Raw genomic sequence first — 57671 nt, forward strand, 5'->3', positions numbered from 1 at the left:
AATGACCCGTGTGGCTTAACCATACAACACCCAAGAAGTGTGAGACCTTGCGAGTCAGGGCTACGTAGAGATTATTTCAGAGAAAAACAGCTTTCCAGGGTTTGTTAGCCATGGCTGACAAACACCAGTTTATGCCTGGCGGCGATAGCGCTGTGGTCCCACCTGATCCCATGCCGAACTCAGCAGTGAAACGCAGCCGCGCCGATGATAGTGTGGCAGCTGCCATGTGAAAGTAGGTCACTGCCAGGCACCCAATTAAAAAGCCCGACTCGAAAGAGTCGGGCTTTTTTACGTTTGTAATTCATACCCTTGCACACGGCAACAGCGGCGCGTCTTTAGTGCTTGGCGAGCCGGGCTCTGTGAGCGGATGAGCCAGGCCCTGCACCCAATTAACCAGCCCGACACTAAGGTGTCGGGCTTTTTGCTTTCCGCTTCCGGCAGAACATCAAGCTCGCCCGGCGTGCTCATCGGATCAGGGGCCGGCCGACAACCCGCTGCAGGCGAGTGACACTCACCGTTTCAGCCGCTGCAAACATCCGGTGAATGCTCGCGGTAGGCTGAAACAACGAGTGTCCTATCCCGTAGCGCCTCGAGGGAGGCGATTGTGTTGCCTCTGGTCATGGTCAATCATTACTGGGGTTGGTTACAGTATTACCAAATCAACCCGGTCTCGTCGGCGAAGGGACTCGAGTCATCAACTTGTAACGATCATCTTTATTTCCGCTCTAACATATTGATACCAAGTGCTTTATAACAGTTTTTTTCGTGGTGGTATGAAGATATAGATCACATACATGATTTTTTGTATACAACAAAGTTACATTGAGGTAACACTTGTGTTTTTTTTACGGTATTATCTTGTTGTCTCCTCACTTAGCCTACGCTTTCCGGTGGAGTAATAGTGGAGTAATCAAGGCAGAGTCAAACGTCTTACAGGGTTGGCCAATAACAAACAGCAGTCAGAGTATGCCTGCGCACTGGTAACAATTAACAAAGGGATCTGTTATGACCCAGGATGTAAAAACAGAACAAAGCGTGAATCACGATCTACTCTATTCACTGCATGATAAACCGGGCTTCTGGCCTTCTTCTTTTGCTGCCTTACAGCATGTTCTGGCCAGTCTTGTTGGGGTGATTACTCCGACTCTGATCGTCGGTGGTGTACTGGGACTGGGCTCTCATGTACCTTACCTGATCAGTATGGCGCTCATGGTATCTGGCGTTGGTACCTTCATTCAGTGTCGTCGTATCGGTTCCATTGGTGCCGGCATGTTGTGTCTGCAAGGAACCAGTTTTGCTTTCCTGACGGCGGTTCTGTCAGCCGGCATGATAGTCAAAGGCAAGGGGGGGACACCGGAAGACATACTGGCGACTATCTTTGGTGTCAGCTTCTGTGCTGCCTTTATCGAAATTTTCTTGAGCCGAGTGATTCACAAGCTGCAGAAAATCATTACCCCGGTTGTTACCGGCACCATCATCATTCTTATCGGTATTCCACTGATAAAGGTGGCGATGACCGATATCGGCGGTGGTTTCGGTGCCGAGAACTTCGGTGCACTCGATAACCTGCTACTGGCCGGAATCGTGCTGGTCAGCGTTATTCTGCTGAATCGCTCCAAGAACCCTATGATCCGTCTGGCTGCCGTAGTTATCGGTCTGACGCTGGGGATGGTCGTGGCCTTCTTCATGGGCCGTCTGGACTTCTCTCATCTGGGCAGCCTGCCGTTGGTATCTGTTCCGATTCCATTCAAGTTCGGTTTCCAATTTGACCTGGCCGCCTTCATTCCTCTGGCGATTCTGTTCTGCGTGAGCGCCATGGAAACCACCGGTGACCTGACCGCCAACTCGACTATTTCTCGCGAGCCGGTCTCGGGTCCTATATACATGAATCGTATTCGTGGTGGCGTACTGGGTGATGGCGTTAACTCCATGATTGCGGCTACCTTCAACAGCATGCCATCCACCACCTTCAGTCAGAACAACGGCGTTATCGCCCTGACCGGTGTGGCCAGTCGTTACGTTGGTATCTATGTTGCTGCCATTCTGTTCATTATGGGGCTGTTCCCCGTTATCGGTGGTGTGTTGCAGCAGATGCCCAAGCCGGTACTGGGTGGCGCTACCCTGATTATGTTTGGTACCGTGGCGGTAGCCGGTATTCGCGTACTGTCTCAGGCCAACCTGGATCGTCGCAACATGATGATAGTGGCGATTTCGGTCGGTATGGGTATTGGTGTATCAACCGTGCCTAACGTGCTGCAGGCGCTGCCCGATATGCTGGAGAATATTCTGAAGTCACCTGTTGCCATGGGCGCCATCACGGCCATCACGCTGAGCCTTATTCTGCCGGAGACTCATATCCCGGAGGATGCTGAAGCAAAGGCGGTGGTCACTGACGGCGAAGATGATGCAGCAAAAAAAAAAGTAGCTGAAGTGGGTAACACTTAACTACTCAGCAATGGCCTGAGACGGCCCACCCCCTGGCACACCTTCCCGGATTGTGTGTCAGGGTTTCCTACATCCGGGTGATGCCTGCTTTCCTGTTTAAAAGGAGTCGAAAGTCTGATGCAAAACCCCAATACACTCTGGATAAAACAACCCCTCGCTACTCTGAACCCCGCCTATGCCGGTGGTCTGGTAATTACCGGTAATCGGATTACCGAATTGCTGGCCTCGGGGCAATCACCCTCGGTACCGGTAGATGAGGTTTTTGACGCCAGTCAGCATGTATTGCTGCCAGGGCTTATCAATGCCCATCACCACTTTTACCAGACCCTGACCCGGGCCCATCCAGTGGCACTGAACAAGGAGCTGTTTTCATGGCTGACGTCTCTGTACCCTGTGTGGGCCAGGTTGCAGCCAGAAATGGTGGAAGTCTCGACCCAGATTGCTCTGGCCGAGTTACTGTTGTCGGGGTGCAGTACCGCCAGTGACCATCACTATCTGTTTCCTCAGGGCCTTGAAGGTGCCATCGATATTCAGGTGGAGCAGGCACAGCGACTCGGCGTTCGGGTTCACCTTACCCGCGGCTCCATGAGCCTGGGTCAGGAGCAGGGTGGCTTGCCGCCCCAGTCTACGGTGCAGCGCGAAGACGTTATCATTGCCGATAGCGAACGACTGATCCTTCGTCATCATGACAGTTCCGAAGGTGCCATGGTGCGGGTTGCGCTGGCTCCCTGTTCACCGTTTTCGGTCAGTTCCGATCTGATGAAGATGTCCGCCGAGCTGGCAGAACAGCACCAGGTTCAGCTCCATACCCATTTGGCGGAAACCCACGATGAAACCGCCTTCTGCCAGAAGATGTTTGGCATGCGTCCGGTGGATTATCTGGAATCGGTTGGCTGGCTCAGCAACCGGGTCTGGCTGGCTCATGGTATTCACTTCAATGACCAGGAAATCGGGCGGCTGGGGCAGGCGGGGGTGGGTATAGCCCACTGTCCTTCTTCCAATATGCTGCTGGCCTCGGGTCAGTGCCCGACTCTGGACTTGGAAGCTGCGGGTTGTCCTATTGGTATCGGAGTGGATGGCTCCGCCTCCAACGACGGTTCCAACATGATTACCGAAGTCCGACAGGCCCTGTTGTTGCAACGGTTGCGTTACGGAGCTCAAAAGATCACCCATCAGAAAGTGCTGGACTGGGCTACTCACGGCTCTGCCGCTTGTCTGGGGCGTGATGATATCGGTGACATTGCCGTCGGCAAGCAGGCGGATCTGGCCTTTTTCCGGCTGGATGATATCCAGTTTGCCGGTGCCGGAGATCCGCTGGCGGCGCTGGTTCTGTGCGGTGCTCATCGGGCGGATCGGATGATGGTGGCCGGGCGCTGGCGGGTGACCGATGGCGCCGTTTGTGGTCTGGATGTAGAGGCGCTCAAGGCGAGGCAGCGAGAGCTGGCCGCACAGCTTGCTGTTGGAAAATGAAACGGGTGTGATAACCGGATGTGATAATAAAAGGGTGCCAAGGGGCACCCTTTTTCATTTCTGATTGCTGAATCCATCTGGAATTTTTTAGCCTGTCTGGTATAAACAGAGCCCATCTTTTCAATATCAAAGATAATAATATGCGATGGGATCTCAAGGGCTGGGCCGCACTGCATGTGCTGGCTTTCTTGTTGTTTTTTTCCTGGCTGCTGGGGTACTGGCAGGAGCTGGATGAAGTGGTGTTCTGGTGGCTTAACGGACGGCTGGTGACGGTATCCGGCTTTGCCGAGTTGGTGGCCTTCGTCAATCAGCGCTGGATTGATGCTGCCGTCGCGGTGCTGATGGCGGGGTTTGTGTTTCGCCATGCCTGGCAGCTGACGGGGCGAGAGAGAGCCAGAATAGGGTGCCTGCTATTATTGATGGCGGCGTGTTTTTCCTTGCAGGCGGCGGTCGGCAAGGCGTTGCCGATAGAGCGACCGAGCCCCACCCTGGTCCATGAACAGGCGGCACGAGTCAGCGTGCTGGTACCCGATATCAAGGCCAAGGATGCATCCGGTGATTCTTTCCCCAGTGATCACGGTATCGGTTTCGCCACCTTCCTGCTGTTCGCCTGTTATCGTTTTCCCCGTCGCTATCTTTATGCGGTGGTGCCATTGGTGCTGGCCCTGGCCATGCCGCGGGTGATGTCGGGAGCCCACTGGTTTACCGATTTCATCTGTGGCTCCATTCCCCTGGCGCTGATCACCGGGGCCTGGTTGTTTCATACGCCACTGGCGTATCGGCTGACCGAGGTGATGCTCACGCCGATCGAAAAGCTGTTGTTGAGATGGCGGCTGCAAGGTTAAGCAGGAAGGGCGGTCATGGGCCGCCCTTGTCTTTATGCTGACAGCTTTATGCCGACAGTGTGAAGCGCTCGCTACAGGGCAATATATCGTAATCCACCATCAGGGTTTCACCGAGCAGGTGGCGGCGCAGCATATCGAAGGCGGCAAAGGCCAGCAGCCGGCGTCGATTGAGGGGATCACGAAAGTGCATTTGCAGGGTTTGTATCTGACAGCCTTGAGTGGAAAGCAAGGCAATAGGAATGCCTTGCGGGCCTTCGGCACCAATGGCCAGGGTCAGCGGGCGGACCGAGCGCGTCAGCCAGTGGGCGAGATCTTCGGCGCTGTCCGGCAGTCCCGCTACATAATGGCCTTCAAACTCACGGGTAATGGTGCTGATGGTATCGGTCAGGCGGCCGCCGCTGGCGTCCTCGAAGATGGTCAGATCCTTGTTCAATAACAGGGGGCCCAGGCTGGCGGTAAAATTCATCTCGTCCCGGGCCACCAGATGAGTACCCACTTCCGCCAGCAGCTGTGCTTCGGCGGCGGTAATGTCGGCCGCATCTTCGGTTTCGATAATCAACTTCAGCTCTATGGTCGGCGAATTTGCTCTGTAGCCGAGGGTAATGCCGGCCGGCCATTGCTGATGATCGAGTCGGTCGCTTAACCCGGACTCGGACAGACCGAACAGAAAGAAACGACGCACCTGACTGTAGCCATTCTGTCCGAGCTGACGCCGCAGCCGCGGCAGTATCTCATCGTCCATCATTTTCTTCAGCTCGGACGGTACACCAGGAGTAAAGAAAAAGGTTGCACGGTTGAGTTTGATGGCAAAACCGCAGGCGGTGCCTACCGGGTTGTCCACCAGCTCGGCGCCTTGCGGCAGCATGGCCTGTTTGCTGTTGCTCTGGGGCATGGTGCGATTGCGGCTGCTGTATTTCTGCTGCATTACCTCGAGCCAGTGCGAATTCAGTTCGAGGGGAACGCCGGCAGCCTCGGCCATGGCTTCGGCACTGATGTCGTCCGAAGTGGGGCCAAGCCCTCCGTTGACGATCACCAGATCGGCCTGATGGCTGCGTTGTTCGAACAGCTCGACCAGATCTGCCTTGTCATCGCCGATAGTGAAGCGACGTCGAACCTGCCAACCCTGCTCCAGTAATCGCTGCGACAGCCAGCCGGCGTTGGTATCCGTTATCAGGCCGGTCAGAACTTCATCACCGGTACTCACCAGTTCAATCACAGCTTCCATATTCTTATCCTCGAGGTGCGTTATCGGGATTTTAACGTATCTTCGGCCTGCGGCACACGTCGGGGATGACAAGACCCGCCGCTTTGTTGTAGATTTCTAGATGTCTAGACTTTCTTACCGATGCTGTACATGGAGTGAGCAAATGCCCATCAGAATTCCGGATCGCCTGCCAGCGGCCAATGTCCTGACTCAGGAAAATATCTTCGTGATGACGGAGACCCGGGCGGTCAATCAGGAAATCCGCCCGATGCGGGTGCTGCTGCTAAATCTGATGCCGAAGAAAATTGAAACCGAAAATCAGCTGTTGCGTATGCTGTCCAACTCGCCGCTGCAGATTGGCGTGGACCTGCTGCGTATTGACGACAGACCTTCGAAAAATACGCCCCAGTCGCATCTGGAGCATTTCTATCATGATTTCGAGCAGGTTCAGGATCAGTTTTATGATGGCTTGATCATTACCGGTGCCCCCCTGGGGTTGACCGATTTCTGCGATGTGGTGTATTGGGACAAGATAGAGCAGATAGTGGCGTGGTCCAAAAGCCACGTTACCTCGACCCTGTTTTTGTGCTGGGCGGCCCAGGCCGGCCTGAAGATCCTGTACGGGCTGGACAAGCGAACCCGGCTGGAAAAACTGTCTGGCGTTTATGAGCACCAGAATATGGCCCAGTACGAACCACTGGTACGCGGCTTCGACGATGTGTTTCTGGCACCTCATTCCCGCTATGCGGATTTTTCGGTCGATCTTATCCGGCAAAAGACGGATCTGAAAATACTGGCGGCGTCGGAAAAGGCGGGCGTGTATCTGGCGGCCAGTCCGGACGGACGGCAGGTGTTCGTCACCGGCCACCCGGAATACGATGCGGATACGTTGCATACGGAATACAAGAGGGATCTGGACGTGGGTATGGCGCCGCAGATGCCGGAGAACTATTATCCCGGAAACAATGCCGACAACTCCCCCCGGGCCACCTGGCGCAGCCATGGTCACCTGTTGTTTGCCAACTGGCTGAACTATCACGTTTACCAGCTGACCCCGTATGATCTGCGTACCCTGAGCGCCACCGGCGAGTCGCTTACCCGAGGCTAAATGCGATGAGGGGCAACAAATGGTGAGGAGCGAAGTAAAGCCTCAAACCCGGTTCTCCCCCTCACGCTTTACGCCTCACCCATCACGGTATCATTCAATGGGAAAGCCGGCCTTTTCTGCCGCCTTGGCCTTGTTGATCATGGGGGTGATGGTCATGCCCTGTACTATGATGGAAAACAGCACTATGGCGTAGGTCATCATCAGGATCAGATCCCGCAGTTCAACCTGGCCGTCGGTGCCAAGCTTGATACCGGTGGGGATAGACAGCGCCATCGCCAGTGACAGACCGCCACGCAGACCGCCCCAGGTCAGGATTCGTACCGAATACCTGTTGTAGCTGCGGAAACGGCGGAAGCCGACATAGGGTAGGGCGACGCTGACGAAACGACCGGCCAGCACCAGTGGAATACCGCACAGCACCAGGATCCAGGCCTGCCAGTGGAACTGCACCAGCAACATGGCCAGGCCAATCAGCAGGAACAGCAGGGCGTTCAGAAACTCGTCCAGCAAATGCCAGAATTGATCCAGGTATTTCGAACTCTGTTCGGAGAAACCGGTGTAGCGGGTCCAGTTGCCGATCATGATTCCCGCTACCACCATGGCCAGAGCGCCGGAGACGCCCAGTATATTGGCCAGGGCAAAGCCGGCGGTGGGAATGCACAGGGTCATCAACAGCTCCATGGAGCCGTCGTCGGTGGCGCTGATCATCAGGTGAGACATCAGGCCCAACAGGGCGCCGAATACTATGCCGCCGATGGCTTCGTGGGTGAACAGCGTCAGCACGGAGCCGAAGGTTGCTTCATTACCGTTGAAGGCCACCGCAAAAATGGTCAGGAAGATGACCAGGCCGATACCATCGTTGAACAGCGACTCGCCTTCAATCTGGATGGCGATTTGTTCGGGGGCACCCAGCTTCTTGACGATGGCCAGCACGGCGATGGGATCGGTGGGGGAAATCAGCGCCCCGAACAGCAGGCAGTAGATAAACGGCAGGGGAATGGCGGCCACATAGGCCAGCAGCCACAAGCCGGCAGCCACCACCAGCGTTGAGATCAGCACGCCGATGAGCACCAATACCGAAATCTCCCATTTCTGACTCTTCAGTGCCGGCAGGTTGATGCCCAGTCCGCCCGCAAACAGCAGGAAGCCGAGAATACCCTGCAGCAGAAACTCGCCGAAGTCGACGGTCTCGAGGGTGGCAATGGCATGCAATTGCAGCTCGGGCCAGGTCGTTTTACCGAGGATCAGCATCAGGATGGAGATAAGCAGGGCGCCGAAGGTAATGGCGATGGTAGTCTGGATTTTCATTATGTATTGATTGACGAAAGCGATGGTAATAGCCATCGCCGCCAGAATACACAGGGTGTAATAGACGCTCATAAAGGCACTTCCGTAGAGATTTTATTTTATTTGCAAGCTGGGTTGGCCGGTCTTTGCCGGTGGTGCATAGTGTGCCCTAACAGCACGGGTTTTCACTAGTGAAAATGCGGTTAATTTACGCATTTTTACCGGCTATACGACCCTTTCCATGAGTCAGCCTTGTAGATGGCTGGATTTCCAGTTTCATATTTTGTGGTAGCATGGATGTTGCTTTCAGGAATCAAGTTGTAACAGGAGTTATCAGTGTCCAGATCCCCCGTTTTTTCCCAGCTCGAACAGGCTCTCGCCGAACGTATTTTGATTATCGATGGGGGCATGGGCACCATGATCCAGTCACATCGACTGGACGAGGCGGCCTACAGGGGCGAGCGTTTCGCCGACTGGCCATCGGACTTGAAAGGTAACAACGACCTGCTGGTGTTGACCCAGCCCGAGATCATCGCCGGGATCCACAGCGATTATTTCGCCGCCGGCGCCGATATCATCGAAACCAATACCTTTAACGCCACCAACATCGCCATGGCGGATTATCAGATGGAATCTCTGGCGGCAGAGATCAACCGGGAAGCGGCCCGGCTGGCACGCCGGGTGGCCGATGAGTGGACCGCGAAAGAGCCGCACAAGCCACGCTTCGTCGCCGGGGTGCTGGGCCCGACCAACAGAACCGCGTCCATTTCGCCGGATGTGAACGATGCGGGTTATCGTAATGTTACCTTCGATCAGTTGGTGGAGGCCTATACCGAGTCGACCGAGGCGCTGATCGACGGCGGTGCCGATGTGCTGATGATCGAAACCATCTTCGATACCCTCAACGCCAAGGCGGCGGTGTTTGCCATCGAAGGCCTGTTCGAACGGCAGAACATACGGCTGCCGGTGATGATCTCCGGCACCATTACCGATGCCTCGGGCCGTACCCTGACGGGGCAGACGACCGAAGCCTTCTATCATTCGCTACGCCATGCCAACCCCATTTCCTTCGGCCTGAACTGCGCCCTGGGGCCCGATGAATTACGTCAGTACGTGTCCGAGCTGTCCCGTATCAGCGAAACCTATGTCTCAGCCCACCCCAATGCCGGTCTGCCTAACGCCTTCGGTGAATACGATCTGGAAGCGGACGAAATGGCCGAGCATATTCGCGAGTGGGCCGAAAGCGGTTTCCTCAACCTGGTGGGCGGCTGCTGTGGTTCCACCCCCGAACACATTCGCGCCATGGCCGAGGCGGTGGCGGGGATCAAGCCCCGCGTATTACCGGAGCTGCCGGTGGCCTGTCGTCTGTCAGGCCTGGAGCCGGTACAGATCACGGCCGAGAGCATGTTCGTCAACGTCGGTGAGCGGACCAACGTGACCGGCTCGGCCAGATTCAAGCGGTTGATCAAGGAAGAAAAATACGACGAGGCGCTGGAAGTGGCGCTGCAGCAGGTAGAAAGCGGCGCCCAGATCATCGACATCAACATGGATGAAGGCATGCTGGACGCGGTGGCCTGTATGACCCGCTTCCTCAACCTGATTGCCGGCGAACCGGATATTTCCCGGGTGCCGATCATGATCGACTCCTCCAAGTGGGAAGTTATCGAGGCCGGCCTGAAATGTATTCAGGGTAAGGGCATCGTCAACTCGATTTCCATGAAGGAAGGCGAGGCCAACTTTATCGAACAGGCCAGGCTGGTGCGTCGCTACGGCGCCGCCGTTATCGTGATGGCATTCGACGAAGTGGGACAGGCCGATACCCGTGAGCGCAAGTTCGAAATCTGTCAACGGGCTTATCGTATTCTGGTGGATCAGGTCGGCTTTCCGCCGGAAGACATCATCTTCGATCCCAACATTTTTGCGGTTGCTACCGGCATCGAAGAGCACAACAACTATGCGGTCGACTTCATCGAAGCGGTCAAGGACATCAAGGATAACCTGCCTCATGCCATGATCTCCGGGGGCGTATCCAACGTATCCTTTTCGTTTCGCGGCAACGATGTGGTGCGTGAGGCCATTCATGCGGTTTTCCTCTACCATGCGATCAAGAACGGCATGGACATGGGCATCGTCAATGCCGGTCAGCTGGCGATTTACGAAGACATAGAGCCCGAGCTGAAGGAAAAAGTCATCGCGGTGGTGCTCAACGAGAACGACGGCGCCACCGAGGCGCTGCTCGAGATCGCCGAGCGTTATCGTGGCAGCGGTGCCCAGTCGGCGGATCCCCGCGATCTGGAATGGCGCAGCTGGCCGGTAAACGAGCGGTTGGCGCATTCGCTGGTCAAGGGGCTGACCGACTTTATCGAAGAAGATACCGAAGAGTCCCGGGCGCAGGCGGTGCGCCCGCTGGACGTGATTGAAGGTCCGCTGATGGACGGCATGAACGTGGTCGGCGACTTGTTCGGCGAGGGCAAGATGTTCCTGCCCCAGGTGGTCAAGTCGGCCCGGGTGATGAAGCGGGCGGTGGCGTATCTGAACCCCTTTATCGAGGCCAGCAAAGAAGTCGGCCAGACCAACGGCAAGATCGTCATGGCCACGGTAAAGGGCGATGTACACGACATCGGCAAGAATATCGTCGGCGTGGTATTGCAGTGCAACAACTTCGAGGTGGTGGATCTGGGGGTCATGGTGTCCTGCGAGCAGATCCTGAAGACGGCGCGGGAAACCAATGCCGACATGATAGGGTTGTCCGGCCTGATCACCCCCTCGCTGGATGAAATGGTGCATGTAGCCAAGGAAATGCAGCGCCAGGGCTTCACCATACCGCTGTTGATCGGTGGTGCCACCACCTCCAAGGCGCATACGGCGGTCAAGATAGAACAGAACTACGACGAGCCGGTGGTCTATGTGTCCAACGCCTCCCGCGCCGTGGGGGTGGTACAAACCCTGCTGAGCGCCGAAAACAAGTCTGCTTTCGTCGACCGCCTGAACAAGGAATATGACGTGGTGAGGGACCAGCATGCCCGCAAAAAGCCGCGTACCAAGCCGGTGACCCTGGCCGAAGCCCGGGCCAACAAGGTCGCCATCGACTGGCAGGCCTATACCCCGCCGGTACCGGCCAGACCGGGTATCCACGAGTTCCATGAAGTACCGATTTCGGTGTTGCGCGAGTACATCGACTGGACGCCCTTCTTCCTGACCTGGTCACTGGCGGGCAAGTATCCGCGTATCCTGGAAGACGAGGTGGTGGGCGAAGAGGCCAAGAAACTGTTTGCCGATGCCAATGCCTTGCTGGATCAGCTGGAGGCCGAGGGTGAGCTGCGTTGTTCCGGAGTCATGGGCCTGTTCCCGGCCAACAGCATCGAAGACGATGTGGAAATCTACACCGACGAGTCGCGTACCGAAGTGCTGCATACCCTGCGATTCCTGCGTCAACAGACCGAGAAGAAAGACGGCTTTCCCAACTACTGTCTGGCCGACTATGTGGCGCCCAAGGGCACCAAGCCAGACTACGTGGGTGGCTTTGCGGTCACCGGCGGTATCGGTGAAGATGACATCGTTCGTCGTTATAAAGAGGCTGAAGACGACTACAACGCCATCATGGCCAGCGCCGTGGCCGACCGTCTGGCGGAGGGGTTTGCCGAATACATGCACCTGTTGGTGCGGCGTGAATACTGGGGGTATGCCGCCGACGAGCAGCTCAGTAACGACGAGCTGATCCGGGAAAAATACAGTGGCATCCGCCCTGCACCCGGTTATCCGGCCTGCCCCGAGCACACCGAAAAAGGTACCCTCTGGCAGTTGCTGGATGTGGAGTCGCGTATTGGCATGCAGTTGACCGAATCCTACGCCATGTGGCCGGGAGCGGCGGTGTCGGGCTTTTATTTCTCCTACCCGGATACCCGTTACTTCGCGATCGCACAGATACAGGAGGATCAACTGCTGGATTACGCCGCACGCAAGGGCATGACACGAGAAGAAGCCGAAAAATGGCTGGCGCCGAATCTGAGCGCATAATTCCCGGTTCATGACCCTTGATTCAAGAGTCTTACCTCAAGACAAGAAGGCGCCATCGGCGCCTTCTTGCTAAATGATGCCGATTGGCATCTCCTCTCATGTGGGAGGTGTATGCTTGTAGTTGCGGAGAGCGATTAATAGCCGAGGGCGACACAAGCATTGATACTGCGTTTTCGGCGGCAGGACAGCTGGAAAGTCTGGACAGGATCCGGACGATGGCGTAGCTTCTGCCGACTTTATTTCACGACTGAGAGGGGCCTTCCATGTTTGCTGTAAGACACACCGGAAAAACAGGATGCTTGCTCCTGGCAGTCATGCTGTTATTGGCCCCCTTGGGTCAGGCGCAGGCCAACCCGCGCTATGCCGCCATAGTGCTGGATGCGGACACCGGTGAGGTGTTGCATGCATCCAGCGCCGATGCTACCCGCTATCCGGCGTCGCTGACCAAGATGATGACGCTCTATATGCTGTTCGAGGCCATGGACAAGAGGCTGATGATGTTGGATACCGCCATGCCGGTGTCGGCTCATGCCGCCTCCATGCCGCAAACCAATATATCGTTGAAAAAAGGAGATCGGCTGAGGGTCCGGGATGCCATTCCGGCGCTGGTGGTACGCTCGGCCAATGATGCGGCAGTGGTGGTGGCGGAAGCCCTGGGCGGGACCGAAAGCGAGTTTGCCCGCATGATGACCGCCAAGGCGAAGTCGATGAAGATGACCGCCACCAGCTTCCGTAATGCTTCCGGTCTGCCGGACAATGCTCAGGCCTCCACCGCCCGGGATCTGGCGATACTGTCGCTGCGGCTGATGAAGGACTTTCCTCAGCATTATCATTATTTTTCAACGCCTTCATTTAGTTTCAGGGGCAAGACCTATCACAGCCATAACCGCATGGTAAAAAATTATGCGGGAGTCGATGGCATGAAAACCGGTTATATCCGGGCATCGGGCTTTAATGTGGCCACCTCGGCTCTGCGGGGTGAACGCCGCCTGATTGGCGTGGTGATGGGCGGGAATACGGCCCAGTCCCGAGACGCCCAGATGGCGAAACTGCTGGATAGTGGCTTCGAACGAGCCGCTCAGCTTGCCAGGGCATCGGGCAGGGCGGCACCGGCCGGCAAGCTGCTGGTCAGTACCGATACCGTGCGTCAGGTGGTCAGGAAGGAGCCGGACACGCGAACACCGGCGGTGCTGCAGCGTGTGTCCCGCACCTTTCCGGTGCAACAAGCCTCTGCGGTACAACAGGCTTTGCCTGCCGGCGATTTTGGCTGGGCGGTACAGATTGGTTCGTTCCGGGTATCGGAGCAGGCTCGGGAGCGGGCATCCGAGGCGGCTCGTCGGCTGGATAATATCGAGCTCATCCAGGTTGCCGTCAATGAGGTGAACATCAGTAATCGCAAGCTGTTCCGGGCCCGATTGGTAGGAATGCACAGGGATCAGGCAAAGAGTGTCTGTCAGCGGCTCACGCGCCAGGGGATGGACTGTCTGGTGGTGAAGGTGACCGGCAGCTGACAGAGTGAAGAGCGAGGGGATAGGTAACGGTTCATACCAATCGCTGTTGCCTCTTCCATGATAAGGAGTGTGTGATTGATATCACACCTCACTTTATTTCGGGCATAGAAAAAGGGGCAACATGGTGTTGCCCCTTCTTGGGTCGTCTGATTGGCTTATCCGTAAACCGAGTTGCTCCCTGCAATCCCTGACGTGCCTTATCCTTTGTGGCGTTCCCTTTCCCGATCCGTCGGGCTGTCCTTAAGTCATCCTGACCACACGTCATCCTGACCTGCGTTTCTCTCCATCCTGGAGGTATCCATCGCCGCATCCTGCGGGGTTCCTTGCCTGTCCTGGCAGCCTGTCATCCTGACCGGCTCCTTGCTTCCTGCGAGAGACATAGTAGCCCAGCACGGCTTCTGCTCAAGCCAAAAAATGAGACCGCTTTGATTGCTGAATTTATGATTAATTTTAAGATATTGATAAGTTTGAATAAATTTATATTTTCTGGTTGATGGCGTGATCATAAAGCGCTTCTGCCGCCGGCGCTTTGAGAGATCTCGCACACGGCGACAGGTGTTTGTCGCTAGCCGCTGCCCGGAGCGGCTTCGAGCTGCAGCAGCCAGGACTTGCGCTCTATCCCTCCGGCATAACCGACCAGCTTGCCGCTGGCGCCGATGACCCTGTGGCAGGGAATGATAATGGCGATGGGATTGCGGCCGTTGGCCAGCCCGACGGCACGCATCGCCCCGGGGTTGCCGATAAGCAGGGCTATGTCTTTATAGCTGCGGTGCTCGCCATGGGGAATGGTTTGCAGTGCCTGCCAGACGGTGTGCTGAAATGGAGTGCCGCGGGGGGCCAGTGGCAATTCGAAGTTGCGACGTGTTCCCGCAAAGTATTCCGTCAACTGCCGGCAGGCGGATTTCAGCAAGGGGGTGGCAGGCTCGATGTTTTTATCGGTATTATCGGTCGCGTCGATGAAGCGCAGTTCTGTGATGGCGTCGGTGTTGGAGGAGATAGAGAGCCAGCCCAGTGGGCTTGGCAAGGTGCAGTGTGTCGACATGGCAGACTCCGAGGTGACAAGGGGATACTGTGATTGTATCCCCTTGTCTACAAGGGTGGTGTTAAAATTCGCTCAGCGGCCAGGCATCGAAGGCCGGTTCTTCGTACGGGTGAGCCGCACGCAGCGCGTTGACGGCGGTGCGGATAAGTTGATCTTCGCACACCAGCTCGACCCGTACTTCTTCGACCCGTTCCAGGGCCCCGGCCTCGCCGATAAAGGGAGCCGCACCGGCCAGGGGCCGGAACTGACCCGAGCCCCGGGTTTCGAAACAACACTGATCGTAGTCGCCAATCCTGCCGGCCCCGGTGGAGAACACCGCCGTCTTGACCGGCTCAAGATGGGACTCGGGCACGAAGAATACCAGCTTGTACATTACTTCTCCTTGGCGTGGTTCCGACTCAAGCTTTTTTCAGGAATCGGGCCACCAGCACGACTTGTACGCCGTTGACCTTGCCTTCGATATGCTCGGGATTGCTGGTCAGGCTGATGTCCCGGACCATGGTGCCGCGCTTGGCGGTAAAGTTGGCGCCCTTGACGTCCAGGTCCTTGATCAGGGTAACGGAATCGCCGGCCTGCAGTCGGGCACCGTTGCTGTCGAAGGTGGCGACGCTGTCGTCATCTTCGCCCGGCAGCCCAGCTTCGGCCCATTGCTGTACCTCCGGCTCCAGGTACATCATGTCCAGCAGATCGCGGGCCCAGACTTCGGTGGTCAGCTTCTTCAGGGTACGCCAGGCCAGTACCTGTACCGCCGGCTCCTGGCTCCACATGCTGTCGTTCAGGCAGCGCCAGTGGTTGTGCTCCTGTGGTGATTCGAGTTCGCCCTGGCAGGTAGAGCACAGCAGGGCGCAGTGAGCGGCCCTGTCGGCATCTTTTGGGGACACAACCAGCAGGCTCAGTTGGTCGATGGCGCCGCACAGCTCGCAACGGCCGCCGCTGCGTTGCTGTAATTGTTGTTCTATGGTCATGATGAGGACTCCGACACGGACATTAAAGATCGCGCGATCCTAGCATAAAACCGGGTATTTGTTGTGGTTATGGGAAGGATGGCGGAGACTGAAGGTTTCATATGGTGTTTCCAAAGGAAAGCAGGTCGACACTGGTACCGACAGAGCGAGGCCATAACCGATGAAGCCGATAACCAGCAAGTTTCACCGTTTTTTTGCCGGACCCTCCCACAGCCTGCTGCCGCTGGTGTTGATGGGCGGTGTTATCGGGATCCTGTCCGGCCTGGTGATGTTCAGCTTTCTGAGCTTGCTGAACCTGACTCTGGGTTGGCTGAACGGCGCCAACCTGGAAGATTTCGAATCTTTGTCTCCCTGGTGGAGACTGGGACTGCCGGTGCTGGGCAGTCTTCTGCTGATCCTGCTTTATCGGGTGACGCCGGTCTCGGGTCAGACAGTCGGGCTGGCCTATGTGCTGGAACGATTACAGTTCGGGCGGGGACAGTTGCCAGCCGCCAATACCGCCTTTCAATTTATAGCGGCCCTGATCGCGCTGGGCACAGGGCACAGCGTCGGCCGCGAAGGGCCGGCGGTGCACATGGGGGCCGGCATCGGCAGCCTGTTGGGACAGTACACGAACCGGCCGCCGAGTCAGTTGCGGTTGTTGATCGGCTGTGGGACGGCCGCGGCCATTTCCGCCGCTTTCAACACGCCTCTGGCCGGGGTGCTGTTCGCGATGGAAGTGGTGTTGATGGAATACAGTCTGTTGGGGTTTGCCCCCATTATCGCCGCTGCCATCAGCGCCTCGGCCTTTAGCGGCGCACTGCTCGGCCCCCATTCGGTGTTGCAACCGGTCCGATTGTCACTGGCGGGCTATGGCGATATTCCCGGCCTGCTGCTTACAGGGCTCTGGATGGGGCTGGTGGCGGTACTGTTTCATTATCTGGTCCGGATTTTTCTTCGTTTTCCCCTCAAAAGCCGGGCGCTGAGGCTGCTGCTGGCCGGCCTGATTACCGGGGGGCTGGCGCTGTTCGTTCCGCAAATTCTCGGTTCGGGTTATGACACCATCAACGCCACCCTGAGCAATCAGCTGCCCTGGTTGCTCTTGTTGCTGATCCTGGGCGCCAAGTTGATTGCCACGGCGGCGGCCATCGGACTGGGGGTACCAGGGGGCCAGATAGCCCCCATGTTGATGCTGGGGGTCTGTGCCGGTGGAGTAGCGGGCGCCCTGGTCCCGGGCACCTCCGAGCCCGGCCTCTATGCCTTGCTGGGCATGGCAGCCATGATGGGGGCCGTGCTGCATGCGCCCCTGGCGGCGCTGGCCACGGTACTGGAGCTGTCGCTCAGCGCCGAGGCCATGTTTCCGGCGATGACGGTGGTGCTCAGCGCCAATCTGGTCTGCCAGCATGGCTTTCGGCAGCCGTCACTATTACTGACCCTGCTCAAGGAGCGGGGGCGCTTGCTGCAGACCCATCCGCTGCGTACCGCCCTGGCCCAGCGTTATCTGTCCGAGCTGGCCAGTTTCCGTTTCAGCGAGTTCGATATGGAGCAGAATGATAAGAATCTGAATACCTTGCTCGAGCAGAAACTGCCCTGGGTGGTGGTACGACAATCAGAACATTGCTATCTGGTCGAGGGAGAGGCGTTGGCGGAAGCCTGTCTGGCATGGCAGCAGCAAGATCAGACACTGGCCCAGTTGCTGGCGCCGCTGCTGAGTGAGCGTCGGAGACTGATTGAGCTGACCGAAGATGCCTCCCTGCTGACGGCACTCAAGACGCTGCAGCAGGAAGAGACCGCGGGATTTCTGCTGCCGATCGGTCGTCTGGGCCTGGGACTGGTGACACGCCGTCGGCTGGTGACGATGCTGACCACGGATGACCCCATCCAGTAACGTACGTTGTAAGGGGGAAATCGTGAGGGGTAAGGGAGAATATGCTTCGGCGTCGCCTGTTGGTGCCTCCAGCGTACAGCTCCGGTTGCCTCGGACGGGGGCCCCGCAACATGAACAGGTTGTAATGGCAATTTGAGCCGTTGCTTTAACTGGATGGTGGCGCTAATTCTGTTAGTGTCTGTTCAGCCTGGGCTTGCCACCGGCCGGGAAGGGCCGCCGCCCGGCGCAGGCTGGCGATGGCCTGCTGCCGTTGGCCCAGACCTTTCTGAGTCAGCCCCAGGTTAAGCCAGGCGACTGCCAGCCCTGCATCCTGTTCGGTAGCCTGCTCGAACGCTTCGACCGCCGCCTGAGGGTCACCACTGGCATGCAGTGCATTGCCCAGCGCAAACCAGCCCATGGCGTGTTCGGGCCAGCGTTCAACCAGTGCCTGCCAGGCGGGCAGGGCGGCCTCGGCACCGACCGAGGTCTCAAACGCGGCTATGCTGTCGGTAGCCAGCTGGGAGGTAGTGCTCAGAGGCAGTTGCCCCGGCGGCAGGGCCACCATGGCCCAACGGCCACTGCGCGCCCAAGTGGCGTCGAAACGGCTCATGTCGGTCACCTGGCGCGATTGCTCGCCGCTGTGCAGTATCAGCTGCTCCCGCTCACGGTCGTAGCCGATGGCAACCGCGTAATGCCACATGGGCCAGAGCGGTAATGACAGATTTTGCAGCACCACCACCGGGTGCCCTGCGTTCACTTCTGTCAGGAGTGCATCGAAGCTGCCGTCCAGCGGATAGCTGATGCGCTGATGGCGGCGGACCGTGGCCATCATTTCCGGCTGCACACTGCCTTCTCGTCCGGGCACGAATACCTGGGGAATCAGTTGCTCTACGCCGATGTCGACGCCGCTGGCATTGAGCGCCATGGCCAGTGAGGCGGGGCCGCACTGGTAGTCGCGCTGACTGTGAAAGGGCACGCCGGTGACATAAGCCTGAGCCGGTAGTCTGGTTTCGGCTTCCGGTGACAGTTCGGGGGGAGCGGCGCAACCACTCAACAGCGCTGGTAATATCAGCACCGATAACGAAAAAACGCCCGCCAGGCGGGCGTTTTGCAGGCGACGATGGATCGCCTTCATCGATTGTAATAAAGCCATTAACGGGTGAAGGGGAAGACGTGAGTCAGACCCAGCAGATCGGTGACCAGCAGTATGATGAAGACGGTCAGCAGAGCACCGACCACACCGTTGGCTCCGGCGGGCATGCTATCCAGCTGCTCGGCCATCTGCCGCACTTCCTGATCCGACAGTGCGGCAACCCGGGCCTCGACCTCATTCAATTCAACACCATGCTTGACCAGTTGTTCACGCACGTCGGCACGGGCCAGCAGATTACCGATACGTTCACGTTCGGCACCGATTTGCACCGCATCCAGGGCACTTTGGGTGGACACCAGCCGGCTCGGCTGGGCCTGAGCGGCCAGTGGCATTGTGCCCATCATCAAGGACAGGATCAGTAAGGGGTTGAGTATTCGAAAGAGTCTTCTCATCATTGTTATGCTCCTGAAAGTGTGGGGTCGACGAAATGGATTTGCGCAGAGCGTGCTTGCATCAGAGCTGGTTCCGAATCATGTTATCTTCCGCCACAAGTATAGACCGAGTGTTAGCGCTGAATTTTCATTTAACTCACGGTAATAGCAAGGGATCTCATTTATTCCCGGGCAGCGTTACCGGCTTGTTTGCATCGGATCCCGTGCCCTACAAGGCTTTGGTCCCATTCGAGCTATATTCGGATTGCGACAACAACAGACATGAACGCCGCTTTATGGCTGTACGCTCGGGGCTATCGCCGCCACAGATGCGGAGGCGTTATGGCCCCGCACCAACCGGATGTTACAAGGAGGCGTTATTTTCGAGGATATAAAATGGGCATGGGGGCTCTTGTTTGCCTGGTTGTGCTGGTTGCCTGTCCAGGCGGAAGGTAATGCCGTCGAACGGTGGGGGTTGGAGGTGGTGGCAACCTTGCCTCATGAGCCCGGTGCCTTTACCCAGGGACTGCTGCTGCATGATGGGTATCTGTACGAAAGCACAGGCCTCTATGATCGATCCAGTCTGCGCAAGGTAGATCCGGAAACCGGAGTGGTGCTGCAACAACTGGCGCTGGATCCGGCTTATTTCGGCGAAGGGCTGGAGCGGGTCGGTAACCGGCTGATCCAGCTGACATGGAGAGAAGGACTGGCGCTGGTATATGACCTGAATACGCTGACGCTGGTACAGGCGCATCAATATGGCGGCGAGGGCTGGGGCCTGTGCTTCGATGGTGAGGCGCTATGGATGAGTGACGGCAGTGCCAGCCTCTACCGGCGTGATCCGGTGGATTTTTCCCTGCAGGCCAGCATGACGGTGATGCGAGCGGACTGGCCCCAGGACAGGCTTAACGATCTGGCCTGCGTCGACGGTTACATTTACGCCAATGTCTGGAAGGAGAACCGCATCGTCAGAATCGACAAACGCAGCGGGCGCGTCGATGCCGACATCGACGCCAGTCGCCTGCTGGCCTTGAGTGGTCGGCCGATGGATCCCGAAGCGGTACTTAACGGCATCGCCCATGATCCGCAGCGTGATGAATTTTACCTGACCGGCAAGTTCTGGCCCAGGATGTTTCGGGTCCGTTTTGTGCCGGCGTTACGGTGAAGCTAGCTCAGAATAAATGAACGTCTGCTCTTCAGTTGCGGGCGTTGTATGCAGACAAAGGGCCGGCTCCACCGACCCGCTTCAAGCATATCCCTGTGATGTCGCCGGAGCAGATCCTTTTGTCCTCCTTAATGCTGCGGAGTCATCTGTTGTTGCCGACTGCGGGTAACTCGGGGCTCAGCAGCCGGGCTCAGGACTCCTCGGAGGATGTGCTCATGGCCGTGTCGCCAGCCGGACTGCCACGTCCCTGATCCAGGGTCTGCAGTGCCTTGTCGATGTTGTTCTGCTGCAGCATGGCATCATCCGGATAGAAATAACGGGCCTGTTGCAGTAACTGGTCCGCTTCCTGCTGCCGATCCAGCCGGTTCAGGGCCAGCGCCATGTTGTAGTAAATGTTGGCCCTGGGAGTATGGCGTACAAACTGCCGGCCCCAGTCGACATAGGCCTGCAGCTCTGCGGTATTCTGCTGCGCCGAGCCCACGGCCAGGCGCAGCGACATGGCGTTGAACTCCAGCCGGGTCAGCCAGGCGAGGGGATTGCTGGCCGACAACAGCAGCGCCGGCTCCTTGCTGCCGCCTCGTTCATACTGAGTGACCACCCGGGCGGTCTGCAGGCCGGTGATCATGAAGGGCACCACCAGCGCCGGGAGCAGCAGGGCGGCAAAGCGGGCCAGCAGCCAGGGGCGGTATGGCTGGCTGTGCGGCGCCTCCAGTCGGGTGTCTATCCAGTACAGCAGCACCAGCAGGGTTACCCAGTGGGCGAGGGAATGATAGAAGGGGTATTCGGTCTGGCTGTGGAGGGCGATGGGCCAGACTAACGCGGCCAGCGCCAGCGCGTGGCGCCAGGGGGCCCTGATCAGCAAACAGACGAAGGCCAGTGCCACCGATATGATGGCCAGCACCGGCAACAGGCCGCCTTCCACGCCCCAGTAGAGCAGCTCGTTATGGGGATGATCCAGGTTGGGCGGTATCATGGGCAGGCCGGGGTGTAGCTCCTGCCGAGTGGCGTAGAATTCCATGAACTGGCGCTCGAAATCGCCGTAGCCTGCGCCGAACCAGGGGTGCTCGGCAATCAGCGCCAAGCTTTGCAGCCAGATCTGTTTGCGGATGCCGGGCTCGGTATAGATATCGGCGCCGCGCTGCACGCTGTCGACCAGGGTCATGGAGATAAGCCCGATGGCTACCCCCAGCCCGACCAGTCCCAACCCCCACAGGCAGAATTTCGGTTTTTTTTGCCAGGCCCAGGGTAGCAACAGCAAGAGGCCAGTCACGCCACCGAGCAGGCCGACCCGGGATTGCAGTACCGTCAGCAGCAGGGAGCCGCTCACCAGCACGGTGCCGAGCCAGAGGTGTCTGACGGCCGGAAGGCGGCGTTTGTCTGCCAGCCCCAGATAACAGGCCAGCATCAGGCCGGTCGCCATGAAACTGGCCATCACATTGGGTTGCTGAAAGATACCGTAGGGACGGTTGGTCTCGGTGTTGTAGCCAATCCAGTTGCCGGGCGTCAGCAGATAATACTGCACCAGGCCGAGCAGGGCTTCCAGGCTGATGGCGGCCAGCAGCAGATACAGGAGTCGATATCGGGCCGTCTCGTCCAGGCGGCACTGCAGCAGGGAAAAATAGAACAGCAAACCGCCGGCCAGCCCGGCCAGCCGTGGCAGGGCATGATCGGCAAAGCCTCGATTGGGATAGAGCAGCGGCACCAGCAGCAACAGTAGTACCAGCCAGCACCAGAGGTGGAAGCGGCTGTAACTGACGCTGCGGTTGAGGGTCATCTGCCACAGTCCCAGGCCGGTCATCAGCGAGATAAAAATCCAGCCGACCATGTTGAACGGCAGATAGAAGCCGGCGCCGCCGGGGTTGTGCATGAAATAATGCATTCCGCCCAGTGACCAGGCGGCGAAACACCAGAACCAGAGGTAGGGTAATGAAATCCGTGCCATCGTTGCTTCCCTGCAGACTAGCGCCCTTTCAGCATAGGCCGTAAAAAGCGGGCCGTGTGAGACTCCTTGTGCTCCGCGACCTGTTCCGGGGTGCCGGTAACCAGGATTTGGCCTCCGCCGCTACCGCCTTCCGGCCCCATGTCGACGATCCAGTCGGCGGTTTTGACCACGTCCAGATTATGCTCGATGATCACCACCGTATTACCGTGATCACGCAGTCGGTGCAGCACCGTCAGCAACAGCTGAATATCGTGAAAATGCAGGCCTGTGGTGGGTTCGTCCAGAATATAGAGGGTCTGGCCGGTGTCGCGCTTGGACAGTTCCTTCGCCAGCTTGACCCGCTGGGCTTCGCCGCCGGACAGGGTGGTGGCCGACTGACCCAGTCGAATGTAGGAAAGACCCACGTCCATCAGGGTTTGCAGCTTGCGGGAAATGGCCGGTACCGGCGCGAAGAAGTCGCTGGCTTCCTCTACCGTCATGTCCAGCACCTCGTGAATGCTCATCCCCTTGTATTTAATCTCCAGGGTTTCCCGGTTGTAGCGTTTGCTCTTGCATACATCGCAGGGCACATAGACGTCGGGCAGGAAGTGCATCTCCACCTTGATCAGGCCATCACCCTGACAGGCTTCGCAGCGGCCGCCCTTGACGTTGAACGAGAACCGACCCGGCTTGTAACCCCGGGAGCGGGCTTCGTGGGTCGCGGCAAACAGCTCGCGAATCGGGGTAAAAATACCGGTATAGGTGGCCGGGTTGGAACGGGGGGTGCGGCCGATGGGGCTCTGATCGATATCCACCACCTTGTCCAGTTTGTCCATGCCCTCGATGCTGTCGTAAGGCGCGGGCTGGCTGACGGTGGCCTTGTTCAGCTCCCGATGGGCGATGGGAAACAGGGTGTTGTTGATCAGTGTCGACTTGCCCGATCCGGATACACCGGTGACACAGGTCATCAGCCCCAGCGGCAGCATGAGCTCGACGTCTTGCAGATTGTTGCCGCGGGCCCCCTTGAGTGTCAGCCAGTGCTCGCCCACCGGGGTGCGCCGGTCCGGTATGGCGATGCATTCCCGGCCCGACAGATAGGCGCCGGTAAGCGAGTCCTGGTTGGCCATCACCTCGGCCGGGGTACCCTGGGCCACGATGTCGCCGCCGTGCACGCCGGCGCCGGGGCCTATGTCCAGCACATAGTCGGCGGCGCGAATGGCGTCTTCGTCGTGTTCGACCACTATCACTGTGTTGCCCAGATCCCGCAGGTGGGTCAGGGTCGACAGCAGCCGCTCGTTGTCACGCTGATGCAGGCCGATGCTGGGTTCATCCAGCACATACATGACCCCCACCAGGCCGGCGCCAATCTGGCTGGCCAGCCGGATGCGCTGGGCCTCGCCGCCGGACAGGGTGTCGGCGCTGCGCGACAGGGTCAGGTAGTTGAGTCCGACATTGACCAGAAAACCCAGCCGCGCCACGATTTCCTTGAAAATCTTGTCGGCGATCTGTGCCTTCTGTCCGGTCAGCTCCATGCCGGTGAAGAAGGTGTGGGCCTCGCCGATGGCCATGTCGGCAACCTGGGGCAGGGTATGGCCGGCCACAAACACATTGCGCGGCCCTTCTTTCAGGCGGGTGCCGCTGCAACCGGGGCAGGCGCGGTGGCTCTGATACTTGGCCAGCTCTTCCCGTACCGAGTTGGACTCGGTTTCCCGGTAGCGGCGCTCCATGTTGTGCAATATGCCTTCAAACGGATGCTTGCGCACCAGCACATCGCCGCGGTCATTCATGTACTTGAATTCGATGCTGGTGCGGCCGGAGCCGTACAGCACCGCCTGTTGTATCGCTTGTGGCAAATCCTGGTAGGGAACTTCCAGATCGAAGTCATAGTGCTCGGCCAGGGACTTGAGCATCTGATAGTAGTAATAGCTGCGTTTGTCCCAGCCGCGTATGGCACCGCCGGACAGGCTCAGTTCCGGGTTGCTGATCACCTTGTCGGGGTCAACTATCTGCTGTACGCCCAGGCCGTCACAGCTGTCGCAGGCACCGGCCGGGTTGTTGAACGAGAAGATGCGCGGCTCGAGTTCGGCAATGGAATAACCACACTGGGGGCAGGCGAAGTTGGCGGAAAACACCAGACCGGGATCATCGGCGTCGTCCATCGACACCACGGAGGCGATGCCACCGGACAGCTCCAGCGCCGTCTCGAACGATTCCGCCAGCCGCAGTTGCAGATCCTCGCGGACCTTGAAGCGATCCACCACCACCTCTATGGTGTGTTTTTTCTGCAGCTCCAGCGTGGGGGGATCCGACAGATCGCAGACCTCGCCGTCGATGCGGGCGCGAATAAAGCCCTGGGCGGACAGGTTGTCCAGCAGTTTGCTGTGCTCGCCCTTCCGGTTGCGGACCACCGGCGCCAGCAGCATCAGTCGCGTGCCTTCCGGCTGCTCCATGACCTTGTCCACCATCTGACTGATGGTCTGGGCCGTCAGAGGCAGCGAATGGGTGGGGCAGCGGGGCTCGCCTACGCGGGCAAACAGCAGTCGCAGGTAGTCGTATATTTCGGTAATGGTGCCCACGGTGGAGCGCGGATTGTGGGAGGTCGACTTCTGCTCGATGGAGATGGCCGGTGACAACCCCTCTATATGATCCACGTCCGGTTTTTCCATCAGGGAAAGAAACTGGCGGGCATAGGCAGAAAGCGACTCCACGTAGCGGCGCTGGCCCTCGGCGTAGAGGGTATCGAAGGCGAGGGACGACTTGCCCGATCCGGACAGGCCGGTGATGACGATCAGCTTGTCCCGAGGCAGGTCCAGGCTGATGTTTTTCAGGTTGTGGGTCCGGGCCCCGCGAACTTCGATTTTATCCATCTGCAGCATTACCTTGGTGTAAATTCGACCGGCTAGTATGGCACTGGATGAATAGCCAGCCAAGGGACAATAAGGATTAATCCGCCAGTGTCACCGTGCTAGACTAACTCTCTTTTTGATCCTGTTAATGGCGGAAGAATATCCATGAGCGACGAGCAAGGCTTCAGCCCCCGCGAACGGCGGGCCTCGTTTACCCTGGCGGGCATTTTCGGCATGCGGATGCTCGGTTTGTTTATGATCATGCCGGTATTTGCCTTGTATGGTCAGGACCTGATCGGTTTTTCGCCTCTGTGGGTCGGCATCGTCATCGGCATCTATGGCCTGACCCAGGCGGTGTTGCAGATCCCCGCCGGCTGGCTATCGGACCGTATCGGCCGCAAGCCGGTGATCTATGCCGGCCTGACGCTGTTTGCCCTGGGTTCTGTGGTGGCGGCACTGTCCGACTCGGTGTACGGCGTGGCCGCCGGCCGGGTACTGCAGGGCTCGGGCGCCATTGCCGGTGCCATTCTCGCGCTGGCCGCCGACATCACCCGGGAAGAAAACCGCACCAAGGCCATGGCCATTATCGGGGTCTGCATCGGGATTTCTTTCGCCATCGCCATGGTATTGGGACCGGTATTGGCGTCCCTGTTCGGCTTGTCGGGTGTCTTCTGGACCACGGCCCTGCTGGCGGTGGTGGGCATACTGATGGTGCGCTTCCTGCTGCCGGAGTCGGCCCATCGCGGCCAGATCCGTGATGTGACCGCCGCGCCCGAGTTGTTCGGCCGGTTGTTGAAAGACCGGCAGTTGCTGCGGTTGGACTTCGGTATCATGCTGCTGCATCTGACTCTGACCGCGGTCTTCGTGGCCTTTCCGCTGACTCTGCTCGACGCCGGGCTGGCGGCGGAACACCACTGGTGGCTGTATCTGCCCGCCTTGCTGTTGTCTTTCGTACTGATAGTGCCCTTTTTGATCCTGGGCGCGCGGCGTAATATGAACAAGCAGCTGTTTCAGGCCTCCATTCTGGTGATGATGGTGGCGCTGTTGCTGATGGCGGCAGGCAAGGGCCAGATCTGGCTGCTGGCGCTGGCGATGGTGCTGTATTTTACCGCTTTCAACTTCATGGAAGCCTCGCTGCCGGCATTCTTGTCGATGCTGGCACCGGCGGGTGCCAAGGGCACCGCCATGGGCATTTATTCGACCAGCCAGTTTTTCGGTGCCTTTCTCGGCGGTGTGCTGGGGGGGCTATTGTTCCAGCAACTGGGCGGCTCCGGGGTCTTCCTGCTGGTGGCGGCCTGTATGGCGGTCTGGTTCTGGCTGGCGGCCGGTATGGCCAATGTGAGCAAGGTTCGGTCTCATATCCTGTCTATCGGTGTTAATATAGAAAGCCATGATCGGCGTGAGCGGCTGTTGCAGCGGCTGATGGCCCTGCCCGGCGTGCATGAAGCCTTGATTATCCCCGAAGAGGGGGCCGCCTACCTGAAGGTAGACGGTAATATTTTTGAACTGGATCAGGCCCGGCGCCTGATCAACCTGTGAGTGCGGAGCGAGTTATGGCCAATAGAGGCATCAATAAAGTTATCCTGATCGGCCACCTGGGCCAGGATCCAGAAGTACGTTACATGCCCAGCGGGGGCGCGGTTGCCAATATTACCCTGGCCACCAGCGAGAGCTGGCGCGACAAGCAGACCGGCGAGCAGAAAGAGCGTACCGAATGGCACCGGGTGGTGTTCTTCGGCAAGCTGGCCGAAATTGCCGGTGAATATCTGCGTAAAGGCTCTCAGGTCTATGTGGAAGGGCGCCTGCAAACCCGCAAGTGGCAGGGACAGGATGGTCAGGATCGCTACACTACCGAAATCGTGGTCGATGTTGGCGGGAGCATGCAGATGCTGGGTGGACGCCCCCAGGGTGGCGGTCAACAAGGTGGTGGTCAGGGCGGCTGGGGTCAGCAGCAGGGCGGTCAGCCACAAGGTGGCCAGCAGCAGAATGCACCTCAGGGCGGCCAGGGTAACTGGGGTCAGCAGGGTGGCCAGCAACAGGGCGCGCCCCAGGGCCAGCCCCAGTACGGTCAGCAGAACAAGCCGGCGGCCGGCAAGCCTCAGAGCCAGCCGCAAAATCCGGCTCCCGTTTATAACGAACCGCCGATGGACTTCGATGACGATATCCCCTTCTGAGGATCAAGGGTATATCCGTAGAGAATGCCAGATAAGCCCCTGTTATCAGGGGCTTTTTATTACCTGTTGTTATGGCGGTAATGCTCGAAAAGCCGTATCTTTCAGACAGGGCCGCGAGAATGGCACACACTTGCTGTATCGATTTATGCAGGCTCACGACGACAGAATATCAGGGAAGGAACGCCGGAATCAGCCGGAGTCAGTCAGGGAACGCCAATGAGATTTACCAATCAGTTTATTGCGACCATCACCATGTGCATATTGGCGGCCGTGCTGATGGTGCTGGTGGGGGCAGGGATCAGCTTCTATCAGATGGGGACCGCCTATCAGCAGCGACAGGTAGATTCGGTGGTGCGTCTGGTCAACGAAGGCTGGCAAAGCGGGGCCGAACGCCAGGAGAGCATAGTTCGCTGGTTGCCGGCGCTGCTCGATGTGAACGATATCATCGACTTTTCGGTACAGGATGAGTCGCGCCCCCAGTATCGTTATCAGGCGGGTCAGCAGCTGGAGGCCGATGAACTGTCCCTCGAATATCAACGTCCATTGACGGCACATCCGGGGTTGAGTGTACATCTGGTGTTGCGCCCGCCTTTTTATGAAATCGATCACTCCCTGGCTGCCCTTTCCGGCGTGACCGCCGCCATTATTCTGGTCTTCGTCGGCATGTTGTTCACCCTGCGCTGGTTTCGTCGTCAGTTGCGGGGCGCCGAGCTGCTCGATTTACGTGGTCAGCTGATCCTCGAAGGCAGGCTCGGCATGTTGCAGCATAATCCGCAGGAAGAATGGCCCCATCATGCCAGTCAGGCATTGGACAAGCTGCTCCTGGATCTGAAGGAGGCAGGCAAGGAACGCAGCCGCTTCGACACCTTTATGCGTGCCAATGTGTTCGTAGACAAAAAGATCGGCATCGGCAACCGGGTATTCTTCGATAACCGGCTGGAGGCGGCGCTCAATGATCCGGCCAGCCACTCCGGGGCACTGTTGCTGGTGGAGCTGCAGGATCTGGAGCACATCAACTATCACCTGGGGTACGAACGGGGCGATGAATTGCTGACGTCGGCGTCCGTCTATCTGGGTCATCTTATCCGCCGTTATCCCGGGGCCTTGCAGGCCCGCTATACCGGTAATATCTTCGCCTTGCTGTTTCCCAACCTGGTGGAAAGTGAAGCGCAGGAAGCGGCACGGCAGGTGATGAAACTGTTGCGCCGCCTGCACTGGCCGGATGAGGTGCGAGAGCCTGCGCTGTTTATCGGCGGCGTCTGTTTTCGCTGTGGTGAATTGTTGCCTCAGGTGGAAGAGGAAGCCGAGCTGGCGTTGCGCAGCGCCGGCTTGCAGGGTGGTGACGGTTATTTCATGTATTACAAGGGAGTGACCGAAGAGAGCAGTGGCAAGGGGACGGTGCGCTGGCGCACCTTGCTGGGCCGTCAGCTGGAACAGGACAGGGTTCGGCTTGACCGGCAGGGTATCTATACCGGGCCGGAGCAGGAGCCGATCATCTATGAGTTGCTGGCTCGCATCGAGGACGAGCAGGGCCGAGAGTTGTCGGCCGGGCATTTTCTTCCGATGGCGGAAAAATGCGGTCTGTTGAAGGAGCTGGACTGTGCCATGGTGCTGCGTGCCCTGACGCTGCTGCAGGAAAGCGATCGGCGCTCCCCTCTGGCACTCAATATATCCGCGGCCAGCCTGTTGAATGGCGGTTTTCATCGCTGGCTGATTTTCGAATTGATCCAGTTGCCCAAGGCGCAGCTCAATGGACTGCTGATCGAGCTGTCGGAAGCCCAGGTAAGCCGGCATTTTCAGGCCTTGAGCAAGCCGCTGCGGGCGCTCAAGGCACTGGGTTGTGGTCTGTCGGTGGACCATGCGGGGCAGGATGTGGTGAGTGCGCAATATATCAAGGACTATGCGCTGGATTATCTCAAGCTGCATCCCAGTCTGGTACGGGACATCGACAGCAAGCCCGTCAACCAGATGGCGGTCAGAAGCCTGGTCGGCAACAGTGTCGGCAGCCGGACCCGGGTGATTGCGGTGGGCGTCGAAACCGCCGCCGAATGGGAGTGTCTGCATCAGCTGGGTGTCTATGCCGGTCAGGGATACTTATTCTCCCGTCCGGAACGGTTTGAACTGCTATAGCGCCCCGCGCGCGCCCTGCATGCCGCCGGTGTGCAGAAACAACAGGCGGCTGCCGGCGGCATAACGCCCGGCGGTGATATCCCGAAACAGCCCCAGCAGCGCCTTGCCGCTGTAGATGGGTTCGAGGGGTACCTTGAGCTGCGCTGCCAGTTCGGTGATGGCCGCCTTGTCGGCCGCCGAATTTTTGGCATAGCCGCCGCCGTGGTGACTCAGTTCGAGTTGCCAGCCGCTATCCAGTGCCGCCGGCGGATACAGTCGACATACCTCTTCGGCCAGCCAGCCTGCGCCCTTCAATACCGCATAGCCTCGCACCCGGGTGGCGGCTGGGCGGGCGGACAGCAGGCCGGCCAGGGTGCCGCCGCTGGCCACCGGCAGTATGACTTCATCCAGTTCGGGCAATTCCGGCCACAGCTCTTGCCACAATTCCGCCACGCCCGGCAAGGCCTGCGGGCAGCTGCCGCCTTCGGGAATGATGAGATAACCGGGGTAACCTAGAGCCAGCTCGGCCAGCCAGTCGGCGTCCTGACGGCGGCGGTACTGCTGCCGGTCGACAAATTCCAGCGCCATGCCCCAGCGACGGGCATCGTCAAGAGTCGGGTTGTTGCTATCAGGCTCGCCGCGCACCATGCCGACTGTGGGCAGACCCAGTTTGTGTCCGGCGGCGGCCAGGGCGTGCAGGTGATTGGAATAGGCTCCGCCGAAACTGAGTACGCCACGGGCTTGCTCCGACAACGCCTGGCGCAGTGTATATTTCAGTTTGCGCCATTTGTTACCCGAGATAAGATGATGCAGCAAATCATCGCGTTTGATCCACAGAGTCAGCCGGTGCTGCTCCAGCAGGGGGTGGCAGAGCCGCTGTAGTGGCGAGGGACGTTGCAGTTGGTACAGTTGTTGCCAGCAAGAAGGATCGGACACGAAAATTAATACCATTGGGATGAGCAGGCAAGTGTAAGGAACTTACCCCGTTATTCAAGCTCATCCCCTCTGTGAGCGGCTTTAGCTGTGCTTGCTCCTTGCCTGAAACCGGCTGCATTGATAAAGTTAGCCGCACTTTCCGGTTTCTCAACCCAGGATTCCCTTCAGCATATGTTTAAAAAGCTAAGAGGCATGTTTTCCAACGATCTTTCTATCGATCTGGGAACAGCCAACACTCTCATCTACGTCAAAGATCAGGGCATTGTTCTGAACGAGCCTTCCGTCGTGGCGATTCGCCAGGAAAGATCCGGTTCGGCCCAGAGTGTTGCCGCCGTCGGCCATGCCGCCAAACAGATGCTGGGGCGGACTCCCGGCAATATCGCCGCCATTCGTCCGATGAAAGACGGCGTAATTGCCGATTTTTATGTTACCGAGAAAATGCTGCAGCATTTTATCAAGCAGGTGCACGACAACAATTTTTTCCGCCCCAGCCCGCGCGTGCTGGTGTGTGTGCCCTGTGGTTCAACCCAGGTAGAGCGCCGGGCCATCAAGGAGTCGGCCCTGGGTGCCGGCGCCCGTGAGGTCTACCTGATCGACGAACCCATGGCGGCTGCTATCGGTGCCGGTCTGCCGGTCTCCGAAGCCACCGGCTCCATGGTGGTGGATATCGGTGGTGGTACCACAGAAGTGGCCATCATCTCCCTCAACGGCGTGGTCTATTCCCAGTCGGTACGGGTGGGTGGCGATCGCTTCGACGAGTCCATCATCAATTATGTGCGCCGCAACTACGGCTCTCTTATTGGTGAAGCGACCGCCGAACGGATCAAGCATGCGGTGGGGTCGGCCTACCCGGGTGACGAAGTGCTGGAAATCGAAGTGCGCGGTCGCAACCTGGCCGAAGGGGTACCGCGCAGCTTTACCCTTAATTCCAACGAGATACTGGAAGCATTGCAAGAACCGCTTTCCGGTATCGTCAGTGCCGTCATGGTGGCACTGGAGCAGTCGCCGCCCGAGCTGGCCTCCGATATTTCCGAGCGGGGCATGGTGCTCACCGGTGGTGGCGCCCTGCTGCGTGATCTGGACCGGTTGCTGATGGAAGAAACCGGTATTCCCGTCGTGGTCGCCGATGATCCCATGACCTGTGTCGCCCGTGGCGGTGGCAAGGCGCTGGAAATGATCGATATGCACGGCGGAGATCTGTTCCATTACGATTGATAACGGGGCCGGGGTCACCGGCCTGCCTATTCCGCTATGAAACCGATTTTCGGTCGTGGCCCCTCCCTCCCTATCCGCCTGGCACTGGCGGTGGTTGCGTCTTTGCTGCTGATTATTGCCGACAGTCGCTATCACAGCTTTACCGAGGCCAAGGTCTATCTCAACTCGCTGGTGAGTCCGTTGCAGTACATGGCCAACAGCCCCCGGTTGCTGCTTGATGCGGCCTCCAGTCAGTTGATGTCACGCCAGTCTCTGCTGGCTCAGTCCCAGCGACTGGAGCAGGAACTGTTTCTGTTGCGGGACGATTTGCTGCGATTGCGTCATCTCGAGCAGGAAAATCAACGCCTGCGTGATTTGCTCGGCTCGCCGGTGCGCTTCGATACCCGCCGCATGGTGGCGGAGATCATGGCGGTGGACACGGATCCCTTCTCTCATCAGGTGGTGATCGACAAAGGCGGTCTGGAAGGGGTGTTTGAAGGTCAGCCGGTGCTCAACGAACAGGGTGTCGTCGGACAGGTTATTTCGGTAGGCAAGACCACCAGCCGGGTATTGCTGATCACCGACACCAGCCATGGTATACCGGTGCGGGTGGCGCGCAACGATATCAGGGCCATCGCCAGCGGCAGCGGCCAGCTCGATCGGCTCTTGTTGCACAATATTACCCGTAACACCGATATCCGCGAGGGTGATGTGCTGCTCAGCTCCGGCCTGGCGGGGCGCTTTCCCGAAGGGTATCCGGTCGGGCGGATCAGCCGGGTCGGTTACGAAGAAGGCCAGCCTTTTGCCGATATTCGGGTGCAGCCCTTCGCCGCCCTCGATCGGGTGCGTTATCTGCTGTTGTTGTGGCCCGAGCCAAAGGTCATCGATGTGGATGATGTCGCAGCCTCGCCGACGGCAGAAGGAACCCCTCAATGACGTCGATGAGAAGCTTCTCGCTGAAAGGGCGGCTGGTGATCGGTGTCAGCCTGCTGCTGGCGCTGATCCTGTCCATTTTGCCGTTGCCGGATATGATAGCGCCATTCCGGCCCGACTGGCTGCTGGTTACCCTGATTTACTGGACCATAGCCCTGCCGCACCGGGCCAACGTGGGCACCGCCTTTTTCTCCGGACTGATGCTGGATTTGCTGTTCGGCTCCGTGCTGGGCGTTCATGCCCTGGCACTGGTGATCCCGGTTTATCTGGCTGCCGCCCAGTTTCAGCGCATGCGTAACTACTCGGTCTGGCAGCAGGCCTTCGTGGTCGGCGCCCTGGCGATACTGAACAAGCTGCTGGTCTTCTGGGCCTCCTACATGAACCGGGATATCCAGCTCGATTATCCTTACTTCTGGTCCATCGTCAGCAGCATGGTGTTCTGGCCCTGGATTTTTCTGTTGCTGCGCAAATGCCGGCGGCAATTTTCCCTGTCGTGAATCTGTTTATGTCCCCCTTGCTTTATCTTGCTTCCGCCTCACCTCGCCGCCGTGAATTATTGTCCCAGTTGGCAGTACCCTTCGAGCTGGTATTGCCCCAGGTTGAAGAACGGCGCCGGCCCGGCGAGGCGGCGGCCGATTATGTGCAGCGCCTGGCCCGGGACAAGGCCACCGCCGGAGCGCTCATGGCGGCCGAGCCGCTGCCGGTGCTGGCCGGCGATACCATAGTGGTGCTGGATGGCGATGTGCTGGAGAAGCCGGTAGACAAGGCCGACGGTCTGGCCATGCTGCGACGATTGTCCGGCCGTCACCATCGGGTGATGACCGCCATGGCACTGGCCTGGCAAGGCCGGATCGAGGTGGTGTTGGTGACCACAGAAGTCAGTTTCCGGATGCTGAGCGACACGGATCTCGAGTGGTACTGGGCCAGTGGCGAGCCGACCGACAAAGCCGGTGGCTACGGTATTCAGGGGCTGGGCGGGCGCTTTGTTGAACGCATCAACGGCAGTTACAGCGCCGTGGTCGGATTGCCGCTGGTGGAAACCGAAGCCCTGCTGCGCCGGGGCGGGGTTTTGTCGGGCTGATACCCTTATCTGACTGTCATTCTGTGGTAGTTTAGAGATCATTTTATTCTCCTATGGCGGAACTGGCATGTCTGCAGAACTGATAATCAATATGACCCCCGCGGAAACCCGGGTGGCGCTGGTGGAAAACGGTATTCTGCAGGAAGTGCATGTAGAGCGTCAGGCCCGGCGCGGTATCGTCGGCAATATCTACAAAGGCAAGGTCAGTCGGGTGCTGCCCGGCATGCAGGCAGCCTTTGTCGATATTGGCGGTGAGCGAGCGGCATTTCTGCATGCCTCCGACATAGTGCCTCATACCGAATGTGTGGATACTAAGGAACAGGCCCATTTTCAGGCCGGCAATATCGCCGAACTGGTCCGCCAGGGGCAGGACATAGTGGTGCAGGTGGTCAAGGATCCTCTGGGCACCAAGGGCGCACGCCTGACCACGGATATCACCTTGCCGTCCCGTTACCTGGTGTTCATGCCCGGCAGCGCCTATGTGGGGGTCTCCCAGCGTATCGACTCGGAGCAGGAACGGGAGCGGCTCAAGCAGATAGTGGGCAGTTATGTCGACGAGCAGGGGGGCTATATTATCCGTACCGCCGCCGAAGGCATAGGCGAGACCGAGTTGTCGCAGGATGCGGCCTTTCTCAAGCGGCTGTGGCGCAAGATCCAGGAGCGGCGCGGCAAATATTCATCCTGCTCCATGCTGTATGAAGATCTGGGACTGGCCTGTCGCATCGTACGGGATTTTGTCGGTACCGAACTGGACCGGATCAGGGTCGACTCCCGCAGCACCTACGAGACCCTGTGCACCTTTGTCGAGGAGTTCGTGCCAGAGCTGTCCGGCAAGATAGAGTATTACCAGGGACGTTCGCCGATCTTCGATCTCTATGATGTGGAAAACGAGATTCAGCGGGCGCTGGATCGCAAGGTGGAACTCAAGTCCGGTGGTTATCTGATCATCGATCAGACCGAGGCCATGACCACGGTCGACATCAATACCGGTGCCTTCGTCGGCCACCGTAACCTCGAAGAAACCATCTTCAATACCAATACCGAAGCCACCCAGGCCATCGCCCGCCAGCTGCGGCTGCGCAACCTGGGCGGCATCATCATCATCGACTTCATCGATATGTACGATGAGGATCACAAGCGCCGGGTGCTGCATAGCCTGGGGCTGGCGCTGTCGAGGGACAGGGCCAAGACCAACGTCAACGGTTTTTCCCAGCTCGGGCTGGTGGAAATGACCCGCAAGCGCACCCGGGAAAGTCTGGAGCATGTGCTCTGCGGTGCCTGCCCCGAGTGCAATGGTCGGGCCCGTGTCAAGACGGTGGAAACCGTCTGTTACGAGATACTGCGCGAGATAACGCGGGTCAATAAGGCCTACGATGCCGACAAGTTCGTGGTCTATGCCGCCCTGGCGGTGGCTTCTGCGCTGCAGGAGGACGAGTCCCACATGCTGGCCGAACTGGAGGTGTTTATCGGCAAGCAGGTCAGGGTCAGCAGCGAGCCCCTGTATAACCAGGAACAGTTTGACGTGGTGATGATGTAGTGTCTGTGGTGCTCAGGCGGGGATTAAACTGGGCCTGGCTGTGTCTGGCGGCCACGGCGGTCCTACTGGCGGTGCTGGTGACCCTGTTGCGCTTCGGCTCGCCCTGGCTGGCCAGCACACAGCAGCAGTGGCTGGACCGGCTCTTGAGTGAGCAGCAGCTGACCCTGGAAGTGGGCCAGTTGGGTCTGGGCTGGCGGGATTACGGCCCGGTACTGGTGGTGAACGAGGTCAGCCTGCATCGCCCGGAGGGGCCGGCCATTACCCTGCGTCGCGCCCTGGTGAGCGTGCAGTTGTGGCAAAGTCTGCGTCAGTGGCATCCGGTGCTGAATGAACTCATTCTGGATGGCCTGCGTCTGCCCCTGAATCTGAGTGGCGGGGGCAAGGCCACTCAGGACACCGATTTGAGCTGGCTGCCCCAACTGGCGCTCGATGGGGTGGAACGCTTCTCTCTGCACGATGCCCTGCTGGTGGTGACCACATCGCAGCAGGACTTGTTCGAGCTGCACCTTCCTGCCCTGCGCTGGCAGAATGCGCCCGGCCTGCACCAGGGCCGGGGCCGCCTGGGCTTTGGTCCCGACATCGATCAGCAAGTGAGTGTCAGCAGCCGTTTCACCGGTCCGAGCGATCGGCTCGACGGCAGCATCTATCTGCAAGCCGATGGTGTCGATGCCTCCGCCATGCTTTCCCGCATTCGCCCCGGGGAGCTGGACACGGATGCCGACCTCAATTTTGAGTTATGGCTGGAATGGCAGCAGGGACAGCTTAGCGCCGGGGTGCTTGAGCTGGGGGCAAACCGGCTGAGCTGGGGTGATGATCATCAGGTGTCGGTTGATGGTGGCCGGATGCAGTGGCAGCCGACCGAAGCCGGCTGGCAGCTGGCCAGCAGCCATATCGACATCAGCGTCGACGGAGATGCCTGGCCGAGCTGGCATCTTCAGCTGGACAGGCAGCAGGAGCGGCTGCATGGTTATCTGGATCGGCTGACCTTTACCGACCTGGCTCTGCTGGCCCAGTGGGGCGAAAGTTTCTGGCCGGCCACCGCCCGCCAGTTGGCGGGCATTGTTCCCCGGGGCCACCTGACCAATCTCTATTTTTCCTCCTCCGCTGCCGGTGATGACTGGCGCTGGCGGGGCTCGCTGGAAGATGTCAGTACCAGCGCCTTCGAATGGACACCGCAGACCCGGGGCCTCAATGGTCATTTTCTTCTTGCCGCCGACCACGGCCATCTGAGCCTCGAACAGCAAGAGGCGGCCGACTGGGTCTATGACGGTGCCTTCCGCGAGCCCTGGCCGATGCAGCGATTGTCGACCGGATTGCGCTGGCAGAGGCAGTCGGACGGCTGGCTGTTGTGGAGCGATGAACTGGCGGTGAACACCGCCGATCTGGCGCTGCAGGGCTGGTTCAGCCTGCAGTTGCCGAACCGGGGAGCGCCTCTGCTCAGTACCTCGGCGCGGGTCGATGTATTGCGGGCCGAGCGGGCCTTCAGTTATTTCCCCGAGCCGCTGATGGGCGCGCCGCTGGTGGACTATCTGCAGGGGGCCATTCGTGGCGGCCAGGCCGATGGCGCCGAGGTGCTTTGGTACGGACGCCTCAACGGTTTTCCCTATCAAGATGGCAGCGGTATTTTTCAGGCCCGGGTTCCGCTGCGCCAGGCCGAGTTTCGCTTCGACCCTCACTGGTTGCCCCTGACAGATCTCAGCCTGGATCTGCTGTTTGAAAATGATGGACTCTATATGCAGGGCCCAAGCGGGCGGCTGGGCGCGGTGGCGGCCAGCACCATTGATGCCCGCATAGTGCCGCTGAACAAGGCGGCCAAGCTGCAGCTTAGTGCCGATATTGCAGGAGAAGGCGAGGCGGTTACCGCCTATCTGCAGGATTCTCCCCTGGCGTCCTCGGTAGGCACCACCCTGGAGCAGGTGCAGGTGACAGGCCCGCTGAAGGCCCGGCTGGCGCTGGACATCCCGTTGCACGGCGGGGCGGTGGCGGTCGATGGCCAGGTTGACTTTGCGCACAACCGGGTGCGAGTCAAACCGCTGGATCTGCCGCTCAGCGAGGTCGGCGGGCGCCTGCTGTTCGATGAGCGACAAACCCGGTTCGAAGGCATGCAGGCCAACTGGAACGGACAACCGCTGTGGCTGGATTACCGCGGGCAGCAGACCACCGACGGCTACGAAGTGGGCATCGACATGCGGGGCCAACTGCAGGCTGCCGAACTGGCAAAGGCCTATCCGCCGCTGCAGGGGCTTGGCGGCGTGGCCGACTGGCGCGGCAAACTCGAGCTGACGCTGGCGGAGCGGGGCGAGCTTGACTATCGCTTCGAGGCCGACTCGGCGCTGCAAGGGCTGGCCAGCCGTTTGCCGCCACCATTGAACAAGGCCGGCAAACAACCCTGGCCCAGCCACCTCGAACTGAGTGGCGATGGACGGCAGGCGCGGATTGAGCTGACCCTGGGGGAACATATTCGGGGGCTGGCCGGGCTGGGGTTCGGGTCGGACGGCGCCAAGGTGCAGCGGCTGTGGCTGTCGGCCGGGGCAGGTGCACAGCCGCAATTGCCCCGGGCACCGCTGGATATAGCGGTGCGGGTGCCGGACTTGCCGCTGGATGACTGGCTGGCGTTGTTGAAGGACTGGCAATCATCTTCCGTTCGGGCAGACGCCTTGCCGAGAGATGCCATGCCCCGGCTGGCGTGGCCGATGCCCTACCGGGTGTCGGTGCAGGCCAGTCGGGCAAAACTCTGGCAACAACCGCTGAATCAGCTTCGCTTGTCGGTCGGCTCGGCGGAGGGACAGCGACGGCAGTTGAGCGTGACCGCCGAACAGGCGGATGGCACCCTGAGCTGGGGTGGCACTCGGCCACTGCAGGCGTATTTCAAGCGGCTCTGGCTGACACAGGATTCGACTGCTGCAGGCTCTGTAGCAAGAGGAGAGCCGGCTGAGGCGCAGGAGGCGTTGCAACCCGGGCAAGTGCCGGCGGTGCAATTTCGCTGTGACGATTGCCGCTGGCAGAAGCTGGCGTTGGGCAAGGTGGCCTTCGAGTTGCGTCCCCAGCCCGAACAGAATGGAGTACAACTGACCAGCCTGAGCCTGGATGGCCCGCTGCTGCAGGCCAGGGCCCATGGTCAGTGGTTGCAACATCATAGCGGTAATCTGAGTCGTCTGGAGTGGCAGAGCAGCACACCATCCTTGCAGCGGTTGTGGCAGGGGCTGGACAAGGAGTCGCCGTTCAGCGAAACCCCGGCCCGCCTGGAAGGACAACTGCGCTGGCTGGATGTGCCCTGGCGGCCGGACCTGTCCAGCCTGAACGGTCGGCTCGCCGCCGATACCGACGCCGGTGTTCTGCGTGAAGTGAATGACAGGGGCGCCGGTCTCCTGTCGGTACTGAGCATGGAGTCGGTATTACGTCGGCTGCGGCTGGATTTTCGAGACGTGTTCGAGCAGGGCTTCTATTTTGACCGTATCGGCGCCAGCGGCGAGCTGCACAACGGGGTGCTGCAGAGCGACGACTTGGTCCTGGATGGTGCCGCCGGAAATCTGCGCGGCAGCGGCCTGGTGGATCTGGCGGCGGAGCGGCTCGATTACCGGCTGGAGTTTACCCCGAACCTGACCGGTAACCTGCCGGTGCTGGCGGCCTTTGCGGTTACCCCGGTGACCGGACTTTATGTCTTGGCGCTGTCCAAGGTACTGGGTCCGGTGGTGGATGTGTTCACCCGCATCCGCTATCGGATAGACGGCCCTCTGGAGCAGCCAAAAGTGACCGAGTTGGGACGGGAGCAGAAACGGGTCACGGTGCCCGGTAATAAATAAGGAGTATGCCATGGAACTGGTAGCGATACAGATAACGGCCGGGCCAGACTGGCCGGAGAACCGGGCCAGGCTGGAAACCTGGCTGCGGCAACTGCCACCGACTCGTCCGCTGCTGGTGCAGTTGCCGGAAAATGCCGTGGTGTTCGGTAGCAGGGAGGCGGCGTGGCAACTGGCCGAGTCACTGGGCGAAGGCCCAATACAGGGCCAGTTCAGCCGGTGGGCGCGCGAACGGGGCATCTGGCTGCTGGTTGGCTCCATGCCGACCCGTATCGAGGGCAGCGAACGACTTCACGCCACCAGCCTGGTCTATAACGAGCAGGGCGAGCGGGTCGGTCATTACCACAAGCTGCACCTGTTCGACGTGGATGTCGCCGATGGTCACGGCCGTTACCGGGAGTCGGCCACCTATGCGCCCGGCGACGAACTTTGTGTGGTAGACAGTCCCTTCGGGCGTCTGGGGCTGTCTATCTGTTATGATTTACGTTTTCCCGAGTTATACCGGGCGTTGCGTGAACGAGGCGCCGAGATCCTGATGGTGCCGGCGGCCTTTACCCGGGTCACAGGGCTGGCGCACTGGCTGCCATTGCTGCAGGCCCGCGCCATCGAAAACCAGTGTTATGTGTTGGCGGCGGGCCTCTATGGAGAACAGGGCGAGCGGCAGACCTGGGGCCATTCGGTTATCCTCGACCCATGGGGAGAGATCCAGGCTTGTCTGCCCAAGGGAGAAGGGCTTGTCGTTGCCCCGCTGGAACCCGAACGACTGGCCCGCATCCGCCGTCAGATGCCGGTTGCACAACATGCCCGCCTGAGCGCGGTTTGGAGAAACAAGCATGAGTATTGAACAGATTAACCGCAGCCTGCTGATCCCGAACGAACTGGATATGGCGCTGCTGGATGCCCAGCTGGCTCGACTGAGCCGGCATCAGATCGATTTTGCCGATCTGTATTTTCAGAACAGTGTGCACGAGTCCTGGGTGCTGGAAGATGGCATCGTCAAGGACGGCAGCTATAACATAGAGCAGGGCGTGGGCGTGCGGGCGGTCAGCGGTGAAAAGACCGGTTTCGCCTATTCCGATGAATTGACGGCCACGGCGCTGGATCAGGCGGTGAGCGCCGCTCGCGGCATCGCCGAGCAGGGCGGCGATGGTCGCTTCCAGATTGGTCGCGAACGGGCCATTACACCTCGCTATCTTGGTGTTAATCCGCTCGACAGCCTGAGCAGGGAGCAGAAAATTGCCCTGTTACAGCAGATGGATGCCTTCGCCCGCAGCCTGGATCCGGCGGTAACCCAGGTGATCGCCTCCATTTCCGGTGTGTATGAAGAGATACTGGTGCTGGCTACCGACGGTACCCTGGCGACCGATCTGCGCCCCCTGGTGCGACTGAACTGTTCGGTACTGGTGGAGCGTAAGGGGCGGCGTGAACGGGGTGGCAGCGGCGGTGGCGGCCGGGTCGGTTACGACTATTTTCTGGAAGAGCTGGATGGCCAGCCCAGGGCCATGAGCTATGTGAAGGAGGCGGTGCGTCAGGCGCTGGTCAACCTGGAAGCGATAGACGCACCGGCCGGCACCATGCCGGTGGTACTGGGCGCCGGCTGGCCCGGTGTCTTGCTGCACGAGGCCGTGGGTCACGGCCTGGAAGGTGATTTCAACCGCAAGGGCTCGTCCGCCTATGCCGGCCGCATCGGCGAGCAGGTCGCTTCCAGCCTGTGTACCATAGTGGATGACGGTACTCTGGCCAATCGTCGCGGCTCGCTGACCATCGACGATGAAGGCACCGAAAGCTCATATAACGTATTGATCGAAAACGGCATCCTCAAGGGCTACATGCAGGATAAACTCAATGCCCGTCTGATGGGCATGGCGCCGACCGGCAACGGTCGGCGGGAGTCTTACGCTCACCTGCCGATGCCGCGCATGACCAACACCTATATGTTACCGGGTGAGACACCGCCGGAAGAGATCATTCAGAGCGTAAAGAAGGGGATCTATGCCCCTAACTTTGGCGGTGGACAGGTGGATATTACTTCCGGTCGTTTCGTGTTTTCCGCCTCCGAGGCCTATCTCATCGAAGACGGCAAATTAACTGCACCAATCAAGGGCGCCACCCTGATTGGCAACGGCCCCGAGGCCATGAGTCAGGTGTCCATGGTGGGCAACGATCTGGCGCTGGATGCGGGTGTGGGCGTCTGTGGCAAGGATGGCCAGAGCGTACCGGTCGGGGTCGGTCAGCCGACGCTCAAGCTGGATCGGATGACGGTGGGTGGTACTCAGTAAAAAACTGTCTGATTATCAACCATGGGTTAACAGTTTTTTTCTGTGCGATCCGGGGGCGAGGCGAGGTCTAATGGGTGCTGATCCACGTAAAGGCGTGGCAGCAACCGGGAGGCCATAATGATGAAAACATTGCTATCGATAGCTTTTGCCTCTGCTCTTGGGTTGATGTTAATGCCGGCTCAGGCCGGTTCGGTGCTGAATGTGCAGCAGCCTGTAGTGCAGGAAATGGCGAGCAAGGGCGACGGTGTTGATGCCCGTGAATGTGCCATGAGGAAGAAAATGGGTAAAAAACCGGCGGGTATGTGCTTTTAACCGTCGAATGAGCCTGTAAATAACAACGGGAGCCCAGGCTCCCGTTATGCTGTCTGGCTTCTCGCTACTTCGTCGTCATGGCTGCCCGGTTATGATTGCCTGGTCATGATTAAGAGGCGTCGGATCCCAGGTTCAGCTTCAGGTACTGGAACAGTTCGCGGTAGCCCTGGGGCGGCAGGCCGGCGGCCAGTTCCTTGCGAGCCTGGCGAGCCAGCTGACGCAGTTTTTGCCGGTCCAGGTTACGGTGTTCCGCCAGTAGCGCGTTCACCCCCTTGTCGCCTTCCTTGACCAGGCGGTCACGCCATAATTCCAGCTTGTGGAATTGTGCGTTGGCCACGGCACTCTTGTGCTCGAAGCCCGCCAGTGCCTTCTGAATATCGGTGACGTCCCGGGTGCGCATCAGCTTGCCGATATAGGACATGTGCCGGCGCAGACCCTCCCGCTTGTTATGGAGTCGGTGTGCCAGCTCTATGGCTTCCAGTAAATCCTCGTCCAATGGCACCTTGGCCAATTCATAGGGTTGAAGCTTGACCAGTGACTCACCCAGTTTCTGCAGGGCGCGGCTTTCCCTTTTCATCTCACTTTTACTGACCCATTCGATTTCATCATCGTGCCCGGTGGGATCGTCATGCTGGCTCATAGTTTTTCCGTCTCAATTAACATTTACATATATATTACCAGCTTCTCCCAAGGCGCGCAGGGGTCTGTTATGCTAACTCCAAACTGAGCCAGCGATGTTAATCATGACCCCAGCAGAAATTCAAACCGAACAGCGCCAGCTAGAGCTGGCCGTAGAACAGGCCCTCGACAGCGCCAAACGACTGGGCGCAGACAGCGCCGAAGTATCGATCAGCAAGCAGACCGGGCTTTCGGTCAATACCCGTAACGGTGAACTGGAAAATATCGAGTTCAACAAGGACGGCGCCTTGGGCATTGCCGTCTATCGGGATGGCCGCAAGGGCTCTGCCTCCACCTCGGATCTGCGGCCTGACGCCATCGCCCGCACCGTGGCGGCGGCGCTGGATATTTCCCGTTACACCACAGCCGATCCCTTCGCCGGTATCGCCGATGCCAATGCACTGGCCTGGGATGCGCCCGAACTTGAGTTGTGCTTCCCTCAGGCGCTTGAGCCCGCCGATGGTATCGAACTGGCACTGCGCTGCGAACAACAGGCGCTGGGCCGGGATCCCCGCATCAAGCAGTCGGACGGTGCCAGTTTCTCCAGTAACCTGGGCATCAAGGTCTACGGCAACAGCCACGGCTTCATCAAGGGTTACGCAGGCAGCCGCTTCGGCATGAGCTGTGTGCTGATCGGCGAGCAGGACGGCGACATGCAGCGGGAATACGGTTATACCTCGGCACGCAGCTTCGAGGATCTCTGGACTCCCGAGCAGGTGGCGGACGAAGCGGTCAGTCGTACCCTTGGCCGGCTGGGGGGGCGCAAAATCGACACCACCCGGGCGCCGGTGCTGTTTCATCCGGACGTGGCCGCCAGCCTGTTCGGTCATCTGGTGATGGCCATCAGCGGTGGCAATCTGTATCGTCAATCGTCATTCCTGCTCGACGCCCTGGGCGAGCGGGTGTTCCCCGACTGGTTCGACATTCACGAGCAGCCGCACCTGCACAAGGGGTTGGCCAGTTCACCGTTCGATAACGAAGGCGTGCGCACTCACGAGCGTCATATCATCGAAAACGGTGAGCTGAAAACTTATCTGCTGACCAGCTATTCGGCGCGCAAGCTTGGCATGGAACTGACCGGCCACGCCGGTGGCATTCACAACTGGACGGTGGCGGACAGCGGCCACAGCCTGGAACAGTTGATGAAGATGATGGGCACCGGCCTGCTGGTGACCGAGATGATGGGGCAGGGGGTGAATATCGTCACCGGCGACTATTCCCGCGGCGCGGCCGGTTTCTGGGTGGAAAACGGCGAAATCGCCTATCCGGTGGAAGAGATCACCATCGCCGGTAATCTGAAAGAGATGTTTGCGGGCATTCAGGCCATCGGCACCGACGTGGAAACCCGCTCCAGTCTGCAGACTGGCTCGGTACTGATCGGCGAGATGAAAATCGCCGGACAATAAGAGCTGTAAGCGATAAGCCCGCCTCTTAGTCACAAGCTTTTGTTGATTTCTGGTGACAAGTGACTGTAGAAAATCGGACAAAGGGCCGCTCCGCCGACACGCTGCAAGCACATCCCTGTAGGCTCAGCCGACCGTCAAATGCCATGGATGGCATTTGCTGAGCGTCACAGGGATGTGCTTGCAGCGTGTCGGAGGAGGCAACCCTGTTGCCTCTTTATTCCATACGTTGATTCGTGAACAGGCCATAAGCTGTCAGCTGTAAGAAGGGCCGCGCATGCGGCCCTTGGTGTATTCTGCAGGCCATACTGGCTCTGAAGGCGTGGCGTTGTTGTATCGGTCAACACCGTGCGGCTTAAAGCTGATAGCTGACCGCTATACAGCTTTAATTCAGTGCAGCAGGATCAGGGTCGAGAGACCCAGGAAGGAGAACAGGCCGACGATATCGGTGATGGTGGTCAAGGCCATGGAGCCGGCCAGCGCCGGGTCGATATTAAGCTTGCGCATCACCAGCGGGATGGCCGCACCGGCCAGGCCCGCGACCGACAGGTTGATGAACATGGCGGTGGCCAGCACCAGGCCTATCTCCCAGCTGCCTTTCCACAGACTCACCACTATCGCCACCATCACCGCCCACAAGAGGCCGTTGAACAGCCCCACCAGTGCTTCCTTGGTCAGCAGCCAGCGGGCGTTGCTGTCACCGATATGGCCCACGGCCATGCCGCGGATCACCAGCGCCAGGGTCTGATTGCCGGCGATACCGCCCATGGAGGGCACTATGGTCATCAGAATGGCCAGGGTGGCCAGCTGTGACAGGGTTTCTTCGAACATGTTGGACACGCTGGCGGCGAGCAGGGCCGAGCCCAGGTTGACGGTAAGCCAGATGGAGCGACGGCGGGCGCTGGTCAGTACCGGCGCGAAGGTATCTTCGTCATCGTCCATCTTGGCCATACCCATCATCGAGTGCTCGCCCTCTTCACGGATGATGTCCACCACGTCATCGATGGTGATACGGCCCAGCAACCGGTAGTCGTCATCGACCACCGGGGCCGACAGCCAGTCGTGGCGCTCGAACAGGTTGGCTACCTCGGTATCACTCATGGTCAACGGTATGGCTTCCACCTGGGTGTCCATGGCGTCGTCGACCCTGGTGGCCGGATCCTGCACCACCAGGCTGGCGAGGGAGATATCGCCCAGCAGCCGGTTATGTTGATCCACCACATAGAGGGTATCGGTACCTTCCGGCAGTTCGGTGTGCAGGCGCAGGTAGCGCAGTACCACCTCGATGCTGACATCGGCACGCAGGGTGATGAATTCGGTATTCATGATGGAGCCGGCGGTGTCTTCCGGATACGACAGCGCCTGTTGTGCCCGCTGCCGGTCCTGCTCGTCCATCTGGGTGAGCACCTGATTGAACAGCTGTTCGGGCAGATCCCGCAGTACATAGGCCAGATCGTCCGACTCCATGTCTTCCAGTGCGGCGGCCAGCTTTTCCGGAGCCATCAGTCGGATAATGCCGTCCCTGACTTCTTCCGACAGCTCTTCCAGGATCTCGCCGTATTCATCCGGGTCGATCAGTTGCCACAAGACCTTGCGGCTGGGGGAGGGAGAGGATTCCAGCAGCCAGGCGACGTCGCCTGGGCGCATCTGCTGCAGCATGCGACGGACGTGCACGAACATGCCGCCGTTCAGCGCCTGGGTGATGGTATCCAGCTGATCCGGCGTCCTTGGTTTCTCGATTGATTCTGTCATCCGGGCTTCAGGCCTCTGCGCGGAACGGGGATAGGAGAATTATTCTGATTCGTTGAAACGATCGGCGACCAGGCGGGACACGGCATTCATGGCCGCTTCTGCATCCGGCCCTTCGGCGACGACGCGAATGGCGTGCCCCTGGGCGGTTTCCAGCATCAGCAGGCCCATGACGCTGTTGGCCGGGGCTTGTTTTTCCTGATTGCAGACGGTGACGGTGGCATCGAATTGTTGCGTCAACTGCACCAGCTGAATGGCGGCTCGGGCATGGAGACCGAGCTTGTTGACGATTTTCAGATCCCGCTCAATTCTTGTCATGGTGTTTTTCCAGAGTGCGGTGGCGCAGCTGCACGCTTTTCCCCATCTGCCGGAACACCCGCGCAAGCTGCTCGACGATATAAACGGATCTGTGTTTGCCGCCGGTACAGCCGATGGCGACGGTCACGTAGCTGCGGTTGTTGCGTTCCAGGTGTGGCATCCAGGTGACCAGCAGGTTTTCAATCTGCCACAGGTATTTGGTGACCTCGGGCTGGCTGTTCAGGTAGCCGGCGACCGGTTCGTCCTGGCCGGTAAAAGGCCTCAGTTCCGCTATCCAGTGAGGATTGGGCAGGAAGCGGGCATCGAATACGAAATCCGCATCCTGAGAGATACCGTATTTGTAACCGAAGGACTCGAACACCCAGTTCAGCTCGCGTTCCTTCTTGCCGAGAATGCGCGCGCGGATAATTTCGCTCAGATCGTGAATACTGAGATCGGAGGTATCGATACGCAGATCGGCGGCGGAAGACAGGGGCGACAGCAGGTGGGTTTCCTGACGGATGGCTTCGTCCAGGGTCAGGCTGAGACGAGACAGGGGATGCAGCCGGCGGGTGTCGCCGAAGCGGCGAATAAGGGCGGCGTTGTCTGCATCGATGAAGATGCTGGACAGGCTGACTCCTTCCATGGCGCTAACTTCGGCCAGGCAGGCCTCCAGTTTGTCGGCACCGTCGGGCAGGTTGCGTACATCGATACTGACCGCCACCTCGCCGGGCTTGCGTCGACGCATCTGTACCAGCTCGGGCAGCAGCTCGACGGGGAGATTATCGACACAGTAATAGCCCAGATCCTCAAGCACACGCAGGGCTACGGTTTTCCCCGAGCCCGAACGGCCACTGACGATCACCAACTGCATATTGCTCTCCTCAGGAAGAAACCATGATGTTATAGAGCTCGTCATCGCTGCCGGCCTGGCGCAACTGCTTGCAGACCTGCTTGTTACTGAGCTTTTCGGCAATCAATGACAGCGTCTTGAGATGCTGTTTACACTCCTGCTCCGGTACCAGCAGGGCGAACACCAGGCCAACCGGCTGATTGTCGATGGCATCGAACTCTACCGGTTCGGCAAAGGTGAGTAAAACCGCCGTCGCCCGGTTGTCATCGCTGATACGACCATGAGGAATGGCGATACCGTTACCGATACCGGTGCTACCCATTTTTTCCCGGGCCAGCAGGCAGTCAAACAGCTGCTGACTGCTGATGTTGAGGTGCAGGGCGGCCAGCTCGCTGATGATTTCCAGCGCACGTTTTTTGCTCGTGCAGGGGACTGCACTGCGGGTGCAGCCCCTGCTCAGTATGTCGGCGACTTCCATGGTTATTTTTGCTTGAGCTTCTCTTTGTGTTTGATTATTTGGCGATCGAGCTTGTCGATCAAGCCATCGAGGGCGGCGTACATATCGTCATGTTGAGAGTTGGCAAAGATTTCGCCGCCGCTGAGGTGGATTTTAGCTTCGGCAACCTGCTGCAATTTTTCGAGTGTGAGGACGACGTGTACATTGGTAATGTTGTCGAAATGACGCTCCAGTCGGGAAAACTTGCTGTTCACATAGTCACGCAGGGAGTCCGTGATGTCTACATGGTGTCCAGTCAGATTTATTTGCATATCGTCTTCCTTCTAGGTCTGCCTTTACATCAGGCGTTTACGCTGATTGGAAGGGGGGATGGCCAGCGATTCCCTGTACTTGGCGATGGTCCGCCTGGCCACCTGTATCCCCTGTTCGGCCAGCAGCTGGGCAATTTTGCTGTCGCTCAGTGGCTTGGCCGGGTTTTCCGCACCGACCAGTTTCCTGATCAGGGCACGAATTGCCGTCGACGAACATTCTCCACCATCATCGGTACCCACATGGCTGGAGAAAAAATACTTCAGTTCAAACACCCCTCTGGGGGTATGCATGAATTTCTGGGTGGTGACCCGGGAGATGGTGGATTCGTGCATTTCCACCGCCTCGGCCACATCATTCAGCACCATCGGCTTCATGGCCTCGGGCCCATACTCAAAGAATGCCTGTTGTTGTTCCACAATACAATTGGCAACCTTGAGCAGGGTCTCATTTCGACTCTCGAGACTCTTGATAAACCACTTGGCGTCCTGCAAGTGGTTGCGGATAAACTGGCCGTCTTCGCTGTTTCTGGGTTGGCGGGCCATGGCGGCATAGGTCTGGTTCAGCCTGACCTTGGGCATGGCTTCCGGGTTGAGTTCGGCGACCCAGCCACCCTGTCGCTTGGTGACCACCACGTCCGGAATCACATATTCGGAGCTGCTCTGAAGCACGCTGTTACCCGGTCTGGGCTCCAGCTGCTGGATCAGGGACAGTACTTCCCTGAGCTCTTCTTCTTTCAGTCTGGTCTTGCGTTGCAGGCTGCGGTAGTCCCGGGTGCCGAGCAGATCCATGTGCCGGTCAATGACGAGACGGGCCTCGTTCAGCCAGGGAGTGTCGGCGGGAAAAGGGTCCAGCTGAATGCGCAGGCATTCCTGCACGCTGCGGGCGGCGACGCCGATAGGGTCGAAATGCTGGATGCGCTTCAGCACCGCCTCCACTTCATCTGCTTCTATCTCCTGTTCGCCGCCGGAGACGGCGGTGAGGATATCCTCCAGACCCTGAGTCAGGTAGCCGGCATCATCGATGGCGTCGATAATGGCCAGTGCTATGGCCTGATCGGTCTCGCTGAAAGGGGTCAGTTGCATCTGCCACAGCAGGTAATCCTGCAGCGTTTCCGTGGTTTCTCCCTGGTAGACGGTATCCTCCATGCCTTCGGGAAGGCCGCCGTTCCCGGCGCTGCCGGTTGAGGTGGTATAGATATCGTCCCAGTGGGTGTCCATCGGCAGTTCGTCGGACAGCTGATTCTGCTCCATGGCGGTATCGGCGGCCATCTGCTCGTCGTTGCCGCCGTCGGCCACCTCGATGCTGTCCGGCTCTTCCTGTTCCAGCAGGGGGTTGCTTTCCAGGGCCAGCTGAATTTCCTGTTGCAGTTCCAGGCTCGACAGTTGCAGCAGACGAATGGCCTGTTGCAACTGGGGGGTCATGGTCAGCTGCTGTCCCATACGTAACTGAAGAGTTGGCTTCATCGTTGGTAAAGTCCTTCTATATCAACCGCATGGGGCTCCAGCGGGTCAGCTTAGAGGCTGAATTGTTCACCCAGATAGACTTTCTTGACCTGCTCGTTCGCGAGGATTTCGGCCGGGGTGCCGGCGGCGATACGATGACCATGACTGACAATGTAGGCCCGCTCGCAGACGTCCAGCGTCTCGCGCACGTTGTGATCGGTGATCAGCACCCCCAGGCCTCTATCGCGCAGGTGCAGAATGATTTTCTTGATGTCGATTACCGAGATGGGATCGACTCCGGCGAAGGGTTCATCCAGCAGTATGAAGCGCGGATCGGCCGCCAGTGCGCGGGCAATTTCCACCCGTCGGCGTTCACCACCTGACAGACTCATACCGGCACTGTCGCGGATATGGGTGATATTGAACTCTTCCAGCAGCTGCTCCATTTTCTCGTCGCGGCCGGCGGCGTCCAGATCCTTGCGGGTTTCGAGTACCGCCATTAAGTTGTCGGCTACGCTCAGACGCCGAAAAATGGAGGCTTCCTGGGGCAGATAACCGATACCGGCGCGGGCTCGCACATGCATCGGCTGATAGCTGATGTCCTGCTCGTCGATGGTGATGCTGCCGGCGTCGCGCTGTACCAGGCCCACTATCATGTAGAAAGAGGTGGTCTTGCCGGCCCCGTTGGGGCCGAGCAGGCCGACGATCTGGCCGGTATTGACGGTCAGGCTGACATCGGCCACTACCTGACGGCCCTTGTAACTCTTCTGCAGCCCGCGGGCTTTCAGTGTTGCCATGATCAGTTCTGTATCTCTTTTTTATTCATGTCCTGCAGCTGTTCAGGCAGAAAAATGGTGGTAACGCGGTCTGCTCCACCCTGGCTTTCGGCTTCCATCTGTTCCTTGTCGATATGGTAGCGAATACGATAGCCGGTCACGATATTGTCGTTCTGCTTCAGCTTCGCCTCCTTCAATAGGGTGAGGGTGCGTGCCTTCATATCGTAGTGGATCTCCCGGGCCTCGGCCTTGACCGGCTGGCCGTTGTCCAGCACCTGGTAGTAGGTGGCTGGCGCGCCGTGGGCGGTCATCGATTGCAGACCCTGTTCGGTGCGGATCACCACCAGTCTGTCGGCTCGCACATCCATGGTGCCCTGTTTGACCACGACCCGCTCGCTGAAGGTCACCTTGTTGTCGGCCAGCTCCACCAGCTGGCGACCGGCATCTATGGTTACCGGCTGGCTGAAATCAGCCTCTTTGGCCTCGGCCAGGCTCAGGCTCAGGGCCAGCAGGCCGCCGATGCTAAGGAGTAAAGTAGGTTGCCCGGGTTTCATGCAGTAATTCCACTGTTTGTTGATCAAGCTTGCCCAACAGCCCCTGGCCCTGGGCCCGGAAAGTTGGGCTGTTCAGCTGTACATCCCGGTTGGAACGCAGCTGGTTTTTAATAAAATCCAGTTCCAGGTATTCGGTGGTCAGGGTTTTCACCAGGGCATCGGGTTGCAGCCCCCGGCCGACCACGGTGCCGTTCAATACCGCGTTATCGTTGGTATTGATCATGCCCTCATCACCGCTCAACTGCCATTGGGGCTGGCCATCGGGCGAATAAAGCAAGATAACAGGTTTTTCCATCAGGGTCATGGCCAGCGGCTCGTAGTACTCCGCATATTCAGCATCCAGTCCGCGGTAGGGCAGACCCAGCTGGTTGTACTGCACGCTGCTCAGGTTTTTGGCGATAAAGTCTGGCTGATAATCCTGCTGGTTGACGGGGGCGTCGGTGACCGGCCTGAACCACTGCCAGCAGACAAGGGCGACCAGGAAGAGGCCGCCAAACCACCAGGTTTGGCGGCTCACAGGCTCATGCCCCTGGCCTGTTCCAGCTCGCCCCGGGCGTCGAGCAGCAGATCGCAGAGCTCGCGCACTGCGCCTCGGCCGCCCTCGATGCGGGTAATATAATCGGCCTGCCGTAGTACCAGCGGATGAGCATCGGCCACAGCTACACCCAGACCGCAGTCCAGCATCACCGGCAAATCGACCACATCGTCGCCGATATAGGCGACCTGCTCCGGCCTCAGCTTGAGGGTCTCCAGCAGGGCCCGATAGCTGTGAATCTTGTCGCTCTGGCCCTGATAGACGTGGGTGACCCCGAGCGAGGCCATGCGTTCGCTGACGATGCGGGAGTTGCGGCCTGTGATCACCGCCACCTGGATGCCGGCGTTGAGCAGCGCCTTGATACCGAAACCGTCTTTGGTGCAAAAGCTCTTGTATTCTTCACCCTGGTTGCCGAGATAGATCAGGCCGTCGGACAGCACGCCGTCCACATCGCAGATCAGCAGTGTTATGTCGGCCATCCGTCGCCAGATGTCGCTGGTTACCGGACCGTAAAGGCTTGCTTGTTCCATCAGATCACCCCCGCTCGTAACAGGTCGTGCATATTGAAGGCGCCCACCGGGTGCTGTTGTTCATCTACCACCAGCAGGCCGCTTATTTTCTTCTCTTCCATCAGTTTGACCGCTTCCGCCACCAGCATATTGGCGTGCGCCGTGGTGCAGCTGCGGGTCATGACCTGGCCGATGGAAGTGTGGTGTAGATCGATTTTATGATCCAGGGTGCGGCGCAGATCACCATCGGTATAGATTCCCACCAGTTTCTGCTGGTCATCGACCACGGCGGTAAAGCCCAGGCCGGTACGGCCAATTTCCAGCAGCGCGTCGATAATCAGCGTATCGAGCCCGACCCGGGGCACGAGTTCATCTCTGTGCATGACATCACCTACTCGCAGCAGCAGGCGTTTGCCCAGGGCACCGCCGGGGTGACTGAGCGCAAAATCATCGGCAGTAAAGCCGCGGGCTTCCAGCAGGGACACGGCCAGGGCATCGCCCATGACCAGGGCGGCGGTGGTGCTGGCGGTCGGGGCCAGGCCGAGCGGGCAGGCTTCCTGCTCTACCCGGGTGCACAGATGTACACTGGCTTCTCGTGCCATGGTGGAGGCGGGGTTGCCGGTCAGGCAGATCAACGACAGTCCTCGGCGCTTTAGCACCGGCAGCAGTGAAATGATTTCGCTGCTCTCACCGGAGTTGGACAGGGCCAGCACCACATCGTCCTTGCCTATCATGCCGAGATCCCCATGACTGGCCTCACCCGGATGTACGAAAAAGGCGGGGGTGCCGGTACTGGCCAGGGTAGCGGCAATCTTGTGGGCGATGTGCCCGGATTTACCCATGCCGGTCACGATGACTTTCCCCGGGCACTGGAACATCAGCCGGCAGGCATGATTGAACGCCTGATCCAGATATTGATAAAGGCCGTCGATGGCCGCCTTTTCAATATCCAGCACCTGCTTGGCGGTTTTCCGATAATCAAATTCTGCAGTCATAGCTTTCTCCACACCTTAGGCGGCGCCATTATAGAAAAGCTTGTGCCGATTAGCGACCGATGTAATGAAAACTGTAGGGGGCGGGGTATGGCCCCTTTCTTGTCTCCTTGTATGGGGCAAGAGGACAGGGAGTGGCGCACCGGCAAAGGAAAAACGGCCGGCGTGTTGCCCATCCTGCGGGGAACTCATACAATTCCTTCTTTTCATTGGGGAATCAGTTTGAGCCAGAGCCTCGTAGAAATAAGGGATCTTTGCTTTAGCCATGGTGACCGGACCCTGTATGACAGGATCAATCTGCAGATCCCCAAAGGCAAGATTACCGCCATCATGGGTCCGAGTGGCATCGGCAAAACCACGCTGTTGCGACTCATCGGTGGTCAGATCAAGCCGAGTAGCGGCGATGTGCTGTTCGACGGCGAGTCGATCCCGAGTCTGGGTCGCTCACGTCTGTACCAGGTAAGGCGCCGCATGGGCATGCTGTTTCAGAGTGGCGCCCTGTTTACCGGCATGTCGGTGTTTGATAACGTGGCGTTCCCGCTGCGCGAGCACAGCGGCTTGCCGGAAGCCATGATTCGCACCCTGGTGATGATGAAACTGGAAGCGGTGGGATTACGCGGCGCGGCCCAACTGTTGCCATCCGAGCTGTCCGGCGGCATGGCGCGTCGGGCGGCACTGGCGCGTTCCATTGCACTGGATCCGGAGCTGATCATGTATGATGAGCCTTTTGCCGGCCAGGATCCCATCAGCATGGGGGTCTTGGTCAAATTGATATCCGAGTTGAACCGGGCCCAGGGGTTAACCTCTATTATCGTCACCCATGATGTGGACGAGGTGATGAATATTGCCGATTACGCCTATATTGTCGCCAATAAAAAGGTAATAGCGGCGGGTACCCCGGCCGAGCTGAAACAGAATACCGATGCCCAGGTGATCCAGTTTCTGCAGGGCCAGGCAGACGGTCCGGTGGCGTTTCATTATCCGGCACCTTCATTCAGGGAGTCGTTAGTCGATGTTGATTGATATGATAGGACGGCTCGGGCGTCAGGGTGTGGCCGGTATCACCGCCACTGGACGCGCCGGCTTCATGTTGTTGCATGCCCTGGTGGGCCGGCCTCAGCCGAAAAAACACTTTCCACTGCTGATACAGCAGCTAGAGGTTGTCGGCGTACAGTCGGTGGCCATCATACTGGTATCCGGACTCTTCATCGGCATGGTGCTGGCCCTGCAAGGCTACAACGTGCTGGTGGACTTCGGTGCCGAAGGTAGCCTGGGTCCGCTGGTCTCCTTGTCGTTGTTGCGGGAATTGGGGCCCGTGGTGACCGGTCTCCTGTTTGCCGGCCGGGCCGGTTCGGCACTGACCGCCGAGCTGGGCCTGATGAAGGCGACCGAGCAGCTCTCCAGCCTGGAGATGATGGGGATAGATCCCCTGCGCCGGGTCGTGGCCCCTCGGTTCTGGGCCGGTTTTATCAGCATGCCCTTGCTGGCGCTGATGTTCAGCCTGATTGGCATCTGGGGCGCCAAGCTGGTGGGTGTCGATTGGCTGGGCGTGGACGAAGGGGGCTTCTGGTCGGCGATGCAGGCGGCGGTCGACTGGCAGCAGGACATAATGCAGGGCGTGATCAAGAGCCTGGTATTTGCCCTGGTGGTGACCTGGATTGCCCTGTTCAACGGTTTCGATGCTCAGCCGACGGCGGCCGGGATCAGTCAGGCCACGACGCGTACCGTGGTTCATTCTTCTCTGGCGGTACTGGGGCTCGATTTCGCCCTCACCGCCGTCATGTTCGGGTAAATACTGATGAAATACAGCAAACTGGAATTCAGCGTCGGCTGCTTTATGCTGGCCGGCATCGGCGCCTTGCTGCTGCTGGCGTTCAAAGTCGCCGGTGTCAGCGTCAACGGCCAGGGAGAAAGCTATACCCTCTATGCCAAGTTCGATAATATCGGTGGTCTCAAGGTGAGATCGCCGGTCAAGGTGGGCGGCGTAGTGGTGGGAAGAGTCAGCCAGATAACTCTGGATCCCAAGGATCAGGTGCCGGTGGTAACCCTGACGGTCAGCCGCAACGCCGGTGAATTTGCCGAAAGCAGCACGGCGGCCATCCAGACTTCGGGTCTGCTTGGCGAACAGTATCTGGGGCTGAGCCCCGGCTTTGTCGATGAGGACATGGGCATCGGCATGCTCAAGGACGGCGATACCATAACGGACACCCAATCGGCACTGGTACTGGAAGAGCTGATCGGAAAGTTCATATATTCCATCGGCGACAAATAAGCCGAAGCCACTCCCGAGGAGCGAATGATGAAAAAATTACTGATGTCAGGCTTGTTGATACTGGCCGGACTCTGGGCCCCGCTGGCCGCGGCCGTCTCGCTATCGAACCCTTATGCACTGGTAAATGAAGTCGCCCAGAACACCTTCGATCGACTGAGCAGACAACAGGCAGAAATCAAGGCCAACCCGGAATACCTGCGCACCATAGTGCGGGAGGAAATGCTTCCGGCGGTGGACGTGCGTTTTTCCGCCTTTCGTGTGATCGGCAACCAGCTTAACAGCACGACTCCCGAGCAGCGGGATCGCTTCGTTGCCGCCTTCAGTGACTATCTGGTGGTGACCTATGCCGATGCGCTGGCGGCCTACAAGGAGCAGAAGCTTGACATAGGTACCGGTACCGTCGGCAAGGGCGAAAAACTGGTGTCGGTGCCGGTTTCGGTACTGGAGCCGAGCAAGCCGGCCATCAAACTGGAGTTCAAGTTGCGCAAGAACGGCCGTACCGGTGAGTGGCGAGTATTCGACATGGTGGCCGAGGGGATTAGCCTCTTGTCTGCCAAACAGGCCGAGCTGAGCGGTCTTATCCGTCAAAATGGCATCGACAAGGTCACTCTCCAGTTGCAGGCGCACACCCAAAAGCCGGTGACGCCGCTGGAAAGAACCCAATGAAACTCGAACGGGAGCTGACTCGGGATATGCTGCCGGCCTATTGGGCGGAGCGGAATATTCTGTTCGGTGCCGAGCGGGTGGATTTGAGCGGGCTGAAGCAGGTTGACTCGGTCGGTCTGGCCTTTCTGGTGCAATGGAGTCAGGCGCTGGCCGCCGGCAACAAGCAATTGACTCTGATATCACCCCCGACCAGCTTTTTTCCGCTGGCCGATTTATACGGCGTCAGTTCACTGTTTGAACTGGTCGACAATACTGCCGAGTGCTCAATATGAGCGGGAGCCAACATGGATCTGAATAACGAAGTGGAACGTTTACTGCGGCAGGCCCTGCCCCTGGACGAACTTTATATCAAAAGCGAAGGCAGCCATTTCGAGGTGATTGCGGTATCCGCCGACTTCACCGATATGAGCCGGCTCAAGCGGCAGCAGGCGATTAATGGCCCGCTGATGGAACTGATTGCCCAGAATACCATTCATGCGCTGACCGTGAAGACCTTTACTCCCGAGCAGTGGGTGCGGGAACGAAAATTTATTATGCCTTCCTGAGCAGGAACCGAAATGGATAAATTTAAAATTCAGGGACCTTGCCGGCTTGCCGGCGAGGTCACTATCTCCGGCGCCAAGAATGCCGCGCTGCCGATACTCTTTGGTACCTTGCTGTGTGATGAAGCGGTACATTTGTCTAACGTGCCCAAGCTGAAAGACGTGGATACCACCTTGCAGTTGCTGGCTTCGATGGGCCTCAAGATCCGCGAGCAGGATGGCGTTATCGTTATTTCCGGGGCGGTGAACAGCCATGTTGCGCCTTACGAGCTGGTACGCACCATGCGTGCCTCCATCCTGGCGCTGGGGCCTCTGGTGGCCCGTTTTGGCGAGGCCGATGTCTCTCTGCCGGGTGGCTGTGCCATCGGAGCTCGGCCGGTGAATCTGCATATTCATGGTCTTGAGCAGATGGGTGCCGAAATCAAGGTGGAAGACGGCTACATCAAGGCCCGGGTTGACGGCCGCCTGAAGGGGGCTCATATCCTGATGGACATGGTCAGCGTAACCGGTACCGAAAACCTGATGATGGCGGCGGTGCTGGCCGAGGGCCGTACCATCATCGAAAACGCCGCCCGCGAGCCGGAAGTGGTGGATCTGGCCAACTTCCTCAACGCGCTGGGCGCGAAAATTCAGGGTATCGGCCAGGACACGCTGATCATCGATGGCGTCGAGGCATTGCATGGCGGCGAGTATCGGGTTCAGCCCGATCGTATTGAAACCGGCACCTTCCTGGTTGGCGCGGCCGTTACCGGCGGTGACGTCACCTGCCGCAATACGGATCCGCATCTGCTGGAAGCGGTACTGGTCAAGCTCAAGGAGGCGGGTGCACTGGTGGAAACCGGTAAAGACTGGATCCGCCTGGACATGACGGAGCGGGTACTGAAGCCGGTGGATATCAAGACGGCGCCCTATCCGGCGTTTCCGACCGATATGCAGGCCCAGTTTACCGTGCTCAACGCGGTGGCCAAAGGGGTGGGGCGGGTGACCGAAACCATCTTCGAAAACCGCTTCATGCACGTGCCCGAGCTGAACCGAATGGGTGCTCATATCGAACTGAACGGTAACCTGGCTATCTGTGACGATACCGAGCAGTTGACCGGCGCCACCGTGATGGCCACCGATCTGCGGGCTTCAGCCAGCCTGGTACTGGCCGGTTTCGTGGCCGAAGGCACCACCATAGTGGACCGCATCTACCATATCGACCGGGGTTACGAGTTTATCGAAGACAAGTTGTCGGCTCTGGGCGGCAATATAAAACGCTTCCAGGCGTAACGGATAAGGGGAGGGGCAAGCGCTCTTCTCCTACACTTTCTGTACATCAGAACGATGGTTCTGCGAGGCTAACCGAACACCATCCCATTCTTATGCCTCATTCATTGAGGGGGGGGGGAAAGGGCAACCTTGCTCCTTGCTCGTGAAGGCGTCGCCGGTTTGGTTGTACTTTATTAAACGGTCGCCGTTTCAAGCTGTTGTTGCGTCTGCGACAGCGATTTCCACATTGCGCCAAGTGCAAACACAGCCAGAAAGAAATTAGATACTGGCATTGCAAGCCAGATACCATCTATGCCCAGCCACTTTGGCAGTAACCATAGGAAAGGCAATTGCACCAGAATGTTGCCGAGAGCGATGGTTAGCGCCATGCCACCACGGCCAACAGACATAAAGTACACGGAGCTGATAATTATCAGCCCATCCAGGAACAGGCTGAAAAGATGCAATGTGATGCCATGACGGGCTTCTCGCACCAGGACTTCATTGCTGTTGTTAAACCAGCCGAACATGGTGTCAGGAAACAGATTCAGCAACAGAATCCAGCTAATTCCAACGGCAATGGTCACTTTACAGGCCAGCCATACGGTACTGCGTATCTTCCCGTGGGCGCTTTCACCATGAAAATAACTCACGGGCGGCTGCATGCCTTCACTAATGCCTTCCGCCAGCAGATAGTAGAGTGTCATCAGATAACCAACAATGGCATAGGCTGCAACGCTCATCGAGGAACCGTATTCCATAAACAAGCGGTTATGGATGGCCACCACCAAGCCGGTATAAAGGTACATCACCAGACAGGATGAACCTAATA

The 57671-nt window shown here is 58.9% G+C and carries 51 protein-coding genes and 1 rRNA gene (1 of these 52 running past the window's edge); 29 read left to right on the plus strand and 23 right to left on the minus strand.

Features of this window, described 5'->3' with window-relative positions; translation table 11 throughout:
- The first annotated feature begins 134 nt into the window (after positions 1 to 134).
- The 4 genes from rrf (at position 135) to ACLEIV_RS11425 (ending at position 4760) form a co-directional block, all read left to right on the plus strand.
- Positions 135 to 249, plus strand: a 5S ribosomal RNA gene (rrf, locus tag ACLEIV_RS11410).
- Between the two features lie 756 nt (positions 250 to 1005).
- The gene (locus ACLEIV_RS11415; RefSeq protein ID WP_410456771.1) at positions 1006 to 2445 is read left to right on the plus strand and encodes a uracil-xanthine permease family protein; all 1440 of its coding nucleotides are present in this window, start codon (positions 1006 to 1008) and stop codon (positions 2443 to 2445) included.
- Between the two features lie 117 nt (positions 2446 to 2562).
- Entirely contained in the window at positions 2563 to 3915 is a 1353-nt protein-coding gene (locus ACLEIV_RS11420; protein ID WP_410456772.1) for an 8-oxoguanine deaminase, read from the plus strand.
- 140 nt (positions 3916 to 4055) lie between these two features.
- On the plus strand, positions 4056 to 4760 hold the full coding sequence (locus ACLEIV_RS11425; RefSeq protein WP_410456773.1) for a phosphatase PAP2 family protein: 705 nt from the start codon (positions 4056 to 4058) through the stop codon (positions 4758 to 4760).
- Between the two features lie 46 nt (positions 4761 to 4806).
- On the opposite strand, the gene ACLEIV_RS11430 is transcribed toward ACLEIV_RS11425, so the two are convergent.
- Positions 4807 to 5985: a CinA family nicotinamide mononucleotide deamidase-related protein gene (locus tag ACLEIV_RS11430; RefSeq protein WP_410456774.1), complete on the minus strand. Its 1179-nt coding sequence runs from the start codon at positions 5983 to 5985 to the stop codon at positions 4807 to 4809.
- Positions 5986 to 6127: 142 nt separating this feature from the next.
- On the opposite strand from ACLEIV_RS11430, the gene metA reads away from it, so the two are divergent.
- A complete protein-coding gene (gene metA / locus ACLEIV_RS11435; RefSeq protein ID WP_410456775.1) occupies positions 6128 to 7072 on the plus strand; it encodes a homoserine O-succinyltransferase MetA in 945 nt (314 codons plus the stop codon).
- Positions 7073 to 7162: 90 nt separating this feature from the next.
- On the opposite strand, the gene ACLEIV_RS11440 is transcribed toward metA, so the two are convergent.
- Positions 7163 to 8452 carry a cation:proton antiporter gene (locus ACLEIV_RS11440; RefSeq protein ID WP_410456776.1) on the minus strand — a complete coding sequence of 430 codons (1290 nt, stop codon included), beginning with the start codon at positions 8450 to 8452 and terminating at the stop codon, positions 7163 to 7165.
- Positions 8453 to 8695: 243 nt separating this feature from the next.
- On the opposite strand from ACLEIV_RS11440, the gene metH reads away from it, so the two are divergent.
- Both metH and ACLEIV_RS11450 read left to right on the plus strand, forming a co-directional pair.
- Complete coding sequence (gene metH / locus ACLEIV_RS11445) at positions 8696 to 12376, plus strand: methionine synthase (RefSeq protein WP_410456777.1); 3681 nt, start codon at positions 8696 to 8698, stop codon at positions 12374 to 12376.
- A 314-nt stretch (positions 12377 to 12690) separates the two neighbouring features.
- On the plus strand, positions 12691 to 13887 hold the full coding sequence (locus tag ACLEIV_RS11450; protein ID WP_410456778.1) for an SPOR domain-containing protein: 1197 nt from the start codon (positions 12691 to 12693) through the stop codon (positions 13885 to 13887).
- Positions 13888 to 14452: 565 nt separating this feature from the next.
- Here ACLEIV_RS11450 and ACLEIV_RS11455 read toward each other — a convergent pair.
- The 3 genes from ACLEIV_RS11455 to ACLEIV_RS11465 form a co-directional block, all read right to left on the minus strand.
- On the minus strand, positions 14453 to 14929 hold the full coding sequence (locus ACLEIV_RS11455; protein ID WP_410456779.1) for a methylated-DNA--[protein]-cysteine S-methyltransferase: 477 nt from the start codon (positions 14927 to 14929) through the stop codon (positions 14453 to 14455).
- Positions 14930 to 14990: 61 nt separating this feature from the next.
- Positions 14991 to 15302: a YqfO family protein gene (locus ACLEIV_RS11460; RefSeq protein WP_410456780.1), complete on the minus strand. Its 312-nt coding sequence runs from the start codon at positions 15300 to 15302 to the stop codon at positions 14991 to 14993.
- A gap of 25 nt (positions 15303 to 15327) precedes the next feature.
- Positions 15328 to 15894, minus strand: coding sequence for a PhnA domain-containing protein (locus ACLEIV_RS11465; RefSeq protein ID WP_410456781.1), 567 nt, complete (start codon positions 15892 to 15894; stop codon positions 15328 to 15330).
- A gap of 160 nt (positions 15895 to 16054) precedes the next feature.
- On the opposite strand from ACLEIV_RS11465, the gene ACLEIV_RS11470 reads away from it, so the two are divergent.
- Entirely contained in the window at positions 16055 to 17761 is a 1707-nt protein-coding gene (locus ACLEIV_RS11470; RefSeq protein ID WP_410456782.1) for a chloride channel protein, read from the plus strand.
- Positions 17762 to 17906: 145 nt separating this feature from the next.
- On the opposite strand, the gene ACLEIV_RS11475 is transcribed toward ACLEIV_RS11470, so the two are convergent.
- Positions 17907 to 18893, minus strand: a complete 987-nt coding sequence (locus ACLEIV_RS11475) for a PA2778 family cysteine peptidase (RefSeq protein ID WP_410456783.1) — start codon at positions 18891 to 18893, stop codon at positions 17907 to 17909.
- On the minus strand, positions 18893 to 19288 hold the full coding sequence (locus tag ACLEIV_RS11480; RefSeq protein WP_410456784.1) for a PA2779 family protein: 396 nt from the start codon (positions 19286 to 19288) through the stop codon (positions 18893 to 18895). Before ACLEIV_RS11480 ends, ACLEIV_RS11475 begins: the two co-directional genes overlap by 1 nt.
- A gap of 388 nt (positions 19289 to 19676) precedes the next feature.
- Between ACLEIV_RS11480 and ACLEIV_RS11485 the strand changes: the two genes are divergently transcribed.
- Entirely contained in the window at positions 19677 to 20429 is a 753-nt protein-coding gene (locus ACLEIV_RS11485) for a glutaminyl-peptide cyclotransferase (RefSeq protein ID WP_410456785.1), read from the plus strand.
- 190 nt (positions 20430 to 20619) lie between these two features.
- On the opposite strand, the gene ACLEIV_RS11490 is transcribed toward ACLEIV_RS11485, so the two are convergent.
- Both ACLEIV_RS11490 and uvrA read right to left on the minus strand, forming a co-directional pair.
- On the minus strand, positions 20620 to 22371 hold the full coding sequence (locus ACLEIV_RS11490; RefSeq protein ID WP_410456786.1) for a PglL family O-oligosaccharyltransferase: 1752 nt from the start codon (positions 22369 to 22371) through the stop codon (positions 20620 to 20622).
- Between the two features lie 17 nt (positions 22372 to 22388).
- Positions 22389 to 25217 carry an excinuclease ABC subunit UvrA gene (gene uvrA / locus ACLEIV_RS11495; RefSeq protein ID WP_410456787.1) on the minus strand — a complete coding sequence of 943 codons (2829 nt, stop codon included), beginning with the start codon at positions 25215 to 25217 and terminating at the stop codon, positions 22389 to 22391.
- Positions 25218 to 25361: 144 nt separating this feature from the next.
- On the opposite strand from uvrA, the gene ACLEIV_RS11500 reads away from it, so the two are divergent.
- The 3 genes from ACLEIV_RS11500 (at position 25362) to ACLEIV_RS11510 (ending at position 29500) form a co-directional block, all read left to right on the plus strand.
- Positions 25362 to 26735 (plus strand): MFS transporter, encoded by a 1374-nt coding sequence (locus ACLEIV_RS11500; RefSeq protein WP_410456788.1) that lies wholly within the window; start codon positions 25362 to 25364, stop codon positions 26733 to 26735.
- A gap of 14 nt (positions 26736 to 26749) precedes the next feature.
- Positions 26750 to 27370, plus strand: a complete 621-nt coding sequence (gene ssb, locus ACLEIV_RS11505) for a single-stranded DNA-binding protein (RefSeq protein ID WP_410456789.1) — start codon at positions 26750 to 26752, stop codon at positions 27368 to 27370.
- Positions 27371 to 27586: 216 nt separating this feature from the next.
- Positions 27587 to 29500 carry an EAL domain-containing protein gene (locus tag ACLEIV_RS11510; RefSeq protein WP_410456790.1) on the plus strand — a complete coding sequence of 638 codons (1914 nt, stop codon included), beginning with the start codon at positions 27587 to 27589 and terminating at the stop codon, positions 29498 to 29500.
- Here ACLEIV_RS11510 and ACLEIV_RS11515 read toward each other — a convergent pair.
- Positions 29495 to 30415: a 1-aminocyclopropane-1-carboxylate deaminase/D-cysteine desulfhydrase gene (locus ACLEIV_RS11515; protein WP_410456791.1), complete on the minus strand. Its 921-nt coding sequence runs from the start codon at positions 30413 to 30415 to the stop codon at positions 29495 to 29497. The genes ACLEIV_RS11510 and ACLEIV_RS11515 overlap by 6 nt on opposite strands.
- A gap of 171 nt (positions 30416 to 30586) precedes the next feature.
- On the opposite strand from ACLEIV_RS11515, the gene ACLEIV_RS11520 reads away from it, so the two are divergent.
- The 9 genes from ACLEIV_RS11520 to ACLEIV_RS11560 all read left to right on the plus strand — a co-directional run bounded on the left by ACLEIV_RS11520 (position 30587) and on the right by ACLEIV_RS11560 (position 41551).
- A complete protein-coding gene (locus ACLEIV_RS11520; protein ID WP_104486893.1) occupies positions 30587 to 31630 on the plus strand; it encodes a rod shape-determining protein in 1044 nt (347 codons plus the stop codon).
- A 36-nt stretch (positions 31631 to 31666) separates the two neighbouring features.
- A complete protein-coding gene (mreC, locus tag ACLEIV_RS11525; protein ID WP_410456792.1) occupies positions 31667 to 32545 on the plus strand; it encodes a rod shape-determining protein MreC in 879 nt (292 codons plus the stop codon).
- Complete coding sequence (gene mreD, locus ACLEIV_RS11530) at positions 32542 to 33039, plus strand: rod shape-determining protein MreD (protein WP_410456793.1); 498 nt, start codon at positions 32542 to 32544, stop codon at positions 33037 to 33039. Before mreC ends, mreD begins: the two co-directional genes overlap by 4 nt.
- Positions 33040 to 33047: 8 nt before the next feature.
- A complete protein-coding gene (locus tag ACLEIV_RS11535) occupies positions 33048 to 33623 on the plus strand; it encodes a Maf family protein (RefSeq protein WP_410456794.1) in 576 nt (191 codons plus the stop codon).
- A 67-nt stretch (positions 33624 to 33690) separates the two neighbouring features.
- Positions 33691 to 35160, plus strand: coding sequence for a ribonuclease G (gene rng, locus ACLEIV_RS11540; protein WP_410456795.1), 1470 nt, complete (start codon positions 33691 to 33693; stop codon positions 35158 to 35160).
- A complete protein-coding gene (locus tag ACLEIV_RS11545; RefSeq protein WP_410456796.1) occupies positions 35160 to 38963 on the plus strand; it encodes a YhdP family protein in 3804 nt (1267 codons plus the stop codon). Before rng ends, ACLEIV_RS11545 begins: the two co-directional genes overlap by 1 nt.
- Before the next feature lie 10 nt (positions 38964 to 38973).
- Positions 38974 to 39804 (plus strand): carbon-nitrogen hydrolase family protein, encoded by an 831-nt coding sequence (locus tag ACLEIV_RS11550; RefSeq protein WP_410456797.1) that lies wholly within the window; start codon positions 38974 to 38976, stop codon positions 39802 to 39804.
- Entirely contained in the window at positions 39794 to 41239 is a 1446-nt protein-coding gene (tldD, locus tag ACLEIV_RS11555) for a metalloprotease TldD (RefSeq protein WP_410456798.1), read from the plus strand. The genes ACLEIV_RS11550 and tldD overlap by 11 nt, the downstream gene beginning before the upstream one ends.
- Positions 41240 to 41356: 117 nt before the next feature.
- Complete coding sequence (locus ACLEIV_RS11560; RefSeq protein WP_410456799.1) at positions 41357 to 41551, plus strand: hypothetical protein; 195 nt, start codon at positions 41357 to 41359, stop codon at positions 41549 to 41551.
- 109 nt (positions 41552 to 41660) lie between these two features.
- On the opposite strand, the gene yjgA is transcribed toward ACLEIV_RS11560, so the two are convergent.
- On the minus strand, positions 41661 to 42191 hold the full coding sequence (gene yjgA / locus ACLEIV_RS11565; protein ID WP_410456800.1) for a ribosome biogenesis factor YjgA: 531 nt from the start codon (positions 42189 to 42191) through the stop codon (positions 41661 to 41663).
- A gap of 103 nt (positions 42192 to 42294) precedes the next feature.
- Between yjgA and pmbA the strand changes: the two genes are divergently transcribed.
- Positions 42295 to 43635 carry a metalloprotease PmbA gene (gene pmbA / locus ACLEIV_RS11570; RefSeq protein ID WP_410456801.1) on the plus strand — a complete coding sequence of 447 codons (1341 nt, stop codon included), beginning with the start codon at positions 42295 to 42297 and terminating at the stop codon, positions 43633 to 43635.
- Positions 43636 to 44022: 387 nt separating this feature from the next.
- Here pmbA and mgtE read toward each other — a convergent pair whose 3' ends face one another.
- Genes mgtE through ACLEIV_RS11625 form a run of 11 tightly spaced genes read right to left on the minus strand, consistent with a single transcriptional unit; the run spans position 44023 to position 52111 of the window.
- Complete coding sequence (gene mgtE, locus ACLEIV_RS11575; protein ID WP_410456802.1) at positions 44023 to 45384, minus strand: magnesium transporter; 1362 nt, start codon at positions 45382 to 45384, stop codon at positions 44023 to 44025.
- Positions 45385 to 45423: 39 nt separating this feature from the next.
- Positions 45424 to 45699, minus strand: coding sequence for an HPr family phosphocarrier protein (locus tag ACLEIV_RS11580; protein ID WP_410456803.1), 276 nt, complete (start codon positions 45697 to 45699; stop codon positions 45424 to 45426).
- Entirely contained in the window at positions 45686 to 46552 is an 867-nt protein-coding gene (gene rapZ, locus ACLEIV_RS11585) for an RNase adapter RapZ (protein ID WP_410456804.1), read from the minus strand. The genes ACLEIV_RS11580 and rapZ overlap by 14 nt, the downstream gene beginning before the upstream one ends.
- A gap of 10 nt (positions 46553 to 46562) precedes the next feature.
- Positions 46563 to 47009, minus strand: coding sequence for a PTS IIA-like nitrogen regulatory protein PtsN (gene ptsN / locus ACLEIV_RS11590; protein ID WP_410456805.1), 447 nt, complete (start codon positions 47007 to 47009; stop codon positions 46563 to 46565).
- Positions 47010 to 47011: 2 nt separating this feature from the next.
- A complete protein-coding gene (hpf, locus tag ACLEIV_RS11595; RefSeq protein WP_410456806.1) occupies positions 47012 to 47299 on the minus strand; it encodes a ribosome hibernation promoting factor in 288 nt (95 codons plus the stop codon).
- Between the two features lie 24 nt (positions 47300 to 47323).
- On the minus strand, positions 47324 to 48763 hold the full coding sequence (locus ACLEIV_RS11600; RefSeq protein ID WP_410456807.1) for an RNA polymerase factor sigma-54: 1440 nt from the start codon (positions 48761 to 48763) through the stop codon (positions 47324 to 47326).
- A 50-nt stretch (positions 48764 to 48813) separates the two neighbouring features.
- Positions 48814 to 49539 carry an LPS export ABC transporter ATP-binding protein gene (gene lptB / locus ACLEIV_RS11605; RefSeq protein ID WP_410456808.1) on the minus strand — a complete coding sequence of 242 codons (726 nt, stop codon included), beginning with the start codon at positions 49537 to 49539 and terminating at the stop codon, positions 48814 to 48816.
- 2 nt (positions 49540 to 49541) lie between these two features.
- Positions 49542 to 50072, minus strand: a complete 531-nt coding sequence (lptA, locus tag ACLEIV_RS11610) for a lipopolysaccharide transport periplasmic protein LptA (RefSeq protein ID WP_410456809.1) — start codon at positions 50070 to 50072, stop codon at positions 49542 to 49544.
- Complete coding sequence (gene lptC, locus ACLEIV_RS11615; RefSeq protein WP_410456810.1) at positions 50041 to 50589, minus strand: LPS export ABC transporter periplasmic protein LptC; 549 nt, start codon at positions 50587 to 50589, stop codon at positions 50041 to 50043. The genes lptA and lptC overlap by 32 nt, the downstream gene beginning before the upstream one ends.
- A complete protein-coding gene (gene kdsC / locus ACLEIV_RS11620; protein ID WP_410456811.1) occupies positions 50586 to 51137 on the minus strand; it encodes a 3-deoxy-manno-octulosonate-8-phosphatase KdsC in 552 nt (183 codons plus the stop codon). Before kdsC ends, lptC begins: the two co-directional genes overlap by 4 nt.
- Entirely contained in the window at positions 51137 to 52111 is a 975-nt protein-coding gene (locus ACLEIV_RS11625) for a KpsF/GutQ family sugar-phosphate isomerase (RefSeq protein WP_410456812.1), read from the minus strand. The genes kdsC and ACLEIV_RS11625 overlap by 1 nt, the downstream gene beginning before the upstream one ends.
- Before the next feature lie 219 nt (positions 52112 to 52330).
- Between ACLEIV_RS11625 and mlaF the strand changes: the two genes are divergently transcribed.
- From mlaF to murA, 7 genes are read left to right on the plus strand one after another with little or no spacing between them, the layout of a single operon-like run.
- Complete coding sequence (gene mlaF, locus ACLEIV_RS11630; RefSeq protein WP_410456813.1) at positions 52331 to 53131, plus strand: phospholipid ABC transporter ATP-binding protein MlaF; 801 nt, start codon at positions 52331 to 52333, stop codon at positions 53129 to 53131.
- Entirely contained in the window at positions 53121 to 53900 is a 780-nt protein-coding gene (gene mlaE / locus ACLEIV_RS11635; protein WP_410456814.1) for a lipid asymmetry maintenance ABC transporter permease subunit MlaE, read from the plus strand. Before mlaF ends, mlaE begins: the two co-directional genes overlap by 11 nt.
- A 6-nt stretch (positions 53901 to 53906) precedes the next feature.
- Positions 53907 to 54380 (plus strand): outer membrane lipid asymmetry maintenance protein MlaD, encoded by a 474-nt coding sequence (gene mlaD, locus ACLEIV_RS11640; protein WP_410456815.1) that lies wholly within the window; start codon positions 53907 to 53909, stop codon positions 54378 to 54380.
- Between the two features lie 24 nt (positions 54381 to 54404).
- Positions 54405 to 55046, plus strand: a complete 642-nt coding sequence (gene mlaC, locus ACLEIV_RS11645) for a phospholipid-binding protein MlaC (RefSeq protein WP_410456816.1) — start codon at positions 54405 to 54407, stop codon at positions 55044 to 55046.
- Positions 55043 to 55318, plus strand: coding sequence for an STAS domain-containing protein (locus ACLEIV_RS11650; RefSeq protein WP_410456817.1), 276 nt, complete (start codon positions 55043 to 55045; stop codon positions 55316 to 55318). The genes mlaC and ACLEIV_RS11650 overlap by 4 nt, the downstream gene beginning before the upstream one ends.
- Positions 55319 to 55330: 12 nt before the next feature.
- Entirely contained in the window at positions 55331 to 55591 is a 261-nt protein-coding gene (locus tag ACLEIV_RS11655) for a BolA family protein (protein WP_410456818.1), read from the plus strand.
- 12 nt (positions 55592 to 55603) lie between these two features.
- Complete coding sequence (murA, locus tag ACLEIV_RS11660) at positions 55604 to 56860, plus strand: UDP-N-acetylglucosamine 1-carboxyvinyltransferase (RefSeq protein WP_410456819.1); 1257 nt, start codon at positions 55604 to 55606, stop codon at positions 56858 to 56860.
- Positions 56861 to 57033: 173 nt separating this feature from the next.
- Here murA and ACLEIV_RS11665 read toward each other — a convergent pair whose 3' ends face one another.
- Positions 57034 to 57671: the 3' portion of an MATE family efflux transporter gene (locus ACLEIV_RS11665; RefSeq protein WP_410456820.1), read on the minus strand. Its footprint extends 16 nt past the window's final position; the window shows 638 of its 654 coding nt (coding positions 17-654); its start codon lies off the right edge, out of view; its stop codon occupies positions 57034 to 57036.

Source organism: Oceanisphaera submarina, assembly GCF_046521305.1.
Taxonomy (GTDB): domain Bacteria; phylum Pseudomonadota; class Gammaproteobacteria; order Enterobacterales; family Aeromonadaceae; genus Oceanimonas; species Oceanimonas submarina.

Coding starts and splice junctions, on each gene's coding strand:
- murA (WP_410456819.1), top strand. CDS start 55,604: ATGGATAAATTTAAAATTCAGGGACCTTGCCGGCTTGCCGGCGAGGTC.
- pmbA (WP_410456801.1), top strand. CDS start 42,295: ATGACCCCAGCAGAAATTCAAACCGAACAGCGCCAGCTAGAGCTGGCC.
- ACLEIV_RS11600 (WP_410456807.1), bottom strand. CDS start 48,763: ATGAAGCCAACTCTTCAGTTACGTATGGGACAGCAGCTGACCATGACC.
- ACLEIV_RS11425 (WP_410456773.1), top strand. CDS start 4,056: ATGCGATGGGATCTCAAGGGCTGGGCCGCACTGCATGTGCTGGCTTTC.
- mlaC (WP_410456816.1), top strand. CDS start 54,405: ATGATGAAAAAATTACTGATGTCAGGCTTGTTGATACTGGCCGGACTC.
- ACLEIV_RS11650 (WP_410456817.1), top strand. CDS start 55,043: ATGAAACTCGAACGGGAGCTGACTCGGGATATGCTGCCGGCCTATTGG.
- ACLEIV_RS11500 (WP_410456788.1), top strand. CDS start 25,362: ATGAGCGACGAGCAAGGCTTCAGCCCCCGCGAACGGCGGGCCTCGTTT.
- ACLEIV_RS11430 (WP_410456774.1), bottom strand. CDS start 5,985: ATGGAAGCTGTGATTGAACTGGTGAGTACCGGTGATGAAGTTCTGACC.
- ACLEIV_RS11580 (WP_410456803.1), bottom strand. CDS start 45,699: ATGACAAGAATTGAGCGGGATCTGAAAATCGTCAACAAGCTCGGTCTC.
- mreC (WP_410456792.1), top strand. CDS start 31,667: ATGAAACCGATTTTCGGTCGTGGCCCCTCCCTCCCTATCCGCCTGGCA.
- ACLEIV_RS11625 (WP_410456812.1), bottom strand. CDS start 52,111: ATGACTGCAGAATTTGATTATCGGAAAACCGCCAAGCAGGTGCTGGAT.
- ACLEIV_RS11490 (WP_410456786.1), bottom strand. CDS start 22,371: ATGGCACGGATTTCATTACCCTACCTCTGGTTCTGGTGTTTCGCCGCC.
- ACLEIV_RS11520 (WP_104486893.1), top strand. CDS start 30,587: ATGTTTAAAAAGCTAAGAGGCATGTTTTCCAACGATCTTTCTATCGAT.
- mreD (WP_410456793.1), top strand. CDS start 32,542: ATGACGTCGATGAGAAGCTTCTCGCTGAAAGGGCGGCTGGTGATCGGT.
- ACLEIV_RS11420 (WP_410456772.1), top strand. CDS start 2,563: ATGCAAAACCCCAATACACTCTGGATAAAACAACCCCTCGCTACTCTG.
- ACLEIV_RS11465 (WP_410456781.1), bottom strand. CDS start 15,894: ATGACCATAGAACAACAATTACAGCAACGCAGCGGCGGCCGTTGCGAG.
- ACLEIV_RS11550 (WP_410456797.1), top strand. CDS start 38,974: ATGGAACTGGTAGCGATACAGATAACGGCCGGGCCAGACTGGCCGGAG.
- ptsN (WP_410456805.1), bottom strand. CDS start 47,009: ATGGAAGTCGCCGACATACTGAGCAGGGGCTGCACCCGCAGTGCAGTC.
- ACLEIV_RS11475 (WP_410456783.1), bottom strand. CDS start 18,893: ATGGCTTTATTACAATCGATGAAGGCGATCCATCGTCGCCTGCAAAAC.
- ACLEIV_RS11440 (WP_410456776.1), bottom strand. CDS start 8,452: ATGAGCGTCTATTACACCCTGTGTATTCTGGCGGCGATGGCTATTACC.
- uvrA (WP_410456787.1), bottom strand. CDS start 25,217: ATGGATAAAATCGAAGTTCGCGGGGCCCGGACCCACAACCTGAAAAAC.
- lptA (WP_410456809.1), bottom strand. CDS start 50,072: ATGAAACCCGGGCAACCTACTTTACTCCTTAGCATCGGCGGCCTGCTG.
- ACLEIV_RS11480 (WP_410456784.1), bottom strand. CDS start 19,288: ATGATGAGAAGACTCTTTCGAATACTCAACCCCTTACTGATCCTGTCC.
- hpf (WP_410456806.1), bottom strand. CDS start 47,299: ATGCAAATAAATCTGACTGGACACCATGTAGACATCACGGACTCCCTG.
- ACLEIV_RS11450 (WP_410456778.1), top strand. CDS start 12,691: ATGCTGTTATTGGCCCCCTTGGGTCAGGCGCAGGCCAACCCGCGCTAT.
- tldD (WP_410456798.1), top strand. CDS start 39,794: ATGAGTATTGAACAGATTAACCGCAGCCTGCTGATCCCGAACGAACTG.
- ACLEIV_RS11455 (WP_410456779.1), bottom strand. CDS start 14,929: ATGTCGACACACTGCACCTTGCCAAGCCCACTGGGCTGGCTCTCTATC.
- ACLEIV_RS11470 (WP_410456782.1), top strand. CDS start 16,055: ATGAAGCCGATAACCAGCAAGTTTCACCGTTTTTTTGCCGGACCCTCC.
- ssb (WP_410456789.1), top strand. CDS start 26,750: ATGGCCAATAGAGGCATCAATAAAGTTATCCTGATCGGCCACCTGGGC.
- metA (WP_410456775.1), top strand. CDS start 6,128: ATGCCCATCAGAATTCCGGATCGCCTGCCAGCGGCCAATGTCCTGACT.
- mlaD (WP_410456815.1), top strand. CDS start 53,907: ATGAAATACAGCAAACTGGAATTCAGCGTCGGCTGCTTTATGCTGGCC.
- yjgA (WP_410456800.1), bottom strand. CDS start 42,191: ATGAGCCAGCATGACGATCCCACCGGGCACGATGATGAAATCGAATGG.
- ACLEIV_RS11560 (WP_410456799.1), top strand. CDS start 41,357: ATGATGAAAACATTGCTATCGATAGCTTTTGCCTCTGCTCTTGGGTTG.
- ACLEIV_RS11535 (WP_410456794.1), top strand. CDS start 33,048: ATGTCCCCCTTGCTTTATCTTGCTTCCGCCTCACCTCGCCGCCGTGAA.
- ACLEIV_RS11460 (WP_410456780.1), bottom strand. CDS start 15,302: ATGTACAAGCTGGTATTCTTCGTGCCCGAGTCCCATCTTGAGCCGGTC.
- mlaE (WP_410456814.1), top strand. CDS start 53,121: ATGTTGATTGATATGATAGGACGGCTCGGGCGTCAGGGTGTGGCCGGT.
- rng (WP_410456795.1), top strand. CDS start 33,691: ATGTCTGCAGAACTGATAATCAATATGACCCCCGCGGAAACCCGGGTG.
- kdsC (WP_410456811.1), bottom strand. CDS start 51,137: ATGGAACAAGCAAGCCTTTACGGTCCGGTAACCAGCGACATCTGGCGA.
- ACLEIV_RS11510 (WP_410456790.1), top strand. CDS start 27,587: ATGAGATTTACCAATCAGTTTATTGCGACCATCACCATGTGCATATTG.
- rapZ (WP_410456804.1), bottom strand. CDS start 46,552: ATGCAGTTGGTGATCGTCAGTGGCCGTTCGGGCTCGGGGAAAACCGTA.
- ACLEIV_RS11415 (WP_410456771.1), top strand. CDS start 1,006: ATGACCCAGGATGTAAAAACAGAACAAAGCGTGAATCACGATCTACTC.
- lptB (WP_410456808.1), bottom strand. CDS start 49,539: ATGGCAACACTGAAAGCCCGCGGGCTGCAGAAGAGTTACAAGGGCCGT.
- ACLEIV_RS11655 (WP_410456818.1), top strand. CDS start 55,331: ATGGATCTGAATAACGAAGTGGAACGTTTACTGCGGCAGGCCCTGCCC.
- mgtE (WP_410456802.1), bottom strand. CDS start 45,384: ATGACAGAATCAATCGAGAAACCAAGGACGCCGGATCAGCTGGATACC.